Below are 57,671 nucleotides of genomic sequence, written 5' to 3' on the forward strand. Positions count from 1 at the left end.
GGGCACGGATTGCAAATCCGCGCTATCGGTGATTTCCACATTGTACAGAAATAAAATTTTCTCCTTTTTCCTAAATTTATATCCAAATTAATCCCATTTTAGCGTTATCAATAAACTGACTTCTATAAAACCTCATTTTAAATGAATAAAAATATATCCGCACTTTATACTATAGCTCGAAAACAAACCCGAAAAATACTTGGTTTAATGTCTGGAACTTCTCTCGACGGACTTGATATTGCTTTGTGCGCTGTTTCTGGTTCTGGCGAAAACACAGAAGTAAAAATCTTAGAATTTGAAACAATTTCTTATTCTGAAGACATTAAAAACGAAATCAGAAAAGTATTTGCTCAGAAAACAATCGATTTTCAGCATTTCGCTTTATTAAATGAGTGGATTGGAATATTGCACAGCGAGATGATTAACGATTGTCTGAAAAAATGGAATATTTCGTCAAGCGAAGTAGATTTAATTGCTTCGCACGGACAAACGGTTTTGCACGCTCCGAAGTTTTTGCATCAGCAGGAAAAATTTCCAAATGCGACTTTACAAATTGGCGACGGCGATCATATTGCAGTAAAAACGGGAATTATCACACTTTCAGATTTCAGACAAAAACATGTTGCGGCAGGTGGTGAAGGCGCGCCTTTGGCGGTTTACGGCGATTATTTATTATTTGGAAAAAAAGGCGAAAACAGAATCATGCTCAACATGGGCGGAATCGGAAATTATACCTATCTCCCAGCCTCGCTAAACGCCGAGGAAGTTTTTGTAACCGATACTGGAACTGCAAATACGTTAATCGACATTTTTACTAAACATTATTTCCCTGAAAAAAGTTACGATAAAGATGCTGAAATCGCGCAGCAAGGAACTGTAAATCAAGAACTTTTAGACGAAATTAAAAAAGATGATTTCTTCCAGAAAAGTTTCCCAAAATCGATTGGTCAGGAGCTTTTTAATTTCGATTTTGTGCAGTCGGCTTTGGTAAAATGTAATTTAGAAAACATTTCGGCATCAGATTTGCTGGCGACTTTAACACGTTTAAGTGCAGAAACAATTGCAGAAGCAATTTATTTCACCATAAAAAACACTCCAATTCCTGCAGAAGAGTTTCATATTTATATGTCTGGAGGCGGAACCAATAATCCGTTACTGGTAAAATGGTTAAAGGAATTATTGCCTTGCCAATTTCATACCAGCGACGATTTGGGCATTTTAAGCGATGCAAAAGAAGCCGTTTTATTTGCGCTTTTAGCAAATGAAACCGTTTCTGGAGGCGATTACAATTTTGGAAACAGTAAAGGAATTCCATCGGTAACAATGGGAAAGATTTCGTTTCCGGATTAAATTATAGCCACGAATTCACGAATTTATTTATAATCGATGCGGAAAATTACGTAATGAATTACGCAAATTTTACTTATTTGGAATATTATCAATCATTTAAAAATAATTCGTGAATTCGTGGCGGAAAAAGCACACAATCCTAAAAAAACAATTCGTGGCGGAAAAACACGCAATCATTAAAAAAAATAATTCGTGAATTCGTGGCGGAAAAAAACTATTTTTGGTTCTTGTTAAAATAAACATTTGAAATGCATAAAAATCAGCACTTAATATTCTTTCTTTTATTTTCATTTTTCACTACTTTGATTTCTAATGCACAGGAAAACAATATGCATCCTAAAAACGAATTCAGAGGTGTCTGGATTGCAACGGTTGTAAATATTGACTGGCCGAAAACAAGTACGGATAATGTAGAAAAAGAAAAAGCTGATTACCTCGAAATTTTAGAAGCTTATAAAAAACTGAATTACAATGCCGTAATTGTTCAAATTAGAAGTGTTGGAGATGCTATTTATCCTTCAGAATTTGCACCTTGGTCTCGATTTTTGACAGGAAAAGAAGGTTTGGCTCCAAATCCGTATTACGATACTTTGGCTTGGATGATTGAACAGGCGCACAACAGAGGTTTTGAATTTCATGCATGGCTGAATCCGTATCGTGCAACTTTCGATTTGAATAAAAACCTTTTAAGTCCAAATCACGATCTTTTTAAACATCCAGAGTGGATGATAGAATACGGCGGAAAATACTATTACGATCCTGCATTGCCAGAAGTTCAGGCGCATTTAACCAAAGTAGTAAAAGAAGTGGTTGACAAATACGATATTGATGCGATTCATTTTGACGATTATTTTTATCCGTATGCTGTTCCAGGAAAAGTGTTTAACGACAATGCTTCTTACCAAAAATATGGCGCAGGTTTAAGCCGTGCAGATTGGCGCCGTGCAAATGTGAGCAACTTTGTTCATGCGATTTCAAATACCATTAAAGAAAGTAAACCTTGGGTCCAATTCGGAATTAGTCCGTTTGGGGTTTGGCGAAATAAATCTCAAGATCCAAAAGGTTCTGAAACGCAATCGACTTCAAACTACGACGATTTGTATGCAGATCCTGTTTTATGGATGGATCAAAAATGGATTGATTATATTTTACCTCAATTGTACTGGAGCATGAATAATCCTAGAGCTTCGTATTCTAAACTGGTAAAATGGTGGTCTGAAAATTCTAATAATACCGCAATTTATATTGGTCATGCTACTTACAAAATTAGAGCCGACGGTGATAAAAACTGGAATTACATGACCGAAATTCCAGCACAAATTGATTTCTTAAGAACATTCAAAAATGTTTCTGGAAGTGCTTATTTCAGCTCAAAATGGTTTATGGGCAAAAACTTCGATGTGGTTCGCCATTTAGAGGAAAATCAATATAAATATCCTGCGCTTCCTGCAGCAGTTCCAAATTTAAAACATGTCATTATTGATACGCCAAAAGTATTGGAATACAACAAAGACAGCATTAAATATGACTTTACATTCAAAAGTCCGCTGAATACAAAAGTTCGCTATATGGTGGTTTATGGAGGCGAACATGTTTCAAAAATTGATATTAACGATGCTACAAAAATCGTTGAAAAAGTGACTGTAAAAGAAGTTGACGGAAAAATCAATTTTGCAATAGCAGCCGGAAAACTCAATCTCTACAAAGCCTGCGCGGTAACTTTTATTGATTATTATGCCAACGAAAGTACGCCAACTGCTATAGACTTAAAAAAACCATTTAAAAACTATACACCAAATCAACCTAATGAAAACAGATAATAAACCTTGGTTCTGGATTCCACTTCTAAACTTTGCATCTGGATTGCCTTATGCCATAATTATTTCGGTTTCTGTAATTATGTACAAGAATCTCGGAATTTCAAATGAAGATATTGGAGTTTATACCAGTTTATTGTATCTGCCTTGGGTTGTCAAACCGCTTTGGAGTCCGCTTATTGAATTGGTTGGAACCAAAAGAAAATGGTTTTTATTGATGCAGTTAATAATTTCGATTTCCTTTTTGCTGGTCGGATTTGTAATTCCAACAAACGGATTTTTCATTATGTCTTTAGCCATATTTTGGGTCGCCGCTTTTGCTTCAGCCTCTAATGATATTGCTACTGACGGCTTTTATTTATTGGTTTTACCAGAAGACAAACAATCTTTCTTTATCGGAATCAGAAGTACTTTCTACAGACTTTCTATGCTCGCAGGAAACGGCTTGGTGGTACTTTTTGCTGGATATTTAGAACATAAATTTGGCGACAATACAAAAGCTTGGTCTTACACTATGATTTGTGTTGGTTTATTAATGACATTTATTACCGTTTACAATTTCATTTTTACTCCAAAAAATGAAATCAATGTTGTAGAGAGCAATAAAGAAACATCGCATCAAAACTTTGGAACGATATTTATTAGTTTCTTCAAGAAAAAACAAATCGGATTAATTCTAGCCTTTGTTTTAGTTTTCAGATTAGGAGAATCACAATTGCTTAAAATGTTAAGTCCGTTTTTACTAGATTCTAAAGAACTTGGAGGAATGGGATTAGACACCGAAGCCGTTGGAATTATTTACGGAACATTTGGAGTTGCCGCATTGACTCTGGGCGGAATCCTAGGCGGAATTGCCATTTCCAAACATGGCCTTACTAAATGGATGTTTCCTATGTTTTTAGCGATGCATTTACCAATTATTGGTTTTATTCTATTAGCATTTTTTCACCCAACATCAATTTATTACATTTATATCGTCGTTATTTTAGAACAATTTGGTTATGGTTTTGGTTTTACGGCATTTATGATGTATTTAATTCATGTTGCCGAAGGAGAATCAAAAACTGCACATTATGCATTAGCAACAGGATTTATGGCAATGGGAATGATGCTGCCAGGAATGTTAAGTGGCTACATTCAAAAATATTTAGGCTATGGAAACTTCTTTATTTGGGTTTTAATAGCTACAATTCCAGGTCTTATTTTATCACGTTTTTTAATATTCCCAAAAGATTTTGGGAAGAAATCAGAAGAAGTTTAATCCCAAATCAAACTTTAACCTATGGAAATCAATGAAAATTTGCAGAACGAACGAAATCTGAAAGGAACTGAGTTCGAAAAAAATGGAAATCTTGAAAAAGCGATTGAGTTGTATGAAGAGAATGTTGCAGAAGGCTTTAAAGGAAATCATCCTTACGATCGACTAGCAACGATCTACAAAAACGAAAACGATCTGGACAATGAAATCCGCGTTTTAGAAAAAGCAATTGTGGTTTATGAAATAATCACCATTGAAGACCGATTAGAAGGATTGCCAAAGCTTTTCCGTTTCAAGAATCGTTTAGAAAAAGCAATTGAAACCAAAAAACAATTGGCTAAACAAAAGAAGGCAAAGTTGAAGTAAAATATTCTTTTAAACACATAGAAACATAGATTTGATTTTGTTTAAAAAGAGTAAATAAAAGAGAAACTCGTTTCTCAACACATAGTTTAACGTTAGCAGCTTTGTCAAAGTTTAAAACTTTGACAAAGCTTTTACACAAAGAGGCTAAAGAAACAAAGCAATAAATCATGAATATAATAAAACGTACTAATTCAGACGATATTGATTTTATAAATCTGGTTGTTTTATTAGATCAGGATTTAGCGATTAGAGATGGAGAGGATCATGCGTTTTACAATCAGTTTAACAAGACCGATAAAATAAAACACACGATCGTTTATTACGAAAACGGAATTCCTGTTGGCTGTGGCGCTTTTCGCGAAAAAGAACCAGGCACAACAGAAATAAAACGTATGTATGTTCATCCTGATTACAGAAAAAAAGGCATTGCATCATCAGTTTTGGAAGCTTTAGAAATCTGGGCAAAAGAAGTCGGTTATACGTATACTATTTTAGAAACTGGAAAAAATCAGCCTGAAGCCATCAACTTATATCAAAAATTAAATTACACCATAATTCCCAATTATCCGCCTTATGAAAAGATGGATAATAGTGTTTGCATGAAAAAGACTTTATAATAATGAAAATCACAGCCGAAGCATTACGACAAAAAATAGGACAATTTTTCTTTCCAGCAGTATTCATCAATGATACCGAAGAAAATATTCAGGAAACAGAGCGTTTAATCAAAGAACATAATATTGGAGGATTGACTTTTTTCCATAGTCGTGCGAGCGCTGCAACGAATTACGAAAGCAAGAAAAAAGTTGTTTTCAATGATGATAGCTATGAAAAAATCAAAGCATTAATTGCTCGCTATCAGAAAGCCGCTTCTACTCCACTTTTAATCAGCATTGATGCCGAATGGGGCTTGGCAATGCGTATCGAAAAAACACCGCAATATCCGTATGCTATTACGCTTGGCGCTTTACCAGAAAACAAATCCAATTTAGTTTACGAAGTTGGGAAACAAATTGGTTTAGATTTAAAAGCAGCTGGAATTCAGTATAATTTATCGCCTTTGGCAGACATCAATAACAACCCAAATAATCCTGTTATTGGATATCGTTCTTTTGGCGAAAACAAACAAAAAGTAGCCGATTTTTCTATCGAATATTTAAAAGGAATGTCTGAAGTAGGTGTTTTAGGCTGTCTAAAACATTTTCCTGGACACGGAAATACGAATGTAGATTCGCACTTGGGATTACCCGTTTTAAAAGAAACTTTAGAAGAATTATTAGAAAACGAATTATATCCTTTCATTAAAGGAATCGAAAACAATGTCGATTCGATTATGATTGGACATTTGGCAGTTCCGAGTCTAAATGACGGAAAAGATACTTCTGCAACATTATCAAAAGCAATTATTCAGGATCTTTTGCGAGATAAATTAGGTTATGATGGTTTAGTGATTTCTGATGCTTTAAACATGCATAGCGTTTCCAAATTGTACGAAACAAAAGGTCAATTAGAATGGGAAGCTTTCAATGCTGGAAACGATGTTTTATGTTTTGCGGAAAATGTTGCGGAAGGAATTGAAGCAATTTATAAAAACGCTTCGCCAGATCGTATTTTTGAAAGCTATAACAGAATCATGAAAGCCAAAGAAAAAGCAGGAATCCTTTCTGGAAACACAGCTGTTTCTGGCGAATTAAATTTCGAAAAAACATCTCAACTAAATCTTGAAATTGCTCAAAATGCCATTACCGAAATTGTAAATAACGGAATTTCAGAATTGGCTCTTGATGCTCATAAAAACAATAAATTAGCCAAACTAAGTTTATATAAAAGTTCCGAAAATACATTCTTCAACACTTTAAATGCAAAATTGCCTTCGCCAGAATTTGCTTTTGAAAGTTTAGAAACTTCGGATATTTCGGCAATCAAAAATGAATTAGAAAAATTTGAAACTATCATCATTTCATTATTTGTTCCGAAAGCAAAACCGCTGAATAATTTCGAAGTAAACGACGAAGTTTTTGAGCTACTTTCAGATCTTCTTCAAACCAAAAAATGCATTGTTTACGTTTTCGGAAATCCGTACGTTTTACCTCTTATTCCAAATCTTAAAAAGGCTTCAGGATTAATTCAGGCTTATCAAGATTTTGAAGAATTTCAAAAAACAGCAGGAATTCAATTTTTCGAAAAAAATAGTTTCAAAGGTGTTTTGCCAGTAAATATTGATATTCAATAAATTACAACTTGAAATAATCAAAATTTATCAACTTATAAATTTTTATAATCACATCTTATTGTAACTACCTGTACTTATGCCCTATTTTTGCACCAAATAAATTTTTAACGTAAAACGAATATTATGTCTTTAGTAGGAAAAAAATTCCCAAGTATTGCAGTAGATGCTATCTCAGAAATGGGTGACAATTTAAAAATCAACATTTTTGAAGAAGCAGTAAACAACAATAAAAAAGTACTTTTATTTTGGTACCCAAAAGATTTTACTTTTGTATGTCCAACTGAATTACACGCCTTTCAAGCTGCATTACCAGAATTCGAAAAAAGAAATACTATCGTAATTGGTGCTTCTTGCGACACAAACGAAGTTCACTTTGCCTGGTTAAATACTCCAAAAAACAATGGTGGAATCGAAGGTGTTACTTACCCAATCTTAGCTGATACAAACCGTAACTTAGCTAACATTTTAGGTATTTTAGATATCGAATCTACAAGCTACAGCGAAGATACAGATTCAGTTATCATCGAAGGTTCAAACGTAACTTACAGAGCTACTTACCTAATCGACGAAACTGGAAAAATTTTCCACGAAAGCGTAAACGATATGCCATTAGGACGTAACGTAAACGAATACTTAAGAATGGTTGACGCTTACACGCACATCCAAACTAAAGGTGAAGTTTGTCCTGCAAACTGGGAAGCTGGTAAAGAAGCAATGTCTGCTGACAGAGTTAGTACTGCTGAATACTTAAGCGCTAATTAAGCTTCTAAGATACTAAGATTCTAAGCTGCAAAGTTTTTTAACTTAACTTTTGAATCTTAAACACTATTCTACAATAAAAGTCAAGAGATTCTAAGATTAACTTAGATCTTAGAATCTCAACGACTTAAAAAAATCCATCTAAAAATCCACACAAAGTTATTCGGTTCGAGAGCAAACTTCGCCTCTTAGAGCCTTAGCAACTTAGTGTCTAAAAAATAAAAAAATTATGTTAATCGACTTAAACGAAGATACGTTAGCAGATTTAGTTGCTAAAAACGAAAAAGTAGTAGTACAATATTCAGCTTCATGGTGTGGAAATTGCCGTATTATGAAACCAAAATTCAAAAAATTAGCAACAGAGAATGAAGCTATCACTTTTGTTTTGGTTGATGCAGAAAATTCTCCAGAATCAAGAAAATTAGCTAATGTAAGCAACTTGCCTACTTTTGCTACTTTCGTGAACGGACAATTAGTTGGCGAAACGCAAACCAACAAACAAGAAGTTTTAATTGATCTTGTAAACGCAATTGCATAAATTTAGATCCTTTAGACGAACTTAGATTTTTAGACTTTTTAGATGTCTAAAATTTAACAAAGTCTAAGAAGTCTAATAATGTCTAAAATCTAAGAAAGTCTAAATTATGAAATTACCAGTAATTAAACATTTAACGCAATTCATCGAAGAAAACGATCAAGATTATATCATTGAAACGATCGAAGTTCTAGAAGCGATGACCGAAATCCCTTCTCTTAAAGACGAAGAATTGGACGTAATCGGCGAATTGATTTCAAATATGTACGGTGCCCTTGAAGTACAAAAATTAGTTGCTCAAGGAACAGATAAAAAAGAAGCTTTAAATACGTTCATGAAACGTGTTTTAGGTTCTATCGATAAATAAATCGATCCCCTCCCAAGAACAAATAAAAAAAACAAAGCTGAGAAAGCGTTTCGTATTGCGAGGCGCTTTTTTTAGTATTTAGTGGTCAGCTTTTTAGTGTTCAGTCGCAGTTTTCCGCACAATCTTGTCATCCTGACGGAGGAAGGATCACACCAGAAACTCCATAATCTAAGTCGCCAATCATTCTCGACATACAAGTGCGATCCTTCCTTCGTCAGGATGACAATAATACGAATTACATTTAAATAAATCTAAAATCTACATTCTAAAATCTAAAATAATCAGGGCGAGCCACCATCCCGATAAGAGGGCAAACTTTCTTTGCGCATATCCGCCCTCTTATCGGGATGCTGTCGGGCTATCCGCGCTACTTCGGTAGCCAGCTTCTATCCCTCTCGCGGGCAGGCGTTTTTAAAAGATGTTTTAGGTTTTCAGTCAAAGTAATTATTTTCACACGCTTATTCCGCGTAATCTTGTCATTCCGAGGAACGAGGAATCTTCGTTAGTAACTCGACAAAGATTGTCGGCTTAGATTACGGAGCTACTTGCGAAGATTCCTCGTTCCTCGGAATGACAAAATTGAGAGTAAAAGTACTGCAACAATATTCCACCAAAATAAAAGTTATAAAGAGAAATTATTTGTTGGAATAAACCGCAAATTCATGAATTTGAGGCTATCCAAAAACCATCCTTAATCTCTCCTTAAACCCGTAACAAATACTTTTAGATTCAAATATTAATCCTTACTTTTGAACCTCATTAATTTTAAACAAAAATCATGGCATCTATCACATTAGGAGGAAATCCAGTTCATACATCAGGCGAATTGCCAGCAGTTGGATCGCAATTAGCTGACTTCAAATTAGTTCAAAACGATTTATCAGTTGCTTCTTTGAGTACTTTCGCTGGCAAAAAATTAGTTTTAAATATCTTCCCAAGTGTTGATACGGGAACTTGCGCTACATCTGTTAGAAAATTCAACGAAAGTGCAAGCGGATTAGAAAACACAACTGTTTTATGTATTTCTAGAGATTTACCTTTTGCTCAAAAACGTTTTTGCGGTGCTGAAGGTTTAGAAAATGTAGTAAACTTATCAGATTTTCAAACTGGTGCCTTTGGTAAAGCAAACGGATTAGAAATCATTGACGGACCTCTAGCAGGTTTACACTCAAGAGCAATCATTGTTGCTGATGCAGATGGAAAAATCCTTCACACAGAACAAGTTGCTGAAATTGCAAATGAACCAAATTACGAAGCAGCTTTAGCAGCACTATAATATTTTCCCTTAAATGGAGTTTCAAAAAGACAATACATTTGTTACAGGCCGTTTAAAAAGCATGACTTATGCTTTTAACGGCGCTGTAAAATTAATTAAGACCGAACATAGTATAATGGTTCAATTTTCATTAGGAATCATAATGACTATTTTAGGTTTTTATTTTCATATTTCACAAACCGAATGGCTTTGCCAAACTCTGGCAATTGGTGTAGTTTTAGCTGTAGAAGGCTTAAATACAGCAGTCGAAAAAATTGCTGATTTCATACATCCCGATTATAGCAAACGAATCGGTTTTATTAAAGATATTGCTGCAGGGGCGGTATTTTTTGCTGCAATGACTGCAATAGCAATAGGCTTGATTATTTATATTCCAAAATTTATTTAGGCAAAGGAAAACGCAAGAATGGCAAAAAATAAAAAAGAAACTGTAGATAAAAAAAACGACAAGCAAGAAGGAAATAAAAGATCATTTAAGATGTCCAAACAGCAAAAATTTGTTCTAGGATGTCTTTTGGTTCTGTTTTCTATTGCGCTTTTGGTCGCATTTATTTCTTTTTATGTTAACGGACAATGGCAGAATGACCAAAGTATTGTAAACCAACTTGGTGATCGTACTGAAGTAGCCGAGAACTGGCTCGGAAAATTCGGAGCTTATCTTGCCGATTTGATTATTTATAGAGGTTTCGGACTTGCTTCTTTCATTTTCGTTCGTTTATTTTTCCTTACCGGAATGTTTTTAGCATTGGAACTTTCGACCCAAAAACTAAAAAACACTTGGTTCTGGGATCTTTTTGCCATCATTATCGTTTCAGTATTATTTGGTTTTTTCGCCACTTCTGCACCAGAATTAGGAGGAACAATTGGTTATGAACTAAATTTATTTCTTCAAGATTATATCGGAAAAACAGGTACTTTGCTTACACTGCTTTTTGGTTTAATCGTTTACTTGATTTTCAAAATCAAATTATCGCCAGAAAAAATTCAGTCATATTTTGATTCTACTAAAAAAGAATTGAAATCAGAATTAGATACTTTAAAACCAGCAGTTCAGCAGCCTGAAAGCGCTTATAATCTGGAAGAATTTTCTATTAAAGAAGAGGAAGAAGAAAACGATCCTGAGTTGGATAATATTCATCTTAAAACTGTCGATTCTCAGTTCGAGATCAACAAAGAAGCTTTAAAACCAACTATTTCTCATCCGTCAGAAATTGAGTTAAACCCGATTTTAAAACCCATTCAGCCGCCGCCAACACAAATTACGGCCACACCAGACGAGGCTTTTGTAATAGAAAAAGCAGAGGAAGAAGATATTATTGAAGAAAACTTGGCTTCTCGCCTAGTTGCCGATTTCGGATTATTTGATCCAACTTTGGATTTATCCAATTATAAATTCCCAACCATCGATTTATTAAAAGAATATTCGACTGGAGGAATTACAATTAATCAGGAAGAACTAGAAGAAAACAAAAACAGGATTGTAGACACACTTCGCAACTACAAAATTGAAATTGCACAAATCAAAGCAACTGTTGGTCCATCGGTTACTTTATATGAAATTGTGCCAGAAGCAGGAATCAGGATTTCTAAAATTAAGAGTTTAGAAGATGATATCGCTTTATCATTATCAGCACTAGGAATTCGTATTATTGCGCCAATTCCTGGAAAAGGTACTATCGGTATTGAGGTTCCGAACAAAAACCCAACTATGGTTTCTATGAAAAGCGTTATTGGAGCTGCAAAATTCCAAGAAGCCGAAATGGAGTTGCCAATTGCATTAGGAAAAACCATTTCTAATGAGACTTTTGTTGTCGATTTAGCCAAAATGCCTCACTTATTAATGGCGGGAGCAACGGGACAAGGTAAATCTGTTGGATTAAATGCGGTTTTAACTTCGCTTTTATACAAAAAACATCCAGCAGAAGTAAAATTTGTTTTGGTTGACCCGAAAAAAGTAGAGCTTACGCTTTTCAATAAAATCGAAAGACATTATTTAGCTAAACTTCCTGACACGGAAGATGCTATTATTACCGATAATGCAAAAGTTGTTAATACTTTAAATTCGCTTTGCGTGGAAATGGACAATCGTTATTCTTTATTAAAAGATGCGATGGTTCGTAATATTAAAGAATACAACGAAAAATTCAAGTCTAGAAAATTAAATCCAGAAGCTGGCCACCGATTTTTACCTTACATTGTTTTGGTTGTCGATGAGTTTGCCGATTTGATTATGACGGCTGGAAAAGAAGTTGAAGTCCCGATTGCGCGTTTGGCTCAATTAGCCCGTGCTATTGGTATTCACTTGATTATTGCTACACAAAGACCTTCTGTAAACGTTATTACAGGTTTAATTAAAGCCAATTTCCCTGCTAGAATTGCGTTTAGAGTAACTTCTAAAATCGACTCTAGAACAATTTTGGATACTCAAGGCGCGGATCAGCTTATTGGACGAGGAGATTTATTATACACCAACGGAAACGACGTAATTCGTGTGCAGTGCGCTTTCATAGACACGCCAGAGGTTGAAAAAATCACCGATTTTATCGGCGGACAAAAAGCGTATGCCACAGCTTATTTGCTTCCAGAGTTTGTTGGCGAAGAAAGTGGCATTAATCTTGATATAGATATTTCCGAAAGAGATACTTTATTTAGAGAAGCGGCAGAGATAATTGTCAATGCACAGCAGGGTTCTGCTTCTTTATTGCAGCGAAAATTAAAATTAGGATACAATAGAGCCGGTCGTTTGATCGATCAGCTGGAAGCAGCAGGAATTGTTGGTCCGTTTGAAGGCAGTAAAGCACGCAGTGTAAACATCTTAGATTTAAATGCTCTTGATCAATTTTTTAATAATGAACAAAATTAATCCAATCATGAAAGCAAAAATTCAAGAAATCAACAACAATTCTATCACAAACATGACTAAAAAGTGTTTTCAAATGGCAGTTATATTGCTTTTGAGCTTCACTTCTATTCAGGCTCAAGATAAAAAAGCGAAAGATTTATTGAACGAAGTAACTTCTAAAATAAAAAGCTACGACAATATTGTTATCGATTTTAAATATTCTTTGAATAACGCCAAAGAAAACATTAATCAAGACAGTAAAGGAAATGTAACGATGAAAGGAAACCAATATGTTTTGAATTTCATGGGTGTTACCAAAATCTTTGACGGTCAGAAAACGTACACTATTGTTCCTGAAGACGAAGAAGTTACCATTTCTAAAGTAAATGAGAAAGATGATAACGCGATCACTCCTTCAAAAATGCTTACTTTCTTCAATTCTGGATACAAATACACAATGGATATTGTTCAGAATGTAAAAGGAAGAAAAATTCAATACATCAAATTAGTTCCAACAAGCGGAAAAGACCAAAGAAAAGAAATTTTGTTAGGTGTTGACGTTCAGACAAAACACATTTATAATTTGATTGAAACTGGAAAAAACGGAACAAAAACAACTTTAACCGTTAATTCTTTTAAAACCAATCAGCCATTATCAAAAAATCAATTTACCTTTGTAGCGAGTAAATACCCGAAATACTACATTAATAAATTAGATTAATCACAAGGTTGAAAATTCTAGACAAATACTTATTAAAAACATTCTTCTTTACATTTACCACGGTATTTGTAATCTTATTTTTCATATTCATACTTCAAACAGTATGGCTATTTATTTCAGAACTAGCAGGTAAAGATCTCGACTTAATTTTGGTCGTGAAATTCCTGCTTTTTTCTATGCCTCGTATTATCCCGCTGGTTTTACCGTTATCGGTTTTATTAGCCTCTATTATGACTTTTGGAAATCTGGCCGAAAATTACGAGTTTGCAGCCATGAAGTCTTCAGGAATCTCGCTGCAAAGAGCAATGAGATCCTTGATTATTTTTATTTTCGTTTTAAGTATTGTCGCATTCTGGTTTGCAAACAACGTTATTCCGTATGCCGAATATAAATTTGTTAACTTTAGAAAAAACATCGCACAGGCTAAACCCGCAATGGCTATTGCTGAAGGTCAGTTTAACGATGTCGGCACATACAACATTAAAGTAAACAAAAAATCTGGCAAAAACGGCAATCACTTAACAGATGTAACTATTCACGAGAAAGCGAATAATATGGGTGAAAATAAAACCGTAATTAAAGCTAAAACAGGTGAACTTATCAGCAATGAAAAATCCAGCATTTTAAAACTGGTTTTAAATGATGGCTATTACTACCAAGATGTTACTCCAAAAAAATATGAGGATCGTCCTAAAATGCCTTTTATAAAAGGAAAATTTAAAACGCAGATCATCAATATCGATTTATCTGAACTTAACAAAGTTGATGACAGCAAAGAAAGCATTGATGGAACAAATGCAATGCTGAATGTAAACGAATTGCGCTATACCTTAGACTCTCTGAGCAAGAATCTAGACAACGAAATTGTTTCTTTTTCTGAAAATATTAACCAGCGAGTTGGGATTAAAAAGTCTTATTCTAGTCCACAAAAAAACATCAAGAAAAAACCGCTTCCAAACGATCTTTTATCTATTTATTCTAACAAGGATAAAGTAGATATTTTAAAAATGGCAGGAAGTAATATTAGCAGCAATATTTATTCTATCGAAACTACGCAAAGAGATTTAAAAGATAAAGAACGAGAAATCAACAAACATTATACTGCATTATACGAGAAATTCGTTATTGCTTTTGCTTGTTTTTTAATGTTTTTTATTGGTGCTCCACTTGGCGCTATTATTCGAAAAGGAGGACTTGGACTTCCTATTGTATTTGCCGTTTTAATCTTTATTACTTTCCATTTCATCAATACATTTGGAAAACGAGTATCACAAGAAGGCGGTATGTCTCCATTTTTAGGTTCATGGATGTCATCTTTTGTCCTGTCTCCACTCGCAATATTATTAACCTATCGTGCTACAAACGACAACGGTTTAATTAATTTTGATGCGATTACAACTCCAATTTCACAACTATTTCAGAAAATCTCTGAGCGGTTTTTACCTGCTCAAAAGCAAAAATAATTATGTCAACAACAAAAATACAATTGAATACCATTGAAGAAGCTATAGAAGATATTCGTCAAGGTAAAGTAATCATTGTAGTCGATGATGAGGATCGAGAAAATGAAGGCGATTTTTTGGCTGCTGCCGAAAAAGTAACACCAGAAATGATCAACTTTATGGCTACTCACGGACGTGGGCTAATCTGTACGCCACTTACAGAAAGCCGTTGCAAAGAGCTAGATCTTCGTGCCATGGTAACCAACAATACAGATCATATGGAAACTGCTTTTACTGTTTCTGTTGATTTAAAAGGAAATGGCGTTACAACTGGTATTTCTGCTGCTGATAGATCAAAAACAGTTCAATCATTAGTTGATCCTAATACAAAACCACACGACTTAGCTCGTCCAGGCCATATTTTTCCTTTAATTGCCAAACAAGGCGGTGTTTTAAGAAGAACCGGACATACTGAAGCCGCAATTGATTTTGCTCGTTTGGCAGGATTTAAATCTGCTGGCGTAATCTGCGAAATCTTAAACGAAGACGGGACGATGTCTCGTTTGCCAGAATTGATTAAAGTGGCAAAAAAATTCGATTTGAAATTGGTTTCTATCGAAGATTTGGTCGCTTATAGAATGCAACACGATAGTTTGATCGTAAAGAAAGAAGATTTTGATATCGAAACTCGTTTTGGAACTTTCAGATTAAGAGCTTACGAACAAACGACCAACAAACAAATTCATATTGCTTTAACAAAAGGAACTTGGAATCTTGGCGAACCTATCTTAACAAGAATTCACTCGTCTCAAGTAAACAACGACTTGTTAGGCACGCTAACTAATAATGCAGAACAGCAATTAGACGACATGTTTAAAGTGATTAATGAGAACGGCAAAGGTGCTGTTATCTTTATTAATCAAGACATGACGGCTGTTAACCTTTTAAACAGAATTTCTGAGCTTAAAACATTACAAGCGAACGGAACTTTAAAAGCGCCAAAAGTTATTATTGACAGCAAAGATTATGGTATTGGAGCCCAAATTCTTCATGATTTGGATATTTCTAAAATCAGATTGGTTTCAAATACAGAACAAACAAAACGAGTTGGTATGATTGGATACGGACTTGAAATTATAGAATACGTTAAATATTAATATGGGAACAGTAGAAGAAAGAATTCAAAAATCAGAAACTCGAATTTTTAAAGCGGTTTTCCCTAGTACAACCAATCATTACGATACTTTATTTGGAGGAACAGCGCTGCATTTAATGGATGAAGTTGCTTTTATTTGTGCTACTCGTTTTAGCCGTAAAAAAGTTGTAACGATCTCTACAGGTCAAATTGACTTTAAAAAAGCAATTCCAGCCGGAACTTTAATCGAATTAGTCGCAAAAGTAGATAGCGTTGGAAGAACTAGCTGTAAAATTCATGTTGATATTTTTATGGAACAAATGTATTCTGAGCTTCGCGAAACGGTAGTTTCAGGAACTTTTTCGTTTGTTGCTGTTGATGAAAACAAAAAACCAACTCCAATTTTAGACGATTTGGATTAATTTTTGAAAAAATCTCATTTTCGGAAATACTGATAATTAGACACTTGAAAATTATTCGAAAAAACTTCGAAAAAAAGTCTATAAAAAGTTTTTAGAACCGAAAAACCGTCTTATATTTGCACCCGCAATCAGGCAATGAGAGCAACATACTGGAGAAATGGCAGAGCGGTCGAATGCGGCAGTCTTGAAAACTGTTGACTGTAACAGGTCCGGGGGTTCGAATCCCTCTTTCTCCGCTGAAAGCTTAAAAGAACTTTTGAAAGTTTAGAAAAAGCTAAAAATTGAAAAACCCTTCAAATCAATGATTTGAAGGGTTTTGTTTTTTATACGATTTATAAAATCGTATAAAAATTCCGTGACGCAATCATGGCACAAGTCTCATAGAGATCTTTAGCCTAAATTCTTTGGTAAAAAAACTTCAGCCATCATACATCTTGCGCTTCCTCCACCACAGGCTTCAATTGTATCCAAACTTGAACTTAAAATTTCTGCATGATTCTGCAATTGGGTAATCTGTTTCGGAGTTAAACTTTGATGGGCCGAAGTGCTCATGACAATATATCTTGTATCATCTTTCCCGCGAACTTCCAGCATGTTTCCAGCAAAACTATTCACTTGATCTTCTGTAATGAGAATGATTTCTTTTTTATCTTCTATTAAATTATCCAAAACCATTTTGCGCTCTTTTGTATCATCAATAGAATCTGCACAGATCACTGCAAACGTTTCTCCCAAACACATCATTACATTAGTATGATAAATTAGCTTGCGTTCTCCGTTAACTGTTTGAAAAGCTTTGAAAATTACAGGTGTATAATCAAAATCCTTACAGAATTGTAAAAAAAGCTTTTCATCGGCTCTTGGCGATAGTGCGCAATAGGCTTTTCCGTTTGCTCTATCCAATATTAAACTTCCTGTCCCTTCTAAGAAAATACCATCTTTTTCTGCAGAATTATAATAAATAATATTTGAAATCCCGAAGCCTTTTTCTTCCAAGGTATCCAAAATATCGTCGCGACGTTCTTTCCGACGGTTTTCAGCAAACATTGGATACAAGACTACATCACCAGTTTCATGAAATGAAACCCAATTGTTTGGAAAAATCCTATCTGGAGTATCTGTCTCCAAATTATCATCAACAACGATAACTTCTACTCCAACCGCTCTAAGTTTCTCAACAAAAGCATCAAATTCCTGTTGCGCTTTAGCATTAACAGTACTTGGCAAAAGTCCGTCCAATACTTTTTGATAATAATTGTTTACAGCCGTCTGTTCGTTCATTCTGAATGCAACTGGACGAATCATCAAGATGGAATTTGTTGTCTGTTTCATTTTTATATTTTTTTGTTTGCTTCGACAATTCGGCTAAAGCCTCGTGTCAAGTTTCAGGTTTCAAGTTTCAAGTTTCAAGTTTCAAGTTTTTACAAGACGTGAAACCTGAAATAGAAAAACTATTTTTAATCTCTAATTAATGGAAGCGTTGAACATCTTAGCAAGCCTTCTTGTTTCGAGATTTCGGCATATGGAATCTCTTCAACAGTAAATCCATTCTCGCGAAGCCAATTATTCAATCTTGTAAAATTCTTTTCGGAAACCACCACATTTTCATCGATTGAAAAGACGTTTGAAAACATGTTGTACATTTCGTTTCTTTCAATATGAAATAAATTTTCTTTTCCAAAAAGCTTCACCAAATAACGATAATCTGCTTCTTCGCGGAAACCTCTTTTATAGATGATTCCTTTGTCTTTTCCGACAGGCTGAAAACAGCAATCTAAATGCAAAGCATTATCTCTGGCTTCCAATGAAGATTTTACTAGATCAAATTCTTTTACAATTTTATTCGGAAACAGCGATTTAATATAGTTTACACCATGCATATTGGTTCTCGCAGTGATATAATCTTTATAATCGCTTCCTTTATAAGTACCTATAAAAATATGGTCATTCCAAAGCATAACATCGCCGCCTTCGATATGAACTTCTTTTGGAGGCTGAACTACTTTCAACGGATCAATCTGATCGATTACATATTGTATTGCGTCCAATTCTCTTTCTCTATCCGGCAGAATATTTGATTTCACAAAAACATCATCAATTACAAATCCTATATCTCTAGCAAAAATCTGATTGTAATTTTCAATCATTTCCGGACGGTATACTTTTACTCCATATTTTTTAAAAACAGCATTAAAAGCTTTAATCTCGGCAAGCATATCTTTTTCTATAGGATAAGTTCCTGCTTTAATATGTTCCAATGACTTAGGGTCATAAGCCTCTTCTAATGTTGGATTTGGCCCATTATGAGCTGCAGAACCCAAAACTACAGCTCTGAGCCGAGAGGTTTCGTTCTTTACATTTAGTTGCAACAAGAATCTATTGTACTTTTGAAGATAATAATACATCTTTATTTTATTGATATTTCTTTAGGAGTTAATTAATACACTATTCCGTTCGTTCACTCTTTCAATTTGCCATTTTCTACAAACCACTTTTTCCATACGCCTCCTTTTCCTTCATTCCAGTTATTCAAATTAAATGTATTGGTTCCTGCACTAGTTCCTTTTATCTCATAAACACTAATTGCAACATTATTTAGATTCCATTCTAGTGGATTATTTGGTTTGCAAATTTCTGGCCTATTATCTGGAATCTCATTATTAGGCATTATAAAATAAGCTACATCTTCCTTTGAAGGATAATTGCCAAATACTCTAGCAATTCCTTTATCGTCTATACATACCGAGGTGTATTCCTCACAAGCAATTCCTTTTGCCTGAACTTTATAATCATTTATAATTCGGGCTAAAAAAATTACATGTCTTCCTTTTCTATCGGGGTTATCGTAATGCGTATCGGTAATTACATCTTTTAAAATTGCATTATTTAAAAAAACATCATGTGACAACGTGATTTTAGCATCAAAAGGATTTAATAGTGCTTCTTGTGAAGTTATCGTTCCGTTTTGAGCCGAAAAATAAAAACCTCCCTGAATAGCCATGCCTGCACTGGTTCCTCCTACAACTACTTTTCTCTCAATTATGGTCTTATTAATTGCCTCAGAAATTGGAGTGTTTCGCCAATAGGAAACATACTCCCATTGATCTCCGCCTGCAAACCAAATCGCTTCGGCCTTGTTTATTTTATCCAATATATATTGATCAGAACTCGCTGCTGCATTCTTAAAAACAATGGTTTCAACAGAATTGACCGCAACACCTAAAGAAGTATATAAATAAGAATTATAGCCATCAGATCCAGAAGTTCTTAATATCAAAACATCTCCTCCCTCTGCCCTTTTCAAAAACCATTTCATTGCTTCATCATTTTCTGCAGCTCCTCCCATTAAGCAGATTCCTCCTTGCGGAGCAGTAATTTTATCTACTTTATTTCCTGAAAAATAAGAAACGTAATTTTTGGCTTCTGGTGCTTTTGGAACTGCATTTTCACGATTGTTTTCAGAAGAGCAGGCACTTAAAATCATCAAAAAAGTTATCGCTAGTATTTTCATTTTAGCATCATTTTACCAATTAAATAAATATAAAGGAGGAAGAATCAACAGCATTGACGCTATTAAAAACACCAGCATTCTAGGCAACATCCATTTAAACCATTTGCTATAAGGTATCTTAGCCAAAGAAAGTGCTCCCATTGTAACGCCGCTTGTTGGAATAATAAGATTGGTAAAACCATCGCCTAATTGAAAAGTAAGCACTGCCATTTGCCTACTTATTTCTGATGCATCGCAAATAGGAATAATAATCGGCATGGTTAAAGAAGCTTGTCCTGATCCGGAAGGAATAAAAAAGTTTAAAAACGATTGGAAAAAAAAGATGCATACAGCAGATATCCCTTTTGGCGTGTCTTGTGTTATAGATACAATAGAATTAAGTATGGTATCAATAATTTTACCTTCCTGCGTAATAATTAAAAGCCCTTTAGCCAGTCCAATTACCAAAGCGGCAGTCATCATGTCTTTAGCTCCGAATACAAAAGCATCTATAGCTTCTGATACGGACATTCTATAGATAATGGAAACAAAAAATGCTAAAGCCAAAAATAAGGCCGCAATTTCGTTTATATACCAATTGTAGTTACTAACTCCATAAATTAATATTAGGATTGAAGCAAAAAGTGCATATAAAATAATTTTCCTCGCTGTATCCAATTTAAAATCCGACACCTCTAGATTGTTTTTGCTTTTTTCGTCGGCAAGACCGAACAAGAGACTTTTCTGGGGATTTTTTTCAATTTTTATTGCGTAATGAGTAATTACAGCACAAGCACAAACTGTCAAAACAAACCAGACAAAAATTCTATATTCCATACCGCTAAAAATTGGAATTTGGGCAATACCTTGTGCAATACCGATAGTAAATGGGTTGCTAAAGGCTCCGCCAAAGCCCACACCAGTGCCAACAATTGGAATAGCAGCTCCTACAATTGCGTCATATCCCATAGCTTTTGCCATGGGTACTGTAATCAAAATAAAGATTAGAATCTCTTCGCTCATTCCAAATGTAGCTCCTGCAAAAGAAAATAATACAATTAGAAACGGAACAACAAAAATTTTATGTTTCGGTCTTTTTTGACTAAACTCAATTACATTAAAAAGTCCGGCATTTATGGCACCAGTCAGATTTATAATAGAAAAAGCGCCGCCAACCAAAAAGACAAAAGCAATGATTTGCGATGCCGAAATAAAACCCTTTATTGGAGCTTCTAAAAAAGCTTTAATTCCTTGAGGAGCCGATGCTACATGTTTGTAGGAACCTGCAATAATTTTCTCTGTATTGTTTTCAAGAGATCTATCAAACTCTCCTGCAGGAACTACCCATGTCAAACCAATAAAAAGAATCGTGATCACTAAAATAATGGTGATTGTATCTGGGAATTTTTGGATTAATTTCATTTTCTTTACATTTAAATTTTTCTTCAAAAAGAATGACTTCCAAGAAAATACATATCATTTCTTGTTCATTTATCTTTGACTTGAACTTTAATAAGTTTATATTTTTCCTTGTAACGGCTTTATATTCTAAAACAATTTACAAGAAATCGCCAATAGCTGAAAAGTCGCACTAAAGCTCTTCATTATCCCAAATAAATATCTTCTTTTCTTTCTTTTTTTCATTTACAAAACCGCGATACATTCCCTGAGAGTTGTATGAAAAATTAATATTTCCATCTTTATCAATAGCTATAAGTCCGCCTTCTCCTCCTAGCTGTGTAAGATGACCTTTTATTGTTATTTCAGTTGCTTGCTTAAGAGACATTTTTCCAAATTCCATTAAATTTGAAACCATTGAAGCTACTGTTGCTCTAATAAAATACTCTCCAACACCTGTGCAGGAAACACCGCAAGTCTTATTATTAGCATAAGTACCAGCTCCAATAATTGCAGAATCTCCAATACGTCCATCCAATTTATTAGTCATACCTCCCGTTGATGTTGCTGCCGCTATATTGCCATTTCTATCGATGGCAACAGCTCCAACGGTTCCCATCTTTAAATTAGTGTGATCAAGAAAACTTGCTGTTTCAGAAATTTTTTTCGCTTCTAAAAATTGTTCTTTCCTAAAATCGGTGTCAAAGTAATTATTTTCTACCAGTTCGTGATGAGTTTGCTGCGCTAAATTATCAGCGGCTTCACCCGATATCATTATAAGTTCATTATTTTCTAATAAGCTTTTGGCAAATAAAACTGGATTTTTAATTTTAGCACTATTTGCTACTGACCCAGCCTCTAGAGTAGCTCCATCCATGATTGATGCTTCCAGCAAATGTTTGCCTTCTCGCGAATAGACAGCTCCTTTTCCTGCATTAAAATGAATGCTGTTCTCTAAAACTACAACAGCTGCAGTAACTGCGTCAACGGCATTACCCCCTTTTTCTAAAATTTCTTCTCCAGCATTAAGCGCAAGAATTAAGTCGTTTTTTATTAATTTTTTATCTGTTTCTGATAGATTCTCGGGAGTTATTACACCCGCACCTCCATGTATACAAAGCGCAAATGGCATTTTATTTATCATTTCTTTTTTCTTTTTTTTGAATTTTAAAGAAGACTGCTAAACGAAATACATTTTTATATGGATGAATTCCGTATTAGCAGCTTCTTCTGGGGGATTTTTAATATCCAGGATTTTGTTCTAGTTTGCCATGGGCAATTGTAATTTCATTTTGCGGTATCGGATATACTGTTCTAAAAGCAGGAATATTTAAAATAGAAGTTGCTCTGCCTAATCGAACTATAGTAAACCAATGATGTCCTTCAAAACCTAATTCTCTTTTATTTTCTTCAATCAAAACACTAACAAAAGCATCTAGATCTGGAACATCTATTAAAGCATAAGGTTTTGCAGGCAATGCTCTTTGACGCACTACATTTAAATCGGCCAAAGCCAAAGTTAAATTTTGAGGATTCTTTTTTGCCAATGCCTCTGCACGAATAAGATAGATTTCTGAAAGTTTGATGATAATTGCGTTTCCATCTATTTCACTATCACGAGTTCCATATTTATCGCAATAAACTTCTTTTCCTGAATCATAATACTTATAGCTTCTTGGATCATTGTCATCGTCCATAGGTTTGAAAAAAGAACTGTAATTAGCCGAAACCTCTGGAGGCGAAACAGATAAAAACTCCGTTAAACTATTACCATCAATACCCAAAAATTGTAACTCGAATATAGCTTCGGCTGAACCTTCTACATCATAAATATCATTATACTTTGAATTCAATTTGTAGGTGCTATTGTCAATTACTTTACTGGAGTACAAAATAGCGTTATCATAATCGCCTTTATACAAATAAACCCTTGCAAGCAAAGCTTCAGCGGCAGCTTTTGTAATAAAGAATCTTTTACTGTCGTATTTTAAAATTGCGACGGCTTCTTGTAAATCTGAAATAATCTGCTGATAAGACTGTGCAACAGTAAATCTGGAAATTTCCGTAGCCGATTTTGCATCTAAATAGCGAGTAGAAACAGGAATACCATATTTTGAGTTAAGATCTGTAAACTGTCCGAACTGACGCAAAGCATCAAAATGCCCTAATGCTCTGCAGAAAAGTGCAGTGCCTTTAGAATTATCATCTTTCAGCTGAAGCTCTTCCATTTTTAACAAAATCAAATTGCTGGCATTTACAAGAGTATACACATTTACCCAATTGCTTTGAATGTAAGCATTTGATGGAGGAACAATAGCATTGTCCAACTGAGCGAAACGTTCCTGAAATCCTGTTGCATCGGCATTGCCTCCTGTTAATTCCTGAGCTAATATGAATTCACCTCCATAGTAAGTCCCGTTCTGCATTACATCATATAGCCCTACAGCTGCCGCTTTTAATGAAATATTATCTGTTATCGCTGTTGCAGCCGGGATTTCATCATCTAATTTAGTATCCAATACATCGTCACATCCAAAAACCGTAAAGGCTAGCAAAACAGACAAGAATATCAATATCTTTTTATTTTTCATGATTCTAAGTTTTAAAATGTTGTACTTAATCCTAATGTAAAAGTGCGTGCTTGTCCTAAAGTTCCAAAATCTTCTCCTTGAAGAATATTCAGATCTTGCTGACTTGACGTATTAGTAGAAACCTCTGGGTCAAAACCTAAATAATCTGTTATGGTAAATAAATTTTGAGCTTGTATGTAAAGAGAAAGACTATTTAAGCCTATTTTATGAATAACTTTTGAAGGCAATTTATAAGCAAGACTTAAGGTTTTTAATCTGATGTAATCGCCGTCTTCCAAGAACTGCGTGCTGAAACGCTGCATTTGTCCATCTTTTGTAGAAGGTCTTGGCACATCTGTAATCTGGCCTGGAGTTCTCCAATAATTATCATAAACTCTTTCGCTTATGTTAGAATATGGAATACCACTTTTTGTGTAACCATAATTATCATAAACATGTCGGCTTTGATTGAATATTTTGTTTCCTCCAGAGAATACAAAGTTTGCAGTTAAGGTAAATCCTTTGTAGCTTAGATTGTTGCTCCATCCTCCATAATAAGTTGGCAATGCGCCGCCAACAATTTGCCTGTCAGAGAAATCGATAATGCCATCCTTATTTATGTCTTCAAATTTGGCATCTCCAGTTTGCGGATCCACACCTAAAAATTTAATTAAATACAAAGTACTTACCTCTTGTCCTTCTTTAAGAATATGGTTTCTTCCTACTTCTTCTCCATCATTGATCAATTTTTTAATCTTGTTGTCCAGCAATGTAAAATTTACTCCTGTATTCCATTTAAAATCGTTTCCGTCAAAGACAGCAGCATTTATCCCGAATTCGAATCCTTTATTTTCTATTGCGCCAACATTTTGATAAACAGAGTTAAAACCAGTAAGTCCCGAAACTTTGGCTTGCAATAAAAGATCATCTGTTTGTTTGTTGAAATAATCAGCCGTAATACTAATTCGGTTTTTAAACAATCCTAAATCTAGACCAATATCCAGCTGTTTGGTTTTTTCCCAGCCCAAGTCCGGGTTTTCTAATCGATTAGGCGCTATTCCTGGAACTCCATTGTAATTGGCATTCAAAGTATACGTTCCTCGCCAGTTTGAACCAATTTCCTGATTTCCTGTAAGTCCGTAACTGGCTCTTATTTTTAAATCAGAAATACTTTCAATTTTAAAGAATTTCTCTTTATTAATTCTCCAGGCTACAGATCCCGAAGGAAAATAACCATATCGATTATTCTCTCCAAAACGAGACGAACCATCAGCTCTCAGTGTAAAAGATGCTATATATTTTTCATCGTAAACATAATTTGCTCTTCCAAAAAAGGATTGTAAACCATATTGGTTTCTACCTGAAGAACTAGCGATGATCGTACTTGCTGCCGAAATACTAGATGTTGTATTGGTAGCATACCCTACACCAGACTGGTCTGAAAAACGAGTTTCATTCTCTTGTATTGTCCAGCCCAAAATGGCTCCAAAATTGTGTTTTTCGCCAAATAGTTTATTGTAGTTTAAAGTATTTTCAACAAGCCAATTGGTTTCTTCGTATGTTGCATAAATACCTTCACCTGTTTTGGATTTATTTGTGCCTGAAGGAACATAAGAATCCTCAACTAAGTTGGAATATTCCAATGAAAAAGCAGATTTAAATTTTAAATCCGGTATAATTTTCCATTCAACATATGCTGTACCTTGCACACGAGTAGATTGAGAAGCATTTTTATATTCGTTGGCAATCTGAACTGGGTTTTCAAGCGGCCACCAAGTATTGTATTTAAATGGGTTGGTATAATTTCCCTTTTCATCATAAACTGGTTCTGTAGGATCCCATCCCTGAGCATTAATTACAACTCCATATTCATCATTTTCTCCAATTGTTCGCTGGTGATTGCTTCGTGTTATAAAAAAGGTGTTTCCTATTTTAAATTTTTCGTTAATATTATGATCCAAATTCATTCGAGCACTCAATCTCTTAAAACCTTGGCCTAACTGAATTCCTTCCTGATTATAATAATTTCCACTTAGATAATAGCTTGTTTTTTCACTTCCTCCCTTAACACTAAGATCTAAATTTTGTGTTACGCCAACTCTAAAAATTTCGTCATAAATATTGGTATTAATTCCTTTTGAGGTATCAATCCAATCAAAATAATCAGAACCTAGTCCGTCAAATTCTGCAGCAGTGTTGAAAAATTTTTTAAACTTTTCGCTGTCTACCATTTTTGGATATTTCGAAATTTGTGCAAAAGAAGTGTAATAGTTGACATCCACGGTACTTGCTCCTGTTTTCCCTCTTTTTGTCGTAATTAAAATTACTCCATTAGCACCTCGTGATCCATATATCGCAGCAGCTGCGGCATCCTTTAAAATTGTAAAAGATTCGATATCATTTGGGCTCAAATCTGCTAAAGGATTCACAGGTTGTATATTGGCATTCAATGCTGAATTATTTCTGGATACTATCGGAATTCCGTCTATTATGTACAAAGGCTGGCTACTGGCCGAAATAGAAGAAACACCACGAATATTAACACTTATCGCACTTCCAGGCGTAGCCGATGACGAACTTATGTTAACCCCAGGAGTCTGCCCTTGCAGGCTGTTTTCAAAACTTGAAGAAGTTCCTTGAGGCAAATCTTTGGTTTTTATAGATTGTATACTGGAACTTACATCTTTTTTAGATTGTGTTCCGTAACCAATAATCACCACTTCATCTAGACTTTGGCCTTGGCCTGAAGTCATAGAAACAGTATAATTAGATTTTTCGTCTATAGTAACTTTTTGGGTTTGATATCCCATATAGGACAGTTCTATTGAAGTGCTGTTTTCAGGTACTTGAAGCTGGAATTTTCCATCAAAATCTGTAACTGTGCTTACTTTTGAATTAGGAACAATAACATTGACTCCTACCATGGGAATATTAGATTGTTTGTCTGTAACAGTTCCTTTTATAGTTTTTTGAGCATATGTCGAAATACAGGACAATAGCACAATAAATAGTTTTAGTTTTTTGTTTAGTTTCATTTTCTTAGTTTAAAATTTAACAAGATTGATAATAGAAACACCTTAACAATTCATTAAAATGAAGAGTTTCGGGCATAAAAATCTGTAAAACTGTAAAATGAAAACTTTTAACAATTGAATATTGGTTGCAACCCTTTTAGATAAAGTGATTTGCAATCAATACAACGGTTTAATAAATTGGTAAAATTCATTTGGTTGGGTTTGGTTGAGAAAATAAAAAAATACAATAATGATACTAAACACTTAAGAGTAGTGTTTATGCATCAATTTCTTCAACAATTAAAGATAGGCTGAAGACCTCTTAAGGTAAGAGACTTTGTTTTTATAATTGTATTTGCTTTTCCTGCAATCAAAGTAAACTAATTTTATTTGACGATAAAAGTAGAAAAAAAAATGAACTAAAAAATAAAATACCATATTTTTTATTAAACTTTATTCATGATTTTTGTTTTTACAATGATTTTTATTCACTTTTTTAAGACATAAAATACACAAAACAAATAAAAACTAGAAATACACAACATTTAAAAATACATTTGAAAAATGCTTTGCATACTAATTATCTACCTTTAGGACTTATCTGCCTTTAGGGGCAAATAAGAAAAGTCCAAAATATATTGAAACATTGGTTTTGAATTAGTTAATTGCACTGCAATTTGATCCGACAAACTCCTGAAAATTTCAGTGTAGTGGTCTGCACAATAGATTTGAAAATAATTTTAAAAAAAACTTTCACAATTAAAAAAACGCCTTATATTTGCACTCGCAATCACGCAACGATTGCAACATACTGGAGAAATGGCAGAGCGGTCGAATGCGGCAGTCTTGAAAACTGTTGACTGTAACAGGTCCGGGGGTTCGAATCCCTCTTTCTCCGCCAGATGAAGCTTCAAAAAAAGCTCTAAAAGTCAAAAGCCTTTAAACATAAGTTTAGAGGTTTTTTTGTTTTTGCCCACTAATGCAAGCCATCTTTTTTAAAATTTTGGGATACTTCAAAACACAATCTTTGTTGCTTTTTGAATTCTTATCTTCAAATTCAAAAAATTAACAAAATAATCGCCATTTTTTTGACCAAAACAACGAATTTCATGCTATATATTCGAAAAATTATCCCATTTACTCATAAAAGTTATAGATTTGCTTTAAAAACGTAAGCAATTTTATTCCTTAAATGGAGAATACCAAAACAGATATTTTTTTATGGCAGCAGATTAAAAAAGGTGATATTACCTCCTTTGAAAAGCTATATGATATCTATGCTGATGTTTTACTTACTTTCGCTTTACAATATACTAACGAACCTACAATTGCTAAAGATGCAATTCATGATGTCTTTTTGGACATTTATAAATACCGAAATGGTCTTGCTGAAAGCGTAAACGTTAAATCGTACTTATTTAAAATTACGCAGAGAAACATTTTAAAAAAGAATAAAGCTTCTCAAAAAATATTTCATATAAATACTGATTACGATACAGTTACACCCAAAGAAGAGTCTTTTGAAGAAACTTTAATTGAAGAAGAAAACAATTTAGAGTTGAACTCAAAATTGGCTTATGCTATGCAGGATCTTACCGAAAAACAACGTACCGCACTATTTTACAGATTCAATGAAGACAAACCTTATGAAGAAATTGCTTCAATTTTAGGCATTTCTATTGAGTCTTGCAGAACACTGATATACAGATGTTTGAAAGAACTTCGAAAAAAACTTTAAAAAAAGGTTATTTTTTTTGTCTATGTTTTTAAAGGGTTGTTCTCTATAGAAATATAGACCCCATAAAAAACATCGCCTTGCAAATTAATTTTAATAAAATATCAAATGATGAAAAAGAATCCTTAAAGGATCGAATTCATCTTGGACTAATCGAGCTTCAGCAAGAAGAATCGAGAAAAAGGAGAAAGAAAAGACTCCTAATCTATTCTGCAGCTGCAAGTGTTGTTTTATTAGTCTCTCTATCTGTATTTATCAATCGTAATAATACTGTAGGCAGTAAACCGCAAACAGCATTAGAGCAATTTACCGCAAGTAATACTTCGACTGATTCTAATATTGATTTAGAAGAAATCTCACTTGTTTTACAAGACAAACAAACTATCGCGGTGCAAGATAGTGCTGTTATCAGCTATGGCAAAAATGGAGAAAAAGTTACGGTTGGAAAACAAGCTATAAACACAAATTCAAGCGCAGCTGCCTTTAATACGGTGCGTGTTCCTTATGGAAAAAGAACACAGATTGTATTAACAGACGGAACAAGAGTATGGCTGAATTCTGGCTCTTCCCTAATCTATCCGACTCAATTTGATGGTTCTATCCGTGAAGTTTATTTAACAGGAGAAGCCGCTTTTGATGTAGCGCATGATAAAACCAAACCTTTCTTTGTAAAAACAAAAGAATGTAATGTACGCGTGCTTGGAACTGTCTTTAATGTAAGTTCTTATCCTGAAGACAAAACCGTTCAAACTGCTTTATTAGAAGGAAAAGTAAGAATTACTTATGCTAAAAAAGGACTTTTAAGCAATCAGGAAATTCAGGAAGATTTGACTCCAGGAATGATTGCAACGATCAATAAAGATAAAAAACAGCTCAAAGTAGAAAGAAAAGAGGTAGAATCTATCTTGTCTTGGCGTGAAGGCTATTTTACTTTCAGAAGTGAAGACTTGAATACGATTTTAAGCAAGCTTTCAAAATATTATAAAATTGAATTTATTAAAGGTTCAAACTTGAATCTAGAAACCAATTATTCAGGATCTTTTGCCTTAAATGAAAATCTGAATTCGCTGGCAAGTACATTATCCAGTATTACCAACAGCACATGTACTGTGAACGCAAACCAAAGAACTATTACAATTAAATAAAAAAAGCAATTCTAAAAACCACCAAAGCCTATGATATAAGACCAAAAGTAAACATATCAACCCTTATTTGTAAAAACTAACCAAAAAAAAAACCAAAAGATGTTGGCGCATCTTTTGGCAATGTAGAACAGTAGTCAACGTGAGTTGACTGCATCTTAATTCAAAACAAAATTATGAATAAAAAACATAATTCAGAAAAGTATTTTTCTGGACGATACCACTATTACCTATATCTGCTGCTTATGAGATCTATTACTGCATTTATTTGGATAAGTATGTGTAGTTTATATGCGAACCCTTCTTTAGGTCAAAATAAAATACATGTTCGTTTCAAGAACACTCCGCTAATTGACTTCTTCTCTACTTTGGAAAAGCAGACTAATTATGTCTTCTTCTATAATGATGATGTCCTTAAAAGTCCTAATACGATTACTTTAGAAAAAGATGCTCCATTAGAGGAAATTTTAAACAATGCCTTAAAAAGCAATAATCTAACTTATGATATTATTGACAAACAGGTTGTTGTAAAAAGAAATAATAAAAAAGCAGTACAATTAGAATACGAACTAACAGGGAAAGTAACCGATAAAAAAGGCGCACCACTTATTGGAGTAAATGTTGTCTTGAAAGGAAAACAAACTTGGGATATTACCAGAAAAGAAGGCGATTATCGCATGAGAGTCGCTCCAAATGATACTATCGTTTTTAGTTCGTTGGGTTTTAAAACGGTAACTATTCCAGTAAATAATAAGAGAGTAATTGATGCTGTGCTTGTTCCCGATGTAATGGAACTTCATAGTGTAGAGATTACCGTTTCTAACGGATATACCGAAATTCCAAAAGAAAGAGTAACCGGAGCTATTGGTTTAATTACTGCAAAAGAATTGGCAGAAGTGCCTACAGTAGATATTCAATCAAGGCTAGAAGGAAAAATTGCCGGTGTAAATGTAGATCCAAGAACAGGTTCTATTAGCGTGAGAGGAACTAATAATTATGGAGGAACAGGACAGCCATTAATCGTAATTGATGGTTTTCCGCAATCGAGAGAAGATTTTGCTTTCTCTAAAAGAGGTGTTCCGGGATCTTCTATTTTAAGTTATCTTAATCCAGATGATGTAGAAAGCATTTCGGTTTTAAAAGACGCTGCTGCGAGTTCGATCTGGGGTTCTGCAGCCGCCAACGGTGTCATTGTAATTACAACCAAAAAAGGCAAAAAAGGAGAACCCGTTATAAATTTCAACACCACTACAACGGTAGGCGAGAAAATTGATTTGGGAAAACTGCGCGTCATGAATTCAGCTCAATACATTGATTACGAAAAAGATCTTGTAAACGGCGGTTTCGCTGCTGACAATATTTCGAACTGGCAAGCTCTTAATCCAAGCGCAGCACAGGAAATAATGTTTAGACAAAAAAGAGGCGAAATTTCTTTGGCTCAAAGAGATCTTCTTCTAAACCAGTTAGGACAAAATAATAATTTGGATCAGATAGACAGATACTTATTAAGGAACTCATTTACTACACAATACGACTTATCTATAAATGGTGGAAACGAAAAAAGCACCTACTATTTGTCTTTAGGTTATAATAAAGATAATGCGGCGATGCAGGGAAATGATTCTAAATCGTATAATATCACATTAAACAACTCCTTTCAGCTCAAAAGTTTCTTAAAACTGAATACGGGAGTCAACTATGTTCCAACAACATACCAAACCAATACTGTTGCAAACGAAGCCTTATCAAATGTATCCGCTACGGCTTTGCGTCCGTATGATATGATTGCCGATGAAAACGGAAATGGCATTAGCCGTTATTTTCTTTTCACGCCAGCAGTATCAAAAGGATTCGAAGCAAAAGGTTATTTACCTTGGTCTTACAATTATTTAGATGAACTGAATTATTCTAATGTAATAACCAAAGGAGCCAATTTAAGATTAAATGCAAGTTTAACAGCAACAGTTACAAATTGGTTAAATTTTGAAGCATCGGGAATGTATACTTCCATAACAAATAAAACCAAATCTTTGAGTGAGTTGGATAGTTATTATACCCGAAACATGATCAATCAGGCAACATCTGTTAACTCTGCTGGAAAATTAGTGTATGGTATACCGCTTGGATCTTATTTATCTAATACGAATACTAACAATGACACTCAGAGCATGCGTTTTCAGATGAATATCAATAAAAATTTTAACGAAGATAACAGTTTACACTTTTTAGCAGGTACAGAAATCAGAGAAGAACGCAGAGAAGGTTCCAGTCAAAGATACTATGGCTACAATACGGACACTAACTCAGGACAAGCCATAAATCCAACAGTTTATTACACTACCGTTTACGGATGGCAGAGTATAATTGGAAGCTCAGATACTAGTATTAGTAAATCAAGAAACCGTTATTTATCGTACTACGGATTAGGCTCGTATGATTTTATGAACCGTTACCATATTTCAGGAAGTGTTCGTTTTGATGACACCAACCTATTAGGAGCTTCCAAAAAAAATAGAGCTGTACCACTATGGTCTGCAGGAGCAAAATGGGATATAAATAAAGAGTTTTTCTTAAGAGATGTTAGCTGGCTGAGCACTTTAGCCTTTAGAGCTACTTACGGTAAAGCGGCAATCTCTCCTGCTGGTGGTTTTGGAAGCCAAAGCCCAATAATTAGCATTGGATCTGTCGATTTTAATACGCAATTGCCAATTGGATCTATCAGTGTTCCTGAAAATCCTGAAATTAAATGGGAAACAACCACAACAACAAATTACGGTTTAGATTATGGTTTTTTCAACAATCGTTTACGAGGAAGTGTTGATTTATACTATAAAAAAACAAATGACATTTTAGTAAGTCTGCCATTTAATCCAACTTATGGCTGGTCTTTTGTAAATTATAACACTGGAACTTTAAAAGGACATGGAGTAGATTTTACTATTTCAGGAGCTATTTTTAATGCTGGATTTAAATGGAACAGTACTGTAAATCTTGGTTACAATACTAATGAAGTTACAGACTCTCGTTTTAAAGCAACAACTACTAACCAATATCTGTCTGGTGTAACCACAGAAGGCAAAACGATTGGATATGTTTATGCCTACGATTGGGCAGGATTAGACAGCAACGGACAATCTACCATACGCAAAAAAGACGGTACAATTGTAAATTCAAGTCAGGGAATTGCTGCAGTAGATAAAGACGATCTAAAGTATATGGGAACTACATTTGCTCCTTATTCTGGAGGTTTCATGAACGATTTCTCGTTTAAAAACTTCAGGCTTGGAGTTCAAATCACGTATTATGGTGGGCATGTGTTTAGAAATACAGTTTTACAAAATTACCCTTCTTACGTAGGAGTACAAAACGGAGCCGTTGCAAAAGACGCACTTGTTGCAGATCGCTGGAGACAACCTGGAGACGAAGCAAATACTAATGTTCCTGGTTTGACCAATATCGGTTTTAATAGTTTAAACCGTTATCAAATGGCAGATATTAATGTACTTCCAGCAGATAACATTAGATTACAGCAAGTTTCATTAGGTTATAATGTGCCAAGCCAATGGTTAGAAAAAACTTTTATAAAATCATTGAGTTTTAATTTCGCAGCCAGGAATTTAGGATTGTTATGGGTTAAAAACGATTTAGGAATTGACCCTCAGTATTTGTCAAACAACAACTACAATACACTTCCTCCACAGCGTACATACTCTTTACAATTTAACTGCGGTTTTTAATTTTAAAAAACAGATTTATGAAATTTCTTAAATTCACACTATATATTCTGCCTGCACTTCTACTAAACTCTTGTAGAGATTATGTTGAAGTAGAGCAAGTTGGAAACAACAGAATTTTAAAATATACTTCAGATTACAGAGCCATTGCTAATGCCTACAACGACATTAGTGGTTCTGGAGGTATTTATTTATTGGCCAATGCCGATGTAGAATTTCCTACGACCTATCAAAATGGTGTAAGTACCATTTGGGCAAACAGCTATACATGGCAGGATAGAATCTACGATCCGTCTCAGGGCGACTCAGACTATATCGGATTATACAAAGCCGTTTATTACAGTAATGTTCTTCTGGACGGCGTTATGAGCAGTGAAAAAGGAACAGATGCCGAGAAAAAAGAAATCTATGCTGAAGCTTTTGTTCATAGAGCATTTGCATACCTTCAGTTAGTAAATACTTACGGTCCTCAGTTTGATCCAGCTTCTGCTAATTCAGAAAAAGCGGTCCCGCTATTATTAAAACCAGAACTATTTTCGTCATTAGACAGAAGTACAGTTGGTCAGATTTACGATCAGATTATTTCTGATTTAAAGAGTGCTTTGGCAAATGATATCCAGGATACACCTCCTTTTAACGTGCTTCCATCCAAAAAAGCAGCTTATGCATTATTGGCAAGAACGTACCTTTATATGGGCCAATATCAACTAAGTCTTGAAAATGCGGAGAAAGCTTTACAAATGCAAAATGGATTAATTGATTTAAAAACATTTGCTACTGGTTACAGTTATCCCGTTTTAATTCAGAATCCTGAGGTTATATTCTCTAAAACTTTGCTATTAACGTATAACAGAGCACCTCTTTCTAATGATTTGCTCAGTAGTTTTGGAACCACCGATTTGCGTTATGATTACTACACCATTCCTGGTAATATTGCTATTTCTCCAACTTACACCGGAAGAGGTTTTGGAATTGCCACCTATAGCACTACAAACGGAATTAACGTTGGAGTTTCGGTTCCCGAAATGTATTTAATCGCTGCTGAATGTTATGCCAGAGCAGGACAAACTCAAAAGGCCGTGGATTATCTTAATATTCTTAGAGCAAAAAGATTCAGAGCCAATGCCGCATATCAAGTAAGCGCTACAACAAGTACCGAAGCTCTGAATCTTGTTTTAACAGAAAGACAAAAAGAATTTATAGGAAGAGGTTTCCGCTGGTTCGATCAGCGAAGATTAAATCTTGATCCGGCTTTTCAGAAAACATACACACGAATTTTTAAAGGAAATACCTTTACCCTTGCTCCTAACAGCGATGGATATGTATTCCCAATCAACCAAAATTACATCGATTTAAACCCAGAACTGGGCAAATAAATTCATTACAATGTTAAAAAAATTAAATATCAAGCTTTTGGTATTGGCGTTTTGCGTCCTTACCTTACCTGTTTCGGCTCAAGAAGTTACATCCAGATTACAAGGAATGGCAGACATTCCTATTCCTGGAGCAACTATAAATATGACTTATGATCCAAAAGGCGGTCCACTAGAAAATATTAAAGAAATCAACGGTTACGCTTATGTTTTCAACGACTACAGATGGGAAATTGAAGATATTAAAATGAAAAAAAATGGAAGTACGTGGAGTGCCGATTTTACGGTTCCGAAAAATTGTGCATTCATGGCTTTCAAATTCTATGGTAATACCGAAAATGGATTAGTTACAGACACCAATCAAGACAAAGGATATATGCTGGTGGCTTTTAAAGAACCAAAAGTAAAAATGCCTGGAGCCGATTTGGCTTGGGCAACTTTTAGAAATAAAAACTTCAACGGAGAATTTAGCGGGTATTTTAAAGACTTTTCTATTGATGGAGATGCAACCGAATATTGGTTAAAAAAAGAAGTTCAAGACCATCCAGACAGATTTCCTGAATTTTTTGACACCTACATCAAAATCTTGAAAAAACAAAAACCTGAAAAATTTGAGGAGATTGCACCTAAAGTTTTAACGCAATTTGCAAAAAATACGAAAGGAATGCCCGAAGAAGTTTTTATAAAACTCCGCAATATTTATTTGTTTGATTTAAAAGATCAGAAAAAAGCAGATTCTTTAGAAACAGTTATTCAGAAGCAATTTCCAAATGGTGCGTATTTAAGGTTTAATACCTATCAAAAAATCAATAAAATTGCTGATGCGACTGAGAAGTATAAAGCGGCTAATCAATTTTTAACTGATTTTCCATACAGTAAAGAAGTGCCTGCATCACAAAATTATCTGTATGACAATATTGTAAAAATAAAATTTGGGTATTATTTCGAAACTAAAGATTACAAAAATATTCTGGCTCTGATTCCAACAATGAATTTTGCCTCAATCAATGATGGTTATCACCAGTATATTTCTAAAGCTTTATATCTAAAATCTGTAGATCCAGCGGTAATCGAAACAATGGCTGTGCCTATGATAAAAGAAATGAAGGCAAAAGTAAATGACCTGTCTTATATGCAAGGAATTTACTGGTCACCCAATCAGGCAACAGAAAATGCTAAAAATCAATTGAACACCGAATTAGTAATTCAGATTCGTATGTTCGATATGCTGAAAAAGTACAAAGAAGTTCTGGAAACTTTTGATGCGCTTCCATTAGAAAAACGTTACGAAAAAGCAAGCATTAACGACATACACGTAAGAGCTTTAGAAGCATTAAACAAACCTATTATCGAGGTATTGAAAAATGCGGCAAGAAGAAATACTTTATCAGAAGGAATGACGGCTAAATTGAAAGAAGCGTATTTAAAAGAAGGCAAAAAAGAAAGTGATTTTCCTGCTTATTTAGAGCAGCTGAAAAAAGAAAACAAGTCTGAAGAAAAAATCGCTTTAATCGATATTGCCGCTCCTGCCATTAAAGTTCAGGGAACCGATGGAAAAACAAAGCAACTGGATTTAAACAACGGTAAAATTATCGTAATCGATTTTTGGGCAACTTGGTGCGGACCTTGTAAAAAGGCTTTTCCAGCAATGCAGCAATTGGTTACCAACTTCAAAGAAGACCAACAAGTCGAAGTGTACTTTATCAGCACTCAAGAAAATCATGAAGGTTACAAAAAAGCAGCTGTTGCTTATCTAAAAGAAAAAGGATTAAAACTAGATACTTATTTTGATTTAGTAAAAAAAGGCGGTTCTACAAACAATGAATCTTTCTCAAAGTATGCAGCAATTTTCAAATCTAGCGGTATCCCAAGAAAAGTAGTAATCAAAAACGGGAAAATTCGTTTTACTTCTGAAGGTTATTCTGGAAATCCAGGACAATTGGTTGATGAACTTACAGGCGTTATCAATGCTTTAAAGAACGAATAATTCGCTTTCTGAAAATCTAATTATATGAAAAAAATAGTCTTACTATGTACATTCGCTTTGAGTGTACATAGTTTATCTGCACAGAAAAAAACAGTTGACGAATCGGCTTATCAGTCGTGGGAGAGAATTAATAGCAAATCTTTATCCTATACTGGTAAATGGATGTCGTACAGTACTGTATTTCAAGAGGAAGAAAAAGAAAATAAAAAGCAGATTATTGTTCAAGAAGCTCCAAAAGGAAAACGTCTGGTTTTTGAGAATATCGGTGATCTGAAATTCATTGGAAAAAAAGACTGGATTCAGTACACTAAGAAAGACAGTACTATACTCCAAAATTTAAAAACGGGAGCAAAAAGACTTTGGAAAACAAAACATTATACCAATGCTCTTGCAGGAACTGATTTTCTATATTATACGCGTCCAGAGGCTGAAAAAGGTCCATTTTTTCTCCAACGTTTGGTTTGTTACAATTTAGAAAGTAATGACAGTATTGCTGTAAACAACATCAAATCGTCTCGTTTTTTAAAAAACAAATCCATTGTGTACGCCCAAATCGAGAAAGACAAAGTGTTTCTAAAACACGGAAATCCAGGCGGTAAACAAGAAACTATCTATAGTGGAAAAGCTTCTGATTTTGGAGATTTTCAATTAAACGATAAAGAAAACGGTGGAACTTTTACCTTAAAAGGAAATAACAGTGCCGATTTTAATATGGTTTATTATTTTAATCTCAATACTAATGCAGCAAAAGTCTTATTCAATTATGATGAAATCAAGTTAAGCGAGTCTGGTTATTCAATTTCAAAAACAGCGTACGGATTAAATGAAAACAGTCGTTTCATCAGCTTGTCAGTAAACTCGAATAAGCGTCCAGAAAATATTCAAATTCCTAAATCGGGTGTTGAAATCTGGAGATCGAATCAAGGAACTATGGAACGCAGACAGGAATTATTGAGAAATTCAAAAACACTTCCAAGCGAGCAGAAATTTCTTTATGATATCCAAAATAAAAAAGTAATCAAAATTGCTTCAACTGGTGAGTTTGATCAGGTTTTAACACCAGAATCTGGCAGTTTTAAAGGCGTTTTTGGTTTAGATAAAAAACCTTACGCTGTAGAAGTAGACTGGACTTTTAACGAACGTAATGATGTTTACTGGATCGATGCCGAGACAGGAAAATCTACAAAAGTATTGACAGGCGTTTTTGGCAGTCCAACTTGGAATCCGCAAGGAAGTTTTGCTGTTTTTTATGATGAAAAGGCAAAAGTCTGGACCGTTTTTGACAGCAATTCTGTGCAATTCAAAAATATCAGTTTACAAATTCCTTTTCCAATTTCAGATGATAATGTAGATATGAAATCGGCAAATACCGCTTACGGAATCGCAGGTTGGTTACATAACGGAAACACAGTCGTTTTATACGATCAGTTTGATTTGTGGGCTATTGACCTGACCAATCAAAAAAAGGCATATTCGATAACGCAGCAGTATGGAAGAAAAAACAAAATTGAACTTCGATACGGAGAACAAGGTTATATTGGGAATCTAGACAACAAAAAATCCATTACACTAAATGGTTTCGATACAGAACATAAATCGAAAGGTGTTTATAAATTAATTGATGCCAATTCTATTGCAAAAGTATTCGCTCCTTCAGAATATAACGTACACATTGAAGAAGTATCTGGAGATAATTCGAGTGTTTTATTTTCTAAAGAAAGCTATAGTACTTTTCCAGATTTATGGTGGGGAATTGAAAATTTTAAATCACAGCAAAGAATTACCAACATCAATCCACAGCAGAAAGATTATGCTTGGGGAACAGCGAAATTACTGACGTGGAAAAGTTTTAGCGGCAAAGAAAACCAGGGAAATCTATATCTTCCGGACAACTATGACAGCAAAAAAACATATCCTGTAATTGTTCATTTTTACGAAAAACATACCGAGGAATTTAATCAGTACCATCAGCCTGAAGTCAGCACTTCCAATATTAATATTCCAACTTTTGTAAGCCAGGGTTATATTGTTTTTCAGCCTGATGTACATTATACGTATGGTGATGTTGGAAACAGCATCTACAATGATGTCATCAGCGGGGTTGAATATTTAATTTCAAAAGGCATTACGGAGAAAGGCAAAATTGGAATTCAGGGACATAGTTTTGGCGGTTACGAAACTTCTTTCTTAACTACAAAAACAGATCTTTTCAGCTGTGCAATTGTGGGTTCTGGGGTAAGCAATTTTACTGCCAATTATCCTGTAATGCGATCCAATGGTATTTCGACGATGTTTAAATACGAAGCCGATCAATATCGTATGGGAAGTTCTATGCACGATAATCTGGACGGATACATCAAAAATTCGCCTATTTTTTCGGCTAAAAACATCCAAACGCCAATCCTTATTTTTCACAATGATAATGACCGTGCAGTGCCTTATCAGGAAGGGCAATCTTTGTTTTTTGCGCTTCGCCGTTTAGGAAAAACAGCTTTATTAATTAACTACAAAAAAGAAGGCCATACTTTGGATGATGCTGCCAATAGAAAAGATTGGACGCTCAAAATGCAACAGTATTTTGACTTCTATTTAAAAGGGCGCGCGCGCCCAGACTGGATGTAATATAAGCCGATACATTTATACAACCCAAAGACTGTTATTTGGAGGTTTCTTATGAGACCTTCAAACTAACAGCAGAATTACCCTGCCTGATTTTCAAAAAATAGAATGCAGAAAAATCAATCAAAAAAAGAATAATTAATACCAAACAAATGAAAGTAAAGATATTTTTAGCGCATTTTATGATCTTGGGTTTATCTCAGGTTTCAGCGCAGTTTAAGACCACCATTCCGTTGCGGAAAGATGTAGTTCACGGAACTTTAAGCAATGGAATGCAATATTTTATTCTGCATAACGAATGGCCGAAAGAAAGAGCCGATTTTTATTTTGTTCAAAATGTCGGCGCTATTTTAGAAGATGACAATCAAAACGGACTGGCACATTTTCTGGAACACATGGCTTTTAACGGAACAGAGCATTTTAAAGGAAAAGGAATTATTAATATGCTAGCCAAACACGGCGTTACGTTTGGCCGCGATATTAATGCCTACACATCGCACGACGAAACGGTTTACAACATTAGCAATGTGCCGGTTAAAAATCCCGTTTTATTAGATTCGTGTTTGTATGTTTTACACGATTGGTCTGGATTTTTGTCATTAAAAGATGCCGAAATTGATGCCGAAAGAGGCGTAATTCATGAAGAATGGCGCACCAGAAGAAATGCCGATTTAAGAATAGGTTCGCAGCTTGAACCCGTATTGTACAACGGTTCAAAATATGCAAAAAGAGATGTTTTAGGAGATATGGATCTTATAGATCATTTCAAATACAAACAGTTAAGGGATTATTATAAAAAATGGTATTTGCCAAATCATCAGGCTGTAGTAATTGTAGGAGATATTGATCCTGCAAAAATAGAACAGCAGGTAAAAAAAATAATGGGGTCAATTCCGATGCCTTCAAATGCAGCAGAGCGCACGTACGAATCTGTTCCAGACAATGATAAACTATTGTATAAACTGGCAGTAGATAAAGAAGCGCAAAAAACATCAATAACCTTAAACTTCAAAAAGAACAAACCACTTGTTCAGGATCAAAACGAATTTGAAAACGGCATTGCCGAACAATTGGTTTTGCAAATGATGAATAATCGTTTTAGAGAATATATTGTAAACAACGAAACTGCTTTATTATCTGCAGGTGTAAGCCATTCTAGTTTAACCCGTTTATCTTCTTTATTTTCCTTAACTGTTAATCCTAAAAACGGAAGATTGCTAGAAGCTTTCCAGCAGGCTTATACAGAATATGAAAGAGCGATTCAGAATGGTTTTACAAAAGAAGAACTGGAGCGTGTAAAAGAAAATATGCGTACCGGTTATGAAAACCAATTAAAAAACAAAGATAAAATCAGTAATGAAAGCTGGGCTTCGCAATTGCAGCATTACTTTTTAGAAGCTTCCCCTGTAATGAGTTTAGAAGAAGAAGTCGATTTTGTAAAAACGACTTTGAATAAATTAGATATTAATCAGGTTAACAAAAAGTTTGGCGCACTTCCGACGGAGAAAAATCAAATTTTAACCGTTTCTGGGCCAGAAAAAGAAAATGTGACTTACCCAACAGAAACAGATTATACAACCGTAATTAAAAAGGTAAAAGAACAAAAGCTAGAGCCTTACACGGAAACAATTGCCCATGCAGATTTGGTAACAGATAAGCTGACTGCAAAACCAGTTTTTAAAAAATTTGAAATTAAAGGTATTAAAGAAGCGAAAGGATATGTTTTAGAAAACGGTGCCAAGGTCATCATTTACCCAACGACTTTAGCGCAGGATCAAATTCTGTTTTCAGCTTTTAGTCCAGGCGGTATTTCTGTATTGCCCCAGCAAGATTTGGCCTCTTCACAAATTGCAACTGTCTTAGCCAAAAACTCAGGATTAGGAGATTTTAAAGCAACCGATTTGCAGAAACAACTTTCGGGCAAAGCAGTTAAATTGAGTCCGTTTATTGCAGAACATTACGAAGGTTTCAGCGGAAGCGCAGTAAAAAAAGATTTGGAAACGCTTTTGGAACTGACTTATTTATACTTTAAAAATCCAAGATTTGAAACTCAAGCATACAAACGAATCATGGATTATTACAACAATGCGCTTGAAAATGCAAATGAGAACAACAGCAAAATATTCGGCGATACAATTGCTTTATTAGATACCAATCACAGTAAACGGACTTTCCTTTTAAGCAAAGAAAATCTAAACCAGATAAAGTTTGATGATGCTTCCAGAATTTATAAAGAACGTATTTCAAATGCCTCAGATTTTACTTTTGTTTTTGTTGGAAATATTGCTGAAAATGATCTGGAAACCATCAACAAATATTTAGGAAATCTCGAAGGAAACCAAACCCAAGAAAAGTTTAAAGACCATAAAATTGGAACTGGAAAAGGACTTGTTAAAGAAAAATTGGTACGGGAAATGAGTGTTCCAAAAACCAGTATTTATGTCCATTTGGAAAACAGAAATGTGGCATTTTCAGAGAAAAATCAAATCATGGCTTATATGCTTTCGCAGCTGCTGGACAAACGTTATTTAGATAAAATTAGAGAAGATGAAGGAGGCAGTTACGGCGTACAAACGCAGAGTTCGTTATCTAAAAATCCATCTCCGGTTTTTTCTCTTCGCGTAAGCTTCGATTGCAATCCAGACAAAGACATCAAACTGCTTCAAATTGTCTATGAAGAATTGGAAACAATTGTAAAAAATGATGTTTCTGCCAAAGATTTATCAGATATAAAAGAAGATTTAATCAAAAGCAATCAGCAGAATATTAAATCTAACTCCTACTGGATGAACACTATAGTCGATCAGTTAAAAACGGGAGACAAGTTTGTAAGCAGTGAGGAATATGAGAAACTTATTAAAAGTATTTCTGCAAAAGACATTAAAAAATATGCAGGCGAAGTATTGCCAAACGCTGATAAAGTAGAAGTTGTAATGCAGCCTAAAATAAACGTAAGTGCTTCAAAATAGCACTTATTGCTCTAAGAACGGCAATTCTTTACTTTAATTTTAATAGTCTCTGGAAAGAAAAAACTTAATTTTCTTTTAAATTTGAATTAGTAATAAAATTTGTAGACTAAAAAGAGCTGTCTTGCCGGACAGCTCTTTTATTTCAAGCAAATCGATACATGCTAATCCATTATTACTTCACAAACTGTACAATAAAACCACCTTTTGGAGCCATATTGTATTTCCACTTAGCCTCTATTGGATAAGTTTCTACTTTAAAATCCATCAACGGATCTTTACCTTCAGAAATGATTCTGAATTTTGAATAGCCTTTTCCGTATTGAGCCAGATCAATCGAAACTGGTAAGGCGGTGTTAGTACCATTTATTCCGATGATATAAGAAAGATTATCTTTTTTACGTGATAAAACAATTGATTTTCCTGGCTCCGCTACTATAGCTTCAGTTTTATCCCAAGTCGCAGGCATTTCTTTTATTAAAGTTTTAAGTTCATTTGGCAGCGAATTAAATACTTCTTCTGAATCGGCGAAATGAATAATTCCTGAGGTATAAATCATAGCCATTGCCAATTCATGAACTGAGGTATTTAAACGTGTATATTTTCTAAAAGTCAAAGCAAACGGCGTGTAATCTGCTGGACCAGCAACGTTTCTTGTAAAGGGCAATACGGTATTTTGTTCTGCCGCTTTTTCTGGAAATCTTGGTTCGTAGAAATAACTTTCGGTTCCTAAAATAGCTTCTGCCGTTACAAAATTCGGCCATGTTCTGTGCCATCCTCTCGGAACTGTTGTTCCATGTAAGTTTACCAATAAATGTTCTTTTGCAGCGTCTTCAAAAACGCCTTGCAAAGCTGCCATCACTTCTTGTCTGTCTGAACACCAAAAATCAATTTTCACTCCTTTTATTCCCATTTCAGCCAATTCTTTAAATCTCTTTTTTCTTTTTTCTGGATCAAAGTATTCTGCCGAAAATCCCCAAACTAATGGTTGCACTCCTTTCGACAATGCATAATCTACAATCTTTCCTTCCTTGTTTGCTTTTTCCCAGCCAGCATCAAAAAGCGTGTATTTGAAACCAAAGGAAGCCGAAACATCCGTAAATTTATTATACATTTCTGGAGTAAAATCTTCTGGATGCGACCACCACGACCAAGCTGCTTTTCCAGATTGAATCCAAGAAACATCTTTGATTTTAGAGGCTGGAGCCAAATCGGTAATCATCGTAGATAATAAAATATCGCCTGCTTTGTCGCCAATCATAATAACTCTCCAAGGCATTGTCCACGGTTCAGCAGACTCGGGATAAGCATTTCCTTTATCAGCCAATGGCAACGTGAATTTTTCATCATTTTTAGCAAAAGCAATTCTGTAAATTCCGTCTTTAGAATCTGGCGCTAAATGACAGCCCGGAAATGAACCATCTGTACCAGATTCTGCAATTAAAACCCAATTTTTAGCCTCATTCACATTAAAAAGTGACGGCATGCACCAACCCACAGATTCGTTTCGAGCACCGCTTATCGGGTCTCCTGACTTTACATTTACATAAAAATCTTCATAACCAGGCGTATAATCTCCTGCTTTGTTATACGGTTGCAGCCAGCCTTTTGCTTTCTGATCGATATGAAATCCCGTTACTTCATTTTTAAGAATTTTGATTTGATTTGTCTTGTTATCAAACTTATATCTAAAAGCTACGCCTTCTTCTCCTGCAATTAAATCTATCGTCATCAAAGCGCCTTGTTTGTTTTTAAAGGTGATGCTTTTGGTTTTAAAAACATGATCTGCCGTTTTATTATTAGCGACTTTCAGTTCATATTTTTCGCGTTTTTCTTCTATTGGCGAAACTTTTACAACAGATAAACCAGAAGTAAAATCATCATTTTCAAAAGTCAGTCCAAGCGGAGAATCCAAAATAATGGCTTTATCATGACGTGTCACTTTATAAGACAATTGCCCGTCTTCACTTAAAGACAGCGAAATTTGATTGAGATTGTCCTTAGATTTTAGCGAAAGTGAGGTATTTTGCGCGGTACAATTCGTCAGCAGAAAAAATACTGACGGCATCACGACCATTAAAAATCGGTTTACAAACTTTTTTTTCATTATATAAATATTTAAAGGTGATAGTTACATTTTGTTAGCTGCTATATCAAAAGCATAAATAATGGTTTCATCGTAGATTTGACCTGCTCCAAACAGGGTATTAGGAAAATGTTCGTGGTTTGGACTATCAGGATAATATTGGCATTCTAAACAAAGTCCGTCAAAAGATTGGTACAATTTCGAATGCTCGCCAATTACGCTGCTATCCAAATAATCTCCTGTGTAAAGCTGCACTCCCGGATACGAAGTATAAACTCGCATTACTCTTCCTGATTTTTCTTCCATCAATTCGCAGACAGGTTTTTCATCGACTTTACTTCTATCAAAAATATAATAGAGATTTAGCCCTTTGTTCTGCATTATAGCAGCGAGTTTATCATTCAGAAACAAATGTTCATCAGCTAATATTATTTTTCCTGTCGGAATATAATCGGCCGTACTTTCCAGGATTTTTGATCCCTGAATAGTTAATTTATGATTGTGGATTTTGTCTTTGCAGGCAGATAAATTGAAATACGAATGATTGGTAAAATTCAGCGGCGTCAATTCGCTGGCTTCCGCCAAAAACTGAATTTTCAGTTCGTTTTGATCGGTCCATTTGTAGATTACTTTTAGATCTACATCGCCTGGAAAACCACCTTCCCCACTCCTGCTTTCAAGTGAAAAAATCACAGCATCTTCTTCTATCTTAAAATCGAATACTTTAGAATTAAATCCTGCCAAACCGCTGTGATTGTTATTCTTTCCGTCGTTTTTATCCAGATAATAGGTTTTATTTCGAATAGAAAACGAAGCATTATCTATTCGGTTGGCAAAACGTCCGACAGTCGCCCCAATATAAGCCTTGTCTTCTACGTACCCTTCTAAAGTAGGAAAACCTAAAACCACATTTTCTTTCTTTCCGTTTTTATCCGGCATCATTATGGATTTTACTATGGCACCATAATTTAAAAGCTCTACATAATTTCCTTGGCTGTTTGTAATTGTAAATTTGAAAATTTCCTGCTCTGCATGCCAGCCAAAAGACTCGTATGCAATTATATTGGTAGAATTCATATTGGTTTAAAAAAGGCTAGAAAAGTTTTAAGTTAGATTAGAATTTCAAATTTACTTTTGATAATTGTGCTTAAAATGGACATTTTTTTTGAAAGCATGGATTAAATTATGATATTTGAAAAACAAGATTCTGGAAAATGAAAAACGCATCGCAGAAGGAAAAAATAAAAGTCAAAGAAGGTTTTTTAGGACAGCGCATGATTGTGATTCCTAAAAACATACTTTCTAACATCAAAAAGAATCCGCTAATTTCTGGTTTGTATTTTACCGATATTGGTGTTTTTCCTAATGCCAGCCATCATTCCATGAAACGAAAACACGGAAGCAAACAGTACATTCTGATTTATTGTTATAAAGGAGAAGGCATTATCAGCAGAGAAAACAAAACCATTACCCTCAAAGCCAATACCTTTTATATTATTCCACCAGAAGTTGCACATGATTATTACGCTTTAAAGCAAAATCCGTGGAGTATTTATTGGATTCATTTTACTGGATCTCAGGCATCTTATTTTTACGAAAAATTCATAACAGAATATCCAGATTCAGCACCGCAGTTATCTCTTGAAGAAAGGCGTATTGAATTATTTGACAACATATTAGACGTTATGGAAGACGGCTACAGCTCCAGTAATCTCGAATTTGCAAATCTTTCGTTATGGCAGTTATTGAATACCTTTCTATATGAGAAATTTTTCATTCAAAAAAACCGAAAATTTTCAGAGGATAATACTATTGAGTCGGCTATTGATTATATGAAAAAGCATCTCGAACTTTCGTTAAAAATAAACGATGTTGCTGCTTATTTCAATTATTCCTCCTCGCATTTTTTCACCTTATTTAAGAAACAGACAGGTTATTCTCCTATACATTATTTCAATTATCTAAAAATGCAGAAAGCCTGCCAATACCTTAGTTTTACTACTATGAGCATCAAAGAAATCAGTTTTAATTTAGGTTTCAATGATCCGTTATATTTCTCCCGTTTATTCAAGAAAATAATGAGTACCTCTCCCATTCAATACCGAACAGAATACAAGCAGTAACGCAATTGTTTTCGCATTTTAAAACAGCGCATCAAAAAATCAGATTATAATCCATCTATTCAAAAAAAATATCCATAAATCAAAGGTTGCTCTTCCGCTAATTTTACAAAAGCTATTAAAACCTTTTTATGAAAAATTACAATTATACCTTTTTACTATCAATTAGTCTGGTTGCAGCATTGGGTGGTTTACTCTTTGGTTACGACTGGGTTGTTATTGGCGGAGCAAAACCATTTTACGAAATTTACTTTGGCATTTCAGATTCTCCAGCACTTCAAGGCTGGGCAATGAGCAGTGCTCTTGTTGGCTGTGTGGCGGGTGCGGCTGTTGCAGGAAAACTGGCCGACACTTACGGAAGACGTCCTCTGTTGATCGCCGCTGCCGTATTATTCTCCTTATCGGCAATTGGAACAGGAGCTTCAGAAACGTTCAATATCTTTATTATCTGGCGTATTATCGGAGGAATCGGAATTGGAGTCGCCTCTACTATTTCGCCTTTATACATTGCCGAAATCGCTCCTCAAGAAACCCGAGGACTTTTTGTATCTATAAACCAGCTTACCGTAGTTATTGGAATTCTTGCCGCGCAGATTACTAATATGCTAATTACAGAAGTGATTCCGACTGGTTATTCTCATGAACAAATCCTAGCTTCCTGGAACGGACAAACTGGATGGCGATGGATGTTTTGGGCAGGATTTTTTCCTGCAGTGCTTTTCTTTTTATTAATGTTCCTAATTCCGGAAAGTCCGAGATATTTGGCTAAAAAAGACAATCAAAATTCGGCAGAAGATACTCTTGCCAAGATTGGAGGAATTGATTATGCTAAACAAGAACTTTCAAAAATTAGAGAAACTTTTACACACGAAAGCGAAAAAACCGATTTCAAAATATTATTCGACAAAAAAGCATTTTCAATTTTAATTATCGGAATTGTATTGGCTGCTTTCCAGCAATGGTGCGGCATTAATATCATTTTCAATTATGCTCAGGAAATCTTTGTTTCGGCTGGTTACAGCATCAACGATTTGTTTATGAATATTGTCATAACAGGAAGCATTAACTTGGTTTTCACTCTGGTTGCTATGGGAACTGTAGACAAACTAGGGCGTAAAAAACTAATGTTGTTTGGCTCGGGAGCACTTGCCGTAATCTACGCTTTACTAGGCTACTTTTATTATACCAATGTTACTGGTTTCCCATTATTGCTATTGGTGTTATTGGCGATTGCTATTTACGCAATGTCCCTGGCTCCTATTACTTGGGTTATTTTATCTGAAATTTTCCCTAACCGAATTAGAGGTGTAGCGATGTCTATTGCCACTTTTGCACTCTGGATTGCTTCTGCATTACTAGTGCAGACCTTTCCAATTTTCAACAACTATCTGGGCACATCAGGCACTTTCTGGCTGTATGGAATCATCTGTGCCTTAGGGTTTTTATTTGTATTCAGAAAACTTCCTGAAACAAAAAACAAAAGTCTTGAAGAGATTGAGGAGCTTATGGCTTCTGATCAATCAAAACATATTCAATAATTTAAATTTCATTACATCATGCAAAAAGTAAATGTTTGGAAGGAAAAAATTATCCTGCCAACTTATGAGGTGGGCAAACCTGAAAAAAATCCTGTATTTATTGAGAAAAGAGTGTATCAGGGAAGTAACGGATCGGTATATCCTTATCCAGTTATTGAGAAAATAGCGGATGAAAAAACCGACAAAGAATATCAAGCCGTATATCTTGAAAATGAGTTCATTAAAATAATGATTCTGCCTGAACTTGGCGGAAGAGTTCATATGGCTTATGATAAAACCAAGAACCGCCATTTTGTTTACTACAATCAGGTTGTAAAACCGGCTTTGGTAGGACTTACAGGTCCGTGGATTTCGGGTGGAATCGAATTTAACTGGCCTCAGCACCACAGACCTACTACTTTTGATCCTGTAGATTTTACAATTGAAGAACATGAAGACGGAAGCGCAACAGTTTGGTGCAGTGAAGTCGAGCGTATGTTTAGAACCAAAGGAATGGCCGGTTTCAGACTATATCCTGATAAAGCGTATCTAGAAATTAAAGCACAGTTATACAACAGGACTTCGTTTCCGCAAACTTTTTTATGGTGGGCAAATCCCGCTGTGAAAGTAAATGATGATTATCAGTCTGTTTTTCCGCCTGATGTAAATGCTGTTTTTGATCACGGAAAACGCGATGTTTCTTCTTTCCCGATTGCAAAAGGAACCTATTACAAAGTCGATTATTCGCCTGGAACAGATATTTCCCGTTATAAAAACATTCCGGTTCCGACTTCCTATATGGCTATTGCTTCCAAATATAATTTTGTGGGCGGATACGAAAATGATTCCAAAGGCGGATTACTGCACGTTGCCAATCATCATGTTTCTCCTGGAAAAAAACAATGGACTTGGGGACACGGCGATTTCGGGCGCGCGTGGGATCGCAACCTTACGGATGAAGATGGTCCGTATATCGAATTAATGTGCGGTGTTTACACAGATAACCAGCCTGATTTTACTTGGATTATGCCAGGCGAGCAAAAAGATTTTACGCAGTATTTTATGCCATATCGTGATTTGGGAGTAGTGAAAAATGCAACCAAAAATGCGATGGTCAATTTAGAAAACATCGGTGATAAATTAGTTATCAAAGCATATACAACTGGAGTTTATCCGAAAACGACTGTTACTTTAAAAAATAATGGTGCCGTTTTATTCCAAAAGCAATATGATGCATCGCCATACAATTCTTTTGAAGAAACAATTGATTTCAACACCTCATCAGGTTTAGAAGGCTTGTCAATCAGTGTAACAGATGCAGACAACAAAATTTTAGTAGATTGGAATTACGAAGCTCAAAACGAAGATGAAATTCCAGAAGCGGCAAAACCTGCACTCGCGCCTCAGGATATCGAAAATAACGAACAATTATTCCTGACAGCACAGCATTTAGAGCAATACAGACACGCGACTTATAGTCCGATTCCGTATTACAAAGAAGCGCTTAAACGTGATTCTGGCGATGTTCGCGCCAATAATGCGATGGGATTATGGCTGATGCGCCGAGCTAAATTTGCAGAAAGCGAACCGTATTTTAGAGCCGCTATTAAAACGCTGACACAGCGAAATCCAAATCCGTATGATGGCAAGGCGTATTTCAATTTAGGACTGTCGCTTAAATATCAGAATAAAAATGAAGAAGCTTACGATGCTTTTTACAAATCAACCTGGAATGCGGCGTTGCAAAATCAGGGCTATTTTTATGTGGCGCAGCTTGATGCTTTAAAAGGTGATTTTGATTCGGCTTTAATTCATATTAAAAAAGCGATTTCTAAAAATACAGAAGATCATAAAGCCTTGCATCTGAAGGTAGCTTTCCTTAGAAAATTAAATCAAAAAGAAAAAGCGCTGCAACTTGCTAATGCTTATCTAGAAAATGATTCTTTCAATTTCGGATTGCTTTTCGAAAAGTATCTTTTAAGTAATGATAGACAAGATTTAGTGTATTTAAATGCACTTATCCGAAACAATATTCATACGTATATCGAATATGCTTTAGATTACAATGCTGCAGGTTTGTATCAAGAAGCTTCTGCCTTATTAAATGAAGGTTTGAAAGATGAAAACACCTACCCGATGGCTTGGTATTTTGCGGGTTCATTTTATGAAAAATTGCATGATTTCGGTCAAGCCGAAAAGTGTTTCAAAATGGCTTCTCAGGCAAAACCTGATTATTGTTTCCCAAATCAGATTGAAGCTGCTTTGGTGCTTTCAGAAGTTATTCAGAAGCAGACTAACGATGCAAAAGCGTTGTATTATTTAGGAAACTTCTGGTATGCGTCAAAATTTTATGAAGATGCGATTTCGTGTTGGGAAAAATCGGTTTCAATTGATGATAGCTTCCCAACTGTACACCGTAATCTTTCATTGGCTTATTATAACAAATTAAACGACGAGCAAAAAGCATTGGCAAGTCTTGAAAAAGCCTTTTCATTGGATTTGGAAGACGCTCGAATTCTAATGGAATTAGATCAGTTGTACAAACGTTTGAACAGAGATTTGGTTTTCAGACTGGCTTTCTTAGAAAAACATTTAGAGTTGGTTATTCAAAGAGATGATGTCTATTTGGAAAGAGTTGCTTTGTACAATCTTTTAGGAAAACACGATAAAGCACTTACGTTATTACAAAATCGAATTTTCCATCCTTGGGAAGGCGGCGAAGGAAAAGTAAGCGGCCAATATTTGATTTCTTTAACTGAAATTGCCAAACAGGAAATTACACAAGGAAATTACGATAAAGCCATAACACTTTTAGAACAAGCACAAATTTATCCTGACAATTTAGGCGAAGGAAAACTGCCAGGCGCACAAGAAAATGATATTCATTACTGGCTTGGTGTGGCTTATGAAAAGAAAAACGATCTGGAACAGGCTCATAATTGGTGGAAAAAAGCGACACAAGGTTTAGAAGAACCAACGGCAGCTATTTTTTACAATGACCAACAGCCGGATAAAATTTTCTATCAAGGATTGTCTTTCCTAAAATTAAATGATTTTGCTGAAGCGAATAAACGTTTTGAAAAGCTTGTTGCTTACGCTAAGAAACACGTAAACGATCATGTGACGATTGATTATTTTGCAGTTTCGCTTCCTGATCTTATGATTTGGGAAGATGATCTGGACAAACGAAACAAAATTCACTGTTTGTATATGCAGGGATTAGGACTTTTAGGTCTTGATAAAAAAACAGAAGCCGAAGAAACTTTTAAGGCTGTTCTTGAGGAAGAAAAAAGCCATTCAGGCGTTACGATACATCTGTCTTTGTTAAAAAATGAAGAATCCGTTTTTGTTTAAGTAGTATTAGTAATTTAAGTAGTAGACCCGACAGCCTTAAAAGATTGTCGGGTCTTGTTTTTTTTAGGCAAATAGCAACAGATTTATTTCAATTCCAGCTTCAGCTGGAGGTTTAAAAGAATCTATTAAGATTGGGCTTTAGCCAAAATAATAATATTTGGCTAAAGCCTATTTCAATCTAATTTCTATAACCTCCAGCTAAATCTGGAGGCAATTGATTTAGAATCTGACTTAATTTTATTGATAATAATATATTATTGAATAATAAAAATTACAATTTAGAAGAAGTAATTTCTTTTAGTTCTCCATTCACTTTAATTTTTACTTTTTCAGATGATGGCGATAGTATTTCATACTGTATTACTTTACCATTTTTCCATTTCATGTTTATGGTAAAATTACCTTCTGCTTTTAATCCTTTCACTTCGCCTTCTTTTAACCAAGCATCTGGCATTGCAGGCAATAATTCTATAAATCCAGCGTGGCTTTGTATCAGCATTTCACCAATTCCTGCTGTGGCTCCAAAGTTTCCATCAATTTGAAAAGGCGGACCGGCAGAAAGTAAGTTTGCATACACACCACCTCCAGGACCATAATTAATATTGGTATCATGTGTTTGTCTAAGTATTGTCTTAAATAATTTATAAGCTCTGTTTCCATCTTTTAAACGAGCCCAAAATAGCATTTTGTATGCAATTGACCAGCTTGTTCCATCATCTCCTCTTACTTCAAGCGTTTTTTTAATTGCGTCTACAAGTTCAGGTTTGTTTTCTGGAGTAATCAAAGATCCTGGATATAATCCATACAAATGAGAAATATGACGGTGCTGAGGATCTTCTTCTTTATAATCTTTTAACCATTCCATGATTCTTCCGTCAGGGCTAACAACTCCTGGTGGCGGTAATAATTTTAGCTGTTTCTCTAGTTCAGCGCTCAAATCATTATCCAATCCAAGTTTTTTTGACGCGATTATAACATTATTAAATAATTCGCGAATAATCTGATTGTCGATTGTAGGTCCCATACAAACATGAGACGCATCTCCATTTGGAAGCAAAAATGAATTTTCTGGAGATACAGATGGTGAAGTTACCAACCACCCTGTTTCTGGATCTTTTACCAGCATGCTTTTATAAAATTGTGCTGCTCCTTTTAAAACTGGATAAATTTCTGCCAAATAAGCTTGGTCGTTTGTGTAGAGATAATGACTCCATAAATTATTACACAACCATCCTGATCCTGATTTTGTGATTCCCCAAGAAGCACTTTCTCCTGGTTCTGTAAAGCCCCATACATTGGTAATTACGTGTGCTACCCAACCATCAGCATTGTAATAGGCTTTGGCTGTTTTTTCTCCATTCGGCACAATCGCTTTAGTCAAATCTTTTAAAGGAAGAATTAATTCTGATAAATTGGCTGTTTCTAATGCCCAATGATTCATCTGAACATTTACATCCAAATGATAATCTGAGTTCCAAGGCGTTTGTACGTCTTTCGCCCATAATCCCTGTAAGTTTGGCGGCAGCAATCCTAATCTGGTGCTGCTTATGCTCAAATAACGCCCGTATTGGTAAAATAAAACCGGAAGCGCTGTATCTGAATCTGACTGCTTAATAAAAGCATCTAAACGCTCGTTTGTAGGCAATGTTTTTTGCGCTGGTTTTCCTAAATTCAAAGTCACACGATTGAACAACTTTTGGTAATTCTCAATATGCTTTTTCTTCTGATCCTGATATTTCTTCTGCATTGCTGCTTCTAAAATTTTATCTACCGAAGATTCGAAGTTTTTATCTTTATAATCTGTTCCCGCAGAAATTAATAAAACTACTTCTGTTGCATTTTTTATTTCAATTGCACTATTAGCATAGACTGCATTTCCATCTGTTGTTTGGGCTTTTACCTTTACTTCATACTTCATTCCTTTTCCATCAGTTCCGTTATTCAACTGACCGGTCATTACTAGCGAATTATCAGTGCCATTCTCTGTTTTAAAACGCTCTGGTCTTCTCAGCTGAACAGTAAAATTCAGCTTCCCTTTTTTACTTGAGGTCAGTCTTATAAAAGAAGCATCATCACCAAATCCTGTAAAATATTCACGTTTGTAGGTTACACCGTCGATCGTAAATTGAGTTGCTGCTACCGCAGTCTGGAGGTCTAAATTTCTAGTATAATTTTGAGCTTTTGATTTGGTTTTGTAATCAAAATTCAATGTCATATCTCCCAAAACCTGATAGGCACCAAATGGCACATCGGCTCCATTTCCGCTTCCAGAACCTGCTCCTTTACAGATAAAATTCTCATCAATTAATTTTTGAGCTTCTTTATTTTTATTCGCTAATAACAATTCTCTAATTTGAGGCAAAAAACTGTAGGCTTTATAATTATTGGCATCTTGCGGAGATCCGCTCCATAAAGTAATTTCGTTTAGAACTAATTTCTCGGTTGCAATTCCGCCATCAGGCATAAGACCTAATCTGCCATTTCCTAAAGGCAGTGTTTCTTCCCATTGAGCTGCTGGTTTGGTATACCATAACTCTAACGGATTACTTTGCGAATAGCCTAATAATGGCAATAGTATAAAAAGTAGTGCTTTAATTTGTTTGATATTCATAATTGTTTGTTGTTTTTAGCCACTCCCGATAGCTATCGGGATAAAAGGATTACAATGATTTTTTATCTGTGGCAAATTATATTTATTCTTTAAAGTAAACCTAACAGGTTTTTAAAACCTATTAGGTTTGTTTCGAAAAAATCGATTATTTATTATATGGAGTCACTTTTATTACTGGTTTTTCTCCGTTTTTGACAGCCGATTCCTCAAACTCAATTGTAACTTCTTTGCTTTCTCCTTTTAGTAAAGTAAAATAGCTGTCGGATGCAATTGCAGGTAATATCTGAGTTCCTGATTTGTCATTTAAAGCTTGCATCTGAATTCCGAATGCAATTCCTGACGGACTTGAAACTTTAGCTTTTATCCTATATTTTCCGTTTTGTTTTACGACTTTTGAAGTCACATTTACGTTGGCTTTTGGCAGTTTGTTTAATGCTGTAAAGTCTTTCATATTGGTTCCTCTCCAATAAAAATTCTCGCTGATTAGTTTATTCTGCGTATCTTTTAGCTTTAAGCGAATAAAATGCACCGGACTTAAATCTGAAGTATCGGTATTGTTTTCTGCTCCAAAAACTTGAAAATCGTATAAAGAATATCCCCAACCAGAACCTCGTTTTATACCTAACATTCGAACGTAACGTCCTTTTACTTCGTCAAATGCTATATTTTGAAGCCCTTGTTTTCCGTCTTTTATTACACTTGCATCTGTCCAGTTTTTTGCATCTGAACTGATTTGGATTTTATATTCTTTTCCGAAAGCATTTTCCCAATTTAAAGTTACGCGATTGATCACATATTCATTTTCAAGATCTACGTAAATCCATTCGTCATCTGTTGAATTACTTGCCCATCTGGTATTAGAATCGCCGTCTGTAATATCTTTTACATTTCCTCCGTCTGTCGAAGATGCCGTAACATTCTTTTGAAAAGCCAAATCTTTCTGATTCGAGTAAAACGGAATAACAAAACTTTCTGTTGCGGTATTCGAATATGCATCTACAACTGCATTTTGTTTGAACTTATTTACTGGTTTTCCATCTAAATTATAAACAACAGCTTCTGCATTTAGGTTTTTAAAATCGGTTCCTGTGGCATTAATCACTTTAACCGAATTGTTCACAGGATTCCATTGAATGTGCAAAGGTTCACAAGCCGATTTTACGCCCCAATAGGCTCCTGTTAAATCATAATAATAATCGTAAGTCTGCCAAACCATACTTGGATAAGACGACTGGCTCATCCAGATCATGATTCCCGAAGCGTCTTCCCACATGTGGTCCAGCCAGCCTTCGTACATGGCTTTGTTGGTTTCAATGTTTAATAATTGGGCTTTTGTTGTGTATTCTTCGAGATTATTTGGTTTACCGTAACGTTCGGTTATGCTTTTGTCGTAATTGTCTGGAGCAGCGTTGAATGCTTTTTGCCCAAAGAAATGTTTGTCCCACATCTCATTTCTTGGCCACCAATCTTTTTCAGGAATAAATTTCTTAAAGCTTTCGATGTTAGGAAAAACAGCTGTTCCAATTTCAGAACGCAGTCCCCAGCTTGGCCCATCGCCTGTGCCTTGATAAGGTTCTGGATATTTTGTAAAATAAAATCTTGGATCTTTATTTCCCCAAAGCCCGCTTCCGCTTAAATTTCCTGTGTTGGAACATGGCTGATAATAACGATCATTATTGTCGAATGTTTTGATGTTTTCGGCAATCCAACCGTTTAATGGAGGCTGTGGAAGACCTTCGTTATTTCCGCACCAAAGTGCAATACTGGCGTGGTTTCTAACGCGTTTTATTTTCTCGATTACATTACTGTTGAAAACATGAATATCTAATGGCAGATTTGGATTGGCATTTAACCAAAAATCGTCCCAAACCATAATACCGTATTTATCGCAGGCTTGATAAAATTCGTCGTCTGTAGTTGAACCTAACCAGTTGCGAATGATATTGTAATTCATCTCTTTATGAAGCCTAACCTTCAAATCGTATTCTTCGCCTCTGCATCGCAGCATGTATTCGCTCATTCCCCAATTTCCTCCTTTTAAGAAAACACGTTTTCCGTTAATGGAAATATGGAGCACGCCACCTTCTGTATCGTAAGTATATTTTTTAATTCCAAAAGTTATTTTCTGGCTATCAGAAACGACATTGCCAACTTTAAATGTAAACTCACAAGTATATAAATTAGGATCGCCATAACCATTTGGCCACCATAATTTAGGGTTTTGAATAGACAGTTCTGGAAACTGCTCTTTAGTCAATTTTACATTTGTGATTCCGTCAGCATCAAGGCTGATTTTTTTAGAGAAAGTGATATTTCCTGGCATGATAACTCCCGTAAGTACACCTTCCTGATTTTGTGCTGATGAATTTTTAAGATCTACTTTTACTTCAAGATCGGCACGGGCGTTTGTTGGCAAACTGGTATGAACCCACGGATCTGCAATCGTTACTTTATCGGTGTTGCTTAAGAAAACATCATCTGTAATTCCTGAATTTAATCCCGGAACGTACGGCATCCAATCCCAACCGGCACTTGAAATATACGTTGGGCTTCCGTAATTGTTTAAAGGCTGTTTCGGAATGCTTACCAGAATATTTAATACGTTTTTTGCTTTGCGATGCACCAATTTTGTAATATCAAATTTTCCGCGCTGCATCATACCGCTTAAAACTGCGATTTTTTTTCCGTTAAGGTAAATTTCCCCTTCGCGATTTATTCCTTCAAAGTTGAGCCAGATTATTTCTTTAGTGAAGTTTTCGGGAATGGTAAATTCTGTTCGATACCAGAAACTGCGGTCGTATTTCGATTTGTCGACTTGATAAATATTATCGCCGAAATTGGGATCTTTTTCTAATCCGCTTACAACATAGGAATTAAAAACTGTTCCCGGAACAACCGCTTTTACCCAGTCGGCGTCTGAATAATTTGAAGTAAATATTTTACTGCTGTCTTTTCCGATTTCTGCTTGGGGTTTTAGTTTCCAAGTAATATCAGAAGAATTTAAGCCTACTCTATTTTGAGCATAAAAATTGAACGATAAGGCGTTTAAAACAAATAAATAGAGATAAAACTGAATAGTATAGAATTTCATACTGTTATTTGAATGATTATAAAATTGTAATTTATTAAAATAAGAATGCCATTTTGGGCTCAGTTTCTAACAGAAAAGCTCAGTACTGTTACTACACCTATACCCAAAATGGCATTACAAATCAAAACTGTGACATTAACCAAATCACATGACCAAAAAATAAAAAATTACTATTAAACTTTTTTAGATATTAATATCCAGGATTTTGATCCTCTGGACCAATCTCATCATTAAGCTTAATCTCTCCGATAGGAATAGGATAGCGGCTATGAAATGCTGCAATGGTACCGTTTTGTTTGGCCCATTTGTTACGAGCGCCTACTAACTCTACCAATTTTCCT

The 57,671-nt window shown here is 35.0% G+C and carries 38 protein-coding genes and 2 tRNA genes (1 of these 40 running past the window's edge); 28 read left to right on the forward strand and 12 right to left on the reverse strand.

Going from position 1 to position 57,671, the window contains the following annotated elements; genetic code table 11:
• Nucleotides 1-141: 141 nt before the first annotated feature.
• The 17 genes from J7574_RS20465 to J7574_RS20545 all read left to right on the forward strand — a co-directional run bounded on the left by J7574_RS20465 (nucleotide 142) and on the right by J7574_RS20545 (nucleotide 16,759).
• A complete protein-coding gene (locus J7574_RS20465; RefSeq protein ID WP_290973141.1) occupies nucleotides 142-1,350 on the forward strand; it encodes an anhydro-N-acetylmuramic acid kinase in 1,209 nt (402 codons plus the stop codon).
• Between the two features lie 248 nt (nucleotides 1,351-1,598).
• A complete protein-coding gene (locus J7574_RS20470) occupies nucleotides 1,599-3,170 on the forward strand; it encodes a family 10 glycosylhydrolase (RefSeq protein WP_290973144.1) in 1,572 nt (523 codons plus the stop codon).
• Nucleotides 3,157-4,428, forward strand: a complete 1,272-nt coding sequence (locus J7574_RS20475; protein ID WP_290973147.1) for an MFS transporter — start codon at nucleotides 3,157-3,159, stop codon at nucleotides 4,426-4,428. The genes J7574_RS20470 and J7574_RS20475 overlap by 14 nt, the downstream gene beginning before the upstream one ends.
• Nucleotides 4,429-4,449: 21 nt before the next feature.
• Complete coding sequence (locus tag J7574_RS20480) at nucleotides 4,450-4,791, forward strand: hypothetical protein (protein WP_198856764.1); 342 nt, start codon at nucleotides 4,450-4,452, stop codon at nucleotides 4,789-4,791.
• A 167-nt stretch (nucleotides 4,792-4,958) separates the two neighbouring features.
• On the forward strand, nucleotides 4,959-5,408 hold the full coding sequence (locus J7574_RS20485) for a GNAT family N-acetyltransferase (RefSeq protein WP_290973151.1): 450 nt from the start codon (nucleotides 4,959-4,961) through the stop codon (nucleotides 5,406-5,408).
• Nucleotides 5,409-5,410: 2 nt separating this feature from the next.
• Nucleotides 5,411-7,024 carry a glycoside hydrolase family 3 N-terminal domain-containing protein gene (locus J7574_RS20490; RefSeq protein ID WP_290973154.1) on the forward strand — a complete coding sequence of 538 codons (1,614 nt, stop codon included), beginning with the start codon at nucleotides 5,411-5,413 and terminating at the stop codon, nucleotides 7,022-7,024.
• A 123-nt stretch (nucleotides 7,025-7,147) separates the two neighbouring features.
• Nucleotides 7,148-7,786: a peroxiredoxin gene (locus tag J7574_RS20495; RefSeq protein ID WP_053471125.1), complete on the forward strand. Its 639-nt coding sequence runs from the start codon at nucleotides 7,148-7,150 to the stop codon at nucleotides 7,784-7,786.
• Nucleotides 7,787-8,012: 226 nt separating this feature from the next.
• Nucleotides 8,013-8,321, forward strand: a complete 309-nt coding sequence (locus J7574_RS20500) for a co-chaperone YbbN (protein ID WP_007805605.1) — start codon at nucleotides 8,013-8,015, stop codon at nucleotides 8,319-8,321.
• A 106-nt stretch (nucleotides 8,322-8,427) separates the two neighbouring features.
• Nucleotides 8,428-8,685: a hypothetical protein gene (locus tag J7574_RS20505; protein ID WP_008462029.1), complete on the forward strand. Its 258-nt coding sequence runs from the start codon at nucleotides 8,428-8,430 to the stop codon at nucleotides 8,683-8,685.
• Between the two features lie 778 nt (nucleotides 8,686-9,463).
• Nucleotides 9,464-9,961, forward strand: a complete 498-nt coding sequence (tpx, locus tag J7574_RS20510) for a thiol peroxidase (protein ID WP_290973217.1) — start codon at nucleotides 9,464-9,466, stop codon at nucleotides 9,959-9,961.
• 13 nt (nucleotides 9,962-9,974) lie between these two features.
• The gene (locus J7574_RS20515) at nucleotides 9,975-10,349 is read left to right on the forward strand and encodes a diacylglycerol kinase (RefSeq protein ID WP_290973220.1); all 375 of its coding nucleotides are present in this window, start codon (nucleotides 9,975-9,977) and stop codon (nucleotides 10,347-10,349) included.
• Nucleotides 10,350-10,367: 18 nt separating this feature from the next.
• A complete protein-coding gene (locus tag J7574_RS20520; RefSeq protein ID WP_290973223.1) occupies nucleotides 10,368-12,824 on the forward strand; it encodes a DNA translocase FtsK in 2,457 nt (818 codons plus the stop codon).
• 7 nt (nucleotides 12,825-12,831) lie between these two features.
• Complete coding sequence (locus J7574_RS20525) at nucleotides 12,832-13,524, forward strand: outer membrane lipoprotein carrier protein LolA (protein ID WP_290973226.1); 693 nt, start codon at nucleotides 12,832-12,834, stop codon at nucleotides 13,522-13,524.
• 8 nt (nucleotides 13,525-13,532) lie between these two features.
• A complete protein-coding gene (locus tag J7574_RS20530) occupies nucleotides 13,533-14,987 on the forward strand; it encodes an LptF/LptG family permease (RefSeq protein ID WP_290973229.1) in 1,455 nt (484 codons plus the stop codon).
• A gap of 2 nt (nucleotides 14,988-14,989) precedes the next feature.
• Nucleotides 14,990-16,123, forward strand: coding sequence for a 3,4-dihydroxy-2-butanone-4-phosphate synthase (gene ribB / locus J7574_RS20535; RefSeq protein ID WP_290973232.1), 1,134 nt, complete (start codon nucleotides 14,990-14,992; stop codon nucleotides 16,121-16,123).
• 1 nt (nucleotide 16,124) lies between these two features.
• A complete protein-coding gene (locus J7574_RS20540; RefSeq protein WP_125721663.1) occupies nucleotides 16,125-16,523 on the forward strand; it encodes an acyl-CoA thioesterase in 399 nt (132 codons plus the stop codon).
• A gap of 151 nt (nucleotides 16,524-16,674) precedes the next feature.
• Nucleotides 16,675-16,759: transfer RNA gene (locus J7574_RS20545), tRNA-Ser, on the forward strand.
• Between the two features lie 154 nt (nucleotides 16,760-16,913).
• On the opposite strand, the gene ctlX is transcribed toward J7574_RS20545, so the two are convergent.
• From ctlX to J7574_RS20580, 7 genes are all read right to left on the reverse strand, one after another.
• Nucleotides 16,914-17,855 (reverse strand): citrulline utilization hydrolase CtlX, encoded by a 942-nt coding sequence (ctlX, locus tag J7574_RS20550; protein ID WP_290973238.1) that lies wholly within the window; start codon nucleotides 17,853-17,855, stop codon nucleotides 16,914-16,916.
• A gap of 125 nt (nucleotides 17,856-17,980) precedes the next feature.
• On the reverse strand, nucleotides 17,981-18,895 hold the full coding sequence (locus J7574_RS20555; RefSeq protein ID WP_290973545.1) for a dimethylarginine dimethylaminohydrolase family protein: 915 nt from the start codon (nucleotides 18,893-18,895) through the stop codon (nucleotides 17,981-17,983).
• 86 nt (nucleotides 18,896-18,981) lie between these two features.
• On the reverse strand, nucleotides 18,982-20,034 hold the full coding sequence (locus J7574_RS20560) for a cyanophycinase (protein ID WP_290973241.1): 1,053 nt from the start codon (nucleotides 20,032-20,034) through the stop codon (nucleotides 18,982-18,984).
• 12 nt (nucleotides 20,035-20,046) lie between these two features.
• Complete coding sequence (locus J7574_RS20565; protein ID WP_290973244.1) at nucleotides 20,047-21,435, reverse strand: Na+/H+ antiporter NhaC family protein; 1,389 nt, start codon at nucleotides 21,433-21,435, stop codon at nucleotides 20,047-20,049.
• 169 nt (nucleotides 21,436-21,604) lie between these two features.
• Nucleotides 21,605-22,555 (reverse strand): isoaspartyl peptidase/L-asparaginase family protein, encoded by a 951-nt coding sequence (locus tag J7574_RS20570; protein WP_290973247.1) that lies wholly within the window; start codon nucleotides 22,553-22,555, stop codon nucleotides 21,605-21,607.
• Nucleotides 22,556-22,652: 97 nt separating this feature from the next.
• Nucleotides 22,653-24,002, reverse strand: coding sequence for a RagB/SusD family nutrient uptake outer membrane protein (locus J7574_RS20575; RefSeq protein WP_290973250.1), 1,350 nt, complete (start codon nucleotides 24,000-24,002; stop codon nucleotides 22,653-22,655).
• Nucleotides 24,003-24,013: 11 nt separating this feature from the next.
• Nucleotides 24,014-27,016 carry a TonB-dependent receptor gene (locus tag J7574_RS20580; RefSeq protein WP_290973254.1) on the reverse strand — a complete coding sequence of 1,001 codons (3,003 nt, stop codon included), beginning with the start codon at nucleotides 27,014-27,016 and terminating at the stop codon, nucleotides 24,014-24,016.
• 792 nt (nucleotides 27,017-27,808) lie between these two features.
• Here J7574_RS20580 and J7574_RS20585 point away from each other — a divergent pair.
• The 8 genes from J7574_RS20585 (at nucleotide 27,809) to J7574_RS20620 (ending at nucleotide 42,554) form a co-directional block, all read left to right on the forward strand.
• A tRNA-Ser gene (locus J7574_RS20585) sits at nucleotides 27,809-27,896 on the forward strand.
• A gap of 291 nt (nucleotides 27,897-28,187) precedes the next feature.
• Nucleotides 28,188-28,733: a sigma-70 family RNA polymerase sigma factor gene (locus J7574_RS20590; protein ID WP_290973256.1), complete on the forward strand. Its 546-nt coding sequence runs from the start codon at nucleotides 28,188-28,190 to the stop codon at nucleotides 28,731-28,733.
• Between the two features lie 77 nt (nucleotides 28,734-28,810).
• Nucleotides 28,811-29,875 (forward strand): FecR family protein, encoded by a 1,065-nt coding sequence (locus tag J7574_RS20595; protein ID WP_290973258.1) that lies wholly within the window; start codon nucleotides 28,811-28,813, stop codon nucleotides 29,873-29,875.
• A gap of 173 nt (nucleotides 29,876-30,048) precedes the next feature.
• Nucleotides 30,049-33,609: a SusC/RagA family TonB-linked outer membrane protein gene (locus J7574_RS20600; protein WP_290973261.1), complete on the forward strand. Its 3,561-nt coding sequence runs from the start codon at nucleotides 30,049-30,051 to the stop codon at nucleotides 33,607-33,609.
• Nucleotides 33,610-33,626: 17 nt separating this feature from the next.
• Nucleotides 33,627-34,982 carry a RagB/SusD family nutrient uptake outer membrane protein gene (locus J7574_RS20605; protein ID WP_290973264.1) on the forward strand — a complete coding sequence of 452 codons (1,356 nt, stop codon included), beginning with the start codon at nucleotides 33,627-33,629 and terminating at the stop codon, nucleotides 34,980-34,982.
• 10 nt (nucleotides 34,983-34,992) lie between these two features.
• Nucleotides 34,993-36,966, forward strand: coding sequence for a TlpA disulfide reductase family protein (locus tag J7574_RS20610; protein WP_290973268.1), 1,974 nt, complete (start codon nucleotides 34,993-34,995; stop codon nucleotides 36,964-36,966).
• 24 nt (nucleotides 36,967-36,990) lie between these two features.
• Nucleotides 36,991-39,588 (forward strand): prolyl oligopeptidase family serine peptidase, encoded by a 2,598-nt coding sequence (locus J7574_RS20615; RefSeq protein ID WP_290973270.1) that lies wholly within the window; start codon nucleotides 36,991-36,993, stop codon nucleotides 39,586-39,588.
• Between the two features lie 149 nt (nucleotides 39,589-39,737).
• The gene (locus tag J7574_RS20620; protein WP_290973273.1) at nucleotides 39,738-42,554 is read left to right on the forward strand and encodes a pitrilysin family protein; all 2,817 of its coding nucleotides are present in this window, start codon (nucleotides 39,738-39,740) and stop codon (nucleotides 42,552-42,554) included.
• Between the two features lie 172 nt (nucleotides 42,555-42,726).
• Here the strand turns inward: J7574_RS20620 and J7574_RS20625 are convergent, their stop codons facing one another.
• Nucleotides 42,727-44,658: a glycoside hydrolase family 97 protein gene (locus J7574_RS20625; RefSeq protein WP_290973276.1), complete on the reverse strand. Its 1,932-nt coding sequence runs from the start codon at nucleotides 44,656-44,658 to the stop codon at nucleotides 42,727-42,729.
• A gap of 24 nt (nucleotides 44,659-44,682) precedes the next feature.
• The gene (locus J7574_RS20630; protein WP_290973279.1) at nucleotides 44,683-45,714 is read right to left on the reverse strand and encodes an aldose epimerase family protein; all 1,032 of its coding nucleotides are present in this window, start codon (nucleotides 45,712-45,714) and stop codon (nucleotides 44,683-44,685) included.
• A gap of 137 nt (nucleotides 45,715-45,851) precedes the next feature.
• Between J7574_RS20630 and J7574_RS20635 the strand changes: the two genes are divergently transcribed.
• The 3 genes from J7574_RS20635 to J7574_RS20645 all read left to right on the forward strand — a co-directional run bounded on the left by J7574_RS20635 (nucleotide 45,852) and on the right by J7574_RS20645 (nucleotide 51,628).
• On the forward strand, nucleotides 45,852-46,760 hold the full coding sequence (locus J7574_RS20635) for an AraC family transcriptional regulator (protein ID WP_290973282.1): 909 nt from the start codon (nucleotides 45,852-45,854) through the stop codon (nucleotides 46,758-46,760).
• 128 nt (nucleotides 46,761-46,888) lie between these two features.
• Nucleotides 46,889-48,295 carry a sugar porter family MFS transporter gene (locus J7574_RS20640; RefSeq protein WP_290973285.1) on the forward strand — a complete coding sequence of 469 codons (1,407 nt, stop codon included), beginning with the start codon at nucleotides 46,889-46,891 and terminating at the stop codon, nucleotides 48,293-48,295.
• Nucleotides 48,296-48,313: 18 nt separating this feature from the next.
• On the forward strand, nucleotides 48,314-51,628 hold the full coding sequence (locus J7574_RS20645; protein WP_290973288.1) for a DUF5107 domain-containing protein: 3,315 nt from the start codon (nucleotides 48,314-48,316) through the stop codon (nucleotides 51,626-51,628).
• 271 nt (nucleotides 51,629-51,899) lie between these two features.
• Here the strand turns inward: J7574_RS20645 and J7574_RS20650 are convergent, their stop codons facing one another.
• From J7574_RS20650 to J7574_RS20660, 3 genes are all read right to left on the reverse strand, one after another.
• Nucleotides 51,900-54,239, reverse strand: coding sequence for a glycoside hydrolase family 95 protein (locus J7574_RS20650; protein WP_290973291.1), 2,340 nt, complete (start codon nucleotides 54,237-54,239; stop codon nucleotides 51,900-51,902).
• A 145-nt stretch (nucleotides 54,240-54,384) separates the two neighbouring features.
• Nucleotides 54,385-57,330: a discoidin domain-containing protein gene (locus J7574_RS20655; protein ID WP_290973294.1), complete on the reverse strand. Its 2,946-nt coding sequence runs from the start codon at nucleotides 57,328-57,330 to the stop codon at nucleotides 54,385-54,387.
• 190 nt (nucleotides 57,331-57,520) lie between these two features.
• Nucleotides 57,521-57,671 carry the end of a RagB/SusD family nutrient uptake outer membrane protein gene (locus J7574_RS20660; RefSeq protein ID WP_290973296.1) on the reverse strand. Its footprint extends 1,382 nt past the window's final position, so 151 of the gene's 1,533 nt are visible here — the last part of the coding sequence; its start codon lies beyond the right edge, outside the window; the stop codon is at nucleotides 57,521-57,523.

The organism is Flavobacterium sp. (genome assembly GCF_017744675.1).
GTDB lineage: Bacteria > Bacteroidota > Bacteroidia > Flavobacteriales > Flavobacteriaceae > Flavobacterium.

Bases quoted from the DNA above. Each gene is read 5' to 3' on its own strand.
- J7574_RS20465 (WP_290973141.1), top strand. From the start codon at position 142: ATGAATAAAAATATATCCGCACTTTATACTATAGCTCGAAAACAAACC.
- J7574_RS20470 (WP_290973144.1), top strand. From the start codon at position 1,599: ATGCATAAAAATCAGCACTTAATATTCTTTCTTTTATTTTCATTTTTC.
- J7574_RS20475 (WP_290973147.1), top strand. From the start codon at position 3,157: ATGAAAACAGATAATAAACCTTGGTTCTGGATTCCACTTCTAAACTTT.
- J7574_RS20480 (WP_198856764.1), top strand. From the start codon at position 4,450: ATGGAAATCAATGAAAATTTGCAGAACGAACGAAATCTGAAAGGAACT.
- J7574_RS20485 (WP_290973151.1), top strand. From the start codon at position 4,959: ATGAATATAATAAAACGTACTAATTCAGACGATATTGATTTTATAAAT.
- J7574_RS20490 (WP_290973154.1), top strand. From the start codon at position 5,411: ATGAAAATCACAGCCGAAGCATTACGACAAAAAATAGGACAATTTTTC.
- J7574_RS20495 (WP_053471125.1), top strand. From the start codon at position 7,148: ATGTCTTTAGTAGGAAAAAAATTCCCAAGTATTGCAGTAGATGCTATC.
- J7574_RS20500 (WP_007805605.1), top strand. From the start codon at position 8,013: ATGTTAATCGACTTAAACGAAGATACGTTAGCAGATTTAGTTGCTAAA.
- J7574_RS20505 (WP_008462029.1), top strand. From the start codon at position 8,428: ATGAAATTACCAGTAATTAAACATTTAACGCAATTCATCGAAGAAAAC.
- tpx (WP_290973217.1), top strand. From the start codon at position 9,464: ATGGCATCTATCACATTAGGAGGAAATCCAGTTCATACATCAGGCGAA.
- J7574_RS20515 (WP_290973220.1), top strand. From the start codon at position 9,975: ATGGAGTTTCAAAAAGACAATACATTTGTTACAGGCCGTTTAAAAAGC.
- J7574_RS20520 (WP_290973223.1), top strand. From the start codon at position 10,368: ATGGCAAAAAATAAAAAAGAAACTGTAGATAAAAAAAACGACAAGCAA.
- J7574_RS20525 (WP_290973226.1), top strand. From the start codon at position 12,832: ATGAAAGCAAAAATTCAAGAAATCAACAACAATTCTATCACAAACATG.
- ribB (WP_290973232.1), top strand. From the start codon at position 14,990: ATGTCAACAACAAAAATACAATTGAATACCATTGAAGAAGCTATAGAA.
- J7574_RS20540 (WP_125721663.1), top strand. From the start codon at position 16,125: ATGGGAACAGTAGAAGAAAGAATTCAAAAATCAGAAACTCGAATTTTT.
- ctlX (WP_290973238.1), bottom strand. From the start codon at position 17,855: ATGAAACAGACAACAAATTCCATCTTGATGATTCGTCCAGTTGCATTC.
- J7574_RS20560 (WP_290973241.1), bottom strand. From the start codon at position 20,034: ATGAAAATACTAGCGATAACTTTTTTGATGATTTTAAGTGCCTGCTCT.
- J7574_RS20565 (WP_290973244.1), bottom strand. From the start codon at position 21,435: ATGAAATTAATCCAAAAATTCCCAGATACAATCACCATTATTTTAGTG.
- J7574_RS20570 (WP_290973247.1), bottom strand. From the start codon at position 22,555: ATGATAAATAAAATGCCATTTGCGCTTTGTATACATGGAGGTGCGGGT.
- J7574_RS20575 (WP_290973250.1), bottom strand. From the start codon at position 24,002: ATGAAAAATAAAAAGATATTGATATTCTTGTCTGTTTTGCTAGCCTTT.
- J7574_RS20580 (WP_290973254.1), bottom strand. From the start codon at position 27,016: ATGAAACTAAACAAAAAACTAAAACTATTTATTGTGCTATTGTCCTGT.
- J7574_RS20590 (WP_290973256.1), top strand. From the start codon at position 28,188: ATGGAGAATACCAAAACAGATATTTTTTTATGGCAGCAGATTAAAAAA.
- J7574_RS20600 (WP_290973261.1), top strand. From the start codon at position 30,049: ATGAATAAAAAACATAATTCAGAAAAGTATTTTTCTGGACGATACCAC.
- J7574_RS20605 (WP_290973264.1), top strand. From the start codon at position 33,627: ATGAAATTTCTTAAATTCACACTATATATTCTGCCTGCACTTCTACTA.
- J7574_RS20610 (WP_290973268.1), top strand. From the start codon at position 34,993: ATGTTAAAAAAATTAAATATCAAGCTTTTGGTATTGGCGTTTTGCGTC.
- J7574_RS20615 (WP_290973270.1), top strand. From the start codon at position 36,991: ATGAAAAAAATAGTCTTACTATGTACATTCGCTTTGAGTGTACATAGT.
- J7574_RS20620 (WP_290973273.1), top strand. From the start codon at position 39,738: ATGAAAGTAAAGATATTTTTAGCGCATTTTATGATCTTGGGTTTATCT.
- J7574_RS20625 (WP_290973276.1), bottom strand. From the start codon at position 44,658: ATGAAAAAAAAGTTTGTAAACCGATTTTTAATGGTCGTGATGCCGTCA.
- J7574_RS20630 (WP_290973279.1), bottom strand. From the start codon at position 45,714: ATGAATTCTACCAATATAATTGCATACGAGTCTTTTGGCTGGCATGCA.
- J7574_RS20635 (WP_290973282.1), top strand. From the start codon at position 45,852: ATGAAAAACGCATCGCAGAAGGAAAAAATAAAAGTCAAAGAAGGTTTT.
- J7574_RS20640 (WP_290973285.1), top strand. From the start codon at position 46,889: ATGAAAAATTACAATTATACCTTTTTACTATCAATTAGTCTGGTTGCA.
- J7574_RS20645 (WP_290973288.1), top strand. From the start codon at position 48,314: ATGCAAAAAGTAAATGTTTGGAAGGAAAAAATTATCCTGCCAACTTAT.
- J7574_RS20650 (WP_290973291.1), bottom strand. From the start codon at position 54,239: ATGAATATCAAACAAATTAAAGCACTACTTTTTATACTATTGCCATTA.
- J7574_RS20655 (WP_290973294.1), bottom strand. From the start codon at position 57,330: ATGAAATTCTATACTATTCAGTTTTATCTCTATTTATTTGTTTTAAAC.